The following is a 57671-nucleotide window of genomic DNA, read 5'->3' on the forward strand; positions in this document are numbered from 1 at the left end:
TGACACTTGCGGGCGCAGCCAGTCAGCTTATTCAAGGCCGGGAGATTGCACTGCAGCCGGGCGGTCCGGCACCCTATGCTGAGAATTTAACCTCTGATCTTGAGATGGTAAATGCACTGCAGGATGCCGTAAACGAACGACCTTGGGCAGAATTATATGATATTTTCATGGAAGTATATTTTGGGAAATTAAAGGCTTGTAAGAAGGATTCGACAGATCCTGGACTGCAGGAAATGGTGAAGGAACTGCGCGATAGTGTGAAGAAGAGTATTTTAGATCTTCAGAAAGCATTGTTTGGCCGTCCGCCTGAGGTTTTTTTGAAAGAGCTGAACGAAGCGGCTCCACTGATGGCAGAGCTTGCAGAGACAGTGATAGCATTCGGTGAACGTTATAGAATTGAAAAAGCAGGAAGAGGTCTAGTCGACTTCAGTGATTTGGAGCATTATTGTCTGCAAATTCTACGCCATCCGGACTCTACGCCCGGTCATTCCCTGCCTTCTGATGCAGCTATGGAGTACCGTGCTCAATTCGATGAGGTTCTGCTGGATGAGTATCAGGATACGAATAGCGTGCAAGAGGAGATTGTGCGGCTAATATCCCGTGAAACACCCGGTAACCGGTTTATGGTCGGAGATATGAAGCAAAGTATCTATCGATTCCGTCTGGCGGAGCCGGGGCTATTCCTGGATAAATACCGCAGCTTTGGCTCACACCAAATCGATGATCTATCTGAAATTACTAATGAATCATCTAGCGGTTCGGTCATCGATCTGGCCCGTAATTTTCGCAGTCGCATGGAGGTTGTAAATGCCGTGAATATGATCTTCCGGCAGATTATGAATGAGACGGTAGCGGAGATTAATTATGATGAACGCGCTGAGCTTGTTTACGGAGCGAATTTCCCAGGTGCAGCAGAGAAGGGTCCTGATACCTTTTTTGCACCGGAGTTATTATTGATTGATCGTGGTTCGGCAGCAGGGAAGTCAGAAGAGACCTCTGAAGACGGTGAGGCGCCACTTCAGGAGAGTGAAGCCATTGAGAGCGAGACGGCGCAGCTGGAAGCGCGGGCAATTGCCCGGCGTATTTCACAAATGACGGGGATGACCGGTGGATCGCCACTGCTTATCTACGATAAAGGACTCAAGATTATGCGTCCGGTTATTTACGGTGATATCGTGATCCTGCTTCGCTCGGCAAGAATCTGGACCCCTCTAATCATCGAAGAGCTTCGGATGGAAGGAATCCCTGCTTATGGTGATCTGAATAAAGGTTATTTTGAAGCTACAGAAGTGGAAATTGCACTTTCCCTCTTAAAAATAGTTGATAATCCTCAGCAGGACATTCCGCTGGCTGGCGTACTTCGTTCACCTGTGGTCGGATTAACGGAAGAAGAATTGGCTACGGTGCGTATGTGTAGTCAGGGTCCTTTTTTTCAAGCAGTACAGATGGCGGTGGATATGCAAGATGCAAAAGAGGCTGAAGAAGAGTATGACCTCTTCTCGGCTCATGTGATTGAATCCGCAAGCACCGTCGAAAATAATGTTTTACCTGATAAAGATCTGCCGCAGATCAGTCCAGAACTGAAGCGCAAGCTTAAACATTTCCTAGAACAGCTGGAAAGCTGGAGAAATGCGGCTAGACAAGGTAGTCTCAGTGAGCTGATCTGGCGTATCTATGGGGAGAGCGGCTATCTGGAATGGGTTGGAGGACTGCCTGGAGGCTCGCAGCGCCAGAACAATCTTAAAGCTTTGTATGATCGGGCTGTGCAATTTGAGAATGACACCGCAGCACGCGGATTGTTCCGTTTTCTGGTGTTCATTTCACGGCTTCGTGAGAATGGCGGAGATCTGGGTGTAGCTGGCGGTGGCGGTGAAGAAGGCAATGGCGTCAGAATCATGACCATCCATAAATCCAAAGGTCTGGAGTTCCCTGTTGTTTTTGTAGCCGGGATGGCAAAACAGTTCAATCGACAAGATTTGCATTCGCCATTTCTTATGCACAAAGAGCTTGGCTTTGGGCCACGCTTTGTGGAACGGGAAACGCGAGTTAGTTACCCAACACTTCCTTATCTGGCTATTAACCGGCGTACACGGCTTGAGTTATTAGCTGAGGAAATGCGTGTATTATATGTGGCGTTAACTCGTCCGAGAGATAAAATGATTCTAGTGGGCACCGTAAGAGATTTGCCACGCAAAATCGCTAGCTGGAGCAGCGTACAGAACCGGGATGAGCTGCTGCTTGCAGACCATCTGCTGGCCCGAGGGCGCAGCTATTTGGATTGGGTTGGACCGGCATTGATCCGGCACCCTGCTGCGGCGATTCTTCGTAAGCTGGGCGGTTCAGAAGGTACCGTCTCCACGGTGCTGCACAACGATGTGTCCAACTGGAGCATCAGTGTGCAAAATGCTTCCGAACTTAATTCTGGGGCGTTCCTGCCAACGGATCAGACTGAAGATAAGGTAGAGGAACGGCAAGCTGTACTCGAAGCACTGCATAAGGGTGAATCTGTAAATATATATGAAACAGAGACTAGCGATGAAATTGCTAGAAGACTGGAATGGAATTATCCGTATGCGGCAGCCTCAGGTATTCCGGCTAAAACTTCTGTTACGGAGTTAAAAGCGTTGTTGTCATTACAGGAGCAGCCCTCTTTTGATCTGCTGGAAGAAGGCAATTCTACAACCTCAATAGAAAACGATAAACGTCCAAGTGTTGCAGGTGCGGACAGTCTTCATTTGCGGCGTCCGAAATTTATGGAAAAACGCAGTCTGACCCCAGCGGAACGCGGGACAGCATACCATACAGTCATGCAGCATATTCCGCTGGAGGGTTCAGTTGATCCTATGGTTGTGGAAGAAACCTTAGTCCGACTTCAGAGAGTGGCTATTCTAACTGCTGAGCAGGTGGAGGCTGTAGCTCCCGATCAGATAGAAGCTTTTTATACTAATGAACTTGGACGTAGATTAATAGCTTCTTCTTGGAAGCTTAGAGAAATGCCATTCAGTTATATGGTTCCCGCAGGTGAGGCTTATCGAGGGCTCGATTATATGAATGAGGCCGTCTCGGAGCTTACCCCTGAGAACAATAAGGAAGGCTTTAGTGAGGCTGTGCTAATTCAAGGGGTCATTGACTGCCTGTTCCGAGAAGAGGACCGGATTATTCTGCTAGACTATAAGACGGACTCTGTATTAGAACATCAGGGCGGCCTAGAAGCACTTAAGGAAAAATATCGTTTTCAGCTAGAGTTATACAGCAAGGCATTACATGATATTTTGGGAGAACCGATCAGCGAGATTTGGCTGTACTTTTTTGACGGCGATCATGCTGTGAAATTATAAATTATTCATTGCCGCATAGGAGCGGGGAAAGAGGACGAAGATGCGGATATTGCATACGGGGGATTGGCACTTGGGCCGTACGCTGGAGGGAAGAAGCCGCCAGAAGGAGCAAGAGCAGTTCATAGATGAATTGGTGGAGATCGCCGATTTTCATAAGGTGGATTTGATTATGATGGCGGGAGATGTGTACGATTCCGTTAATCCACCAGCGGCTTCGGAGCAATTATTCTATGAGGCTGCTGCCAGGCTATCTTCAGGGGGCAGGCCCCTTGTGGTGATTGCCGGCAATCATGACCAACCGGAGCGCGTATCTTCAGTCTCCCCGCTTGTATTAAGGCAGGGGATTACCTTGGTAGGACTTCCAACCTCAGAGCCAGTGACAGTTCATGCTGCGCGCACGGGTGAGATTGCCAAAATCGCAGCCCTTCCCTATCCCTCAGAGGCACGTCTTGGTGAGCTGCTTGCTGGGGACAGCGGGGAAGAGGAGCTTCGACTGGCTTACAGCGCACGGGTAGGCAAACTCATGCAGCTGTTGGGAAGGGAATTTACCCGACAAACCGTAAATTTGGCGATGAGCCATATTTATGTGCTGGGTGGTGTAGAGAGTGATTCGGAACGCCCGATTCAAGTGGGCGGGGCTTACACTGTAGATCCTTCTGCTTTATCCTGTGGAGCGCAATATACTGCCCTAGGCCATCTTCATCGCGCTCAGCGTGTTAAAGGGGAAGGGATGATCCGTTATAGCGGATCCCCGTTGGCATATAGCTTTTCTGAAGCAGGACAAGCCAAGTCGGTGACGCTGATTGATGTTGCGCCGGGCGGTGAGCCGACCTTCGAAGAAATCTATCTTCGCTGTGGGCGCCCACTTGTAAGATGGAGCTCTACGGGTGGATTGCAAGAGGTATATAACTGGTTGGATGAAGGTAGAGATGCTTCTGCTTTTATAGATTTGGAGATTCGGCTCAGTGAAGCTATGTCGATGAATGATATTCAGCGCCTGCGTAAATCACGTGAGGGGATCATTCATATTCGTCCGATTTATCCGCAAATGGAGCTGGAGCTTGAACAGATTTCCCGTTCACGTATGCCTGTACAGGAATTGTTCCGTAAATTCTATCAGCGCCAGACGGGCGGGGCGGAGCCGGAGGATCGTTTGATTGAGCTGTTCTTACAGCTAACCGAAGAAGAACGGCAGCAGCCGGAGGAAGGAGAGGAGAACTAAGGTGAAGCCTATTTTATTAAAAGTAGCAGGATTGCAGAGTTATAGAGAAATGCAGGAAATAGATTTTGAAAGTCTGTGTGAGACTGGGCTGTTTGGGATTTTTGGACCTACGGGCAGCGGCAAGTCCAGTTTGCTGGATGCTATTACTTTGGCGATGTACGGGAAAGTAGAGCGCGCCGTTAACGGGACACAGGGGATTATGAATCACTCTGAGGATTCACTCAGCGTGGCGTTTACCTTTGAGCTCACTTCTTCCGCTGGGGTACATCGTTATCGTGTTGAACGTAAGTTCAAGCGGACTGGTGAGCAAACAGTCAGCAACACCATTAGCCGTTTCATTGAAGTCACACCTGACGGGGATAACGTTATGGCGGATAAACTCGCAGATGTTACACGTTGTGTGGAAGAGCATATTGGACTCAAAATGGATGACTTCACGCGAGCAGTTGTATTGCCGCAGGGGAAATTCGCCGAATTCTTATCGCTTCGGGGCGTAGACCGCCGACAAATGCTGCAGCGACTGTTCCATTTGGAACAGTATGGCGATCAGCTTGCGTTGAAGCTTAGCCGACGGGTGAAGGAGAATGAGGCTGCGCTCCGCGCGCTCGAAGCGGAGCAGCAGGGGCTTGGCAGCGCAGGCAAAGAGGATGTAGAGGCAGCGGCAGAGCGCCTCGAACAAGCAGCCCAACATGCTGCGGAATGCCGCCGCAAGCTGGAGGCGGCGCTGCAGGTCGCGGAGCGTTTCGCGCGCATTCGCGAGCTGCAAGAGGAACGGACCCGCCGCGAATTGCAGCGGCAGGGACTGCTTTCCAAGGAGGAGGAGATTCTCCTCCTTGAACGGAAGCTCGGCCAAGCTGACGAGGCCGAGGCTAGGCTTCCCGCGCTGAAAGCATGGCGAAGCGCGGAAGAAGCCTTCAAGAGCCGATTGACCCGCGCGGAGGGTCAAGAGGTGCTGGCCGCCGCTGCCGAGCAGGAGGCGGCGCGTGCCGCTGCGGCCGCGGCTGCTGCGCAGGCCGCGCTTGCGGCGGAAGAGCCGGCCCTCCGGCAGGGGGCCGACACCTACCGCCGCGCGCTCGAGCTCGAGTCCGAGCTCGGCGCCTTGCGGCGCGAACTCGCGGCTCTGCGCGAGCGCCGCGAAGAGGCCTCCCGCAAGCTAGCGGAGCTGCGGGAGGGCATGGCCCGGGAGCGTGAGCTTTTGGCCAAGGGCCAAAAGCGCCAGCAAGAGCTGCAGCAGAGCTTACAGCCGCTCGGTGTCCGCTCCCAGGAGCGGCAGTCTCTGCAAGAAGCGATGCAGAGACTGCAAGGGCTGCACTCCGCCGAATCCCAGTGGGATAAGGCGGAGAAGGAGCGCCGCGAGCGTGCCGCTGCACTCGCGGCTGCGCAGGCGCGACTCGCTGAGGCCGAGGGCCGTCGCGAGCAGCAGGAAGCTTCTCGCGGGCAGCTGATCCGCGAGGCGGCGCTGCATCAAGAGAAGCTGCTGGCGACAGAAGAAGCTGCGCGCACCGCAGCAGAAAGCCTGGAGCAACATATCAGTTCTTTGGAAGCAGCCCTCAAGGGGCATGAGTTGCACAGACTGTCGCTTGGATTGGCTAAAGAATTGGAAGCAGGACAACCTTGCCCTGTATGTGGCAGCGAACACCACCCGGCCCCTGCTGTATTGCAGGATAACCTAGAGCAACAGGAACTGGAGTCAAAGCTTCAACAGGCTCGGGTGTTGTCCAGACGTGCTTTGGAAGCACGCCATATGTTCCGTGGTTTAAGGGAGCAGGACCTGGTTTGGCTGGAGCAGGTGTTTGGTGATGGAGCTTTTGATACGGTAAATCATCCTGCGGCGGCAGGTTCAGAAGTCAGCACTACAGAGGTTTCCTCTACCGATATGTCCATCCCAGATGAAAAAGCTTTGGCAGAACTTGATGCTGCATTTTTAGCATTAAAAAGCCAGTCTGGAGAACTGCGCCGTACAGCGATACAATGGCAGCAATCGATGCAGGAAGTTCAGCAGCTATGCCTCAAAGAAGCAGCGGGTGCCGAAGGTGAGCGAAGCTGGGTAGAAGGCCTTACCGCCAAAGCTGAGGAACTGAGTGGCCAACTAACCGCTTTGCGGCAGAACTGGGTACAGCAGTTCCCTGATTTGGCACCGGAAGAGGTAGAAAAAGCTTATCGTGAGCTGTTAGCCAAGGATGCTCAAGCTGAGGAAATTAGATCCCGACTGGAAATCAGTGTCAAGTTTCTGGATGAGAAAAGCGCTTCGTTACAGAATCTTCAGGAGACCATCACCGGACTCGATAAAGAGCTTACTCAGTGGAATACACAGATGGAAGGCAAAGAAGAATTGCAGCGTGAAAAAGAACGGCGTCTTCTAGAGTGGACTAATGGCCGCGCTGCTGCCTCACTTCTAGCAGAGTGTGAGCGTCGTCTGCAGGAATTGTTAGCAGCTGTGGAGACCAGCCAACGATTACATCTCACGGCAGCGGAAAAAGCGCAGCATGAGATCAAGGAGGCAGCGATTACCCGCCAGGCTGCAGAATCTGCTCGAGAGCATTATGTGACTTCAAGCCATCTGTGGGAGCAAAGCTTAACCTCTTCACCGTTTAGTTCGGCCGCTGAGGTTGAAGGAGCAGCTCTCGCACCTGAAGAGCGGGAAATTTCATCTTCTCGGGTACGTGCCCATCGTGCTGAAGAAGCTGAAGTCTCATTGCAGCTGCGCAATATTGAAGAGAAGCTTGACGGAGCCAGCTTAAGTGAAGAGGAATGGCAAGTTAGCCAGGAGAGCTTAAGCGTGTGTAAGTCAGAGGATGAAATGTCGCTGCAAGCAAGAGCGCGTGCAGAGCGAGACCTAGAGGATCTGCGGCATCGGCATATTCGCTGGATGGAGCTTGAAGCCCAGCGGCTAGAACATGCTTCCCTACAGGATCATTTGTCCAAATTGCAGACGGTTTTACGTGGAAATGCTTTTGTTGAGTATATTGCGGAGGAACAATTGATGCAGGTGTGCCAGTCTGCTTCTCAGCGGCTTCGTTTCCTGAGCAAACAGCGTTATGCGCTGGAGGTTGATTCGGGCGGTGGCTTTGTAATCCGTGATGATGGAAACGGTGGTGTAAGAAGACCGGTCTCCACGCTTTCCGGCGGAGAAACGTTCTTAACTTCCTTGTCACTTGCACTTGCTCTTTCGGCACAGATTCAGCTGCGGGGGCAGTATCCATTGCAATTTTTCTTTTTGGACGAAGGTTTTGGTACGCTGGATCCGGAATTGCTCGATACGGTAATTACCTCACTGGAAAGACTGCATAACGACCAACTGTCTGTCGGCATTATCAGCCATGTTCCAGAGCTTCGGGCACGACTGCCACGCAAGCTGGTAGTAGTACCTGCTGAACAGGGTGGAGGGGGATCTCGGATCCTTTTGGAAAAAATGTGAAGATCTACAATGTGTGTGATTCTTATCACAGATACAGTATCAACGCGCTGTTATAATACAGCTAAGCCGACATTACTTTAGAAACACCTCGGCGGACGTATGGTAGGGAATGAACTCCTTTTCATACGTCCGCCGCCGAATCAGCTTTATAAGCTGTGAAGGGTGTTTCTCTTTTTTTTGTCTTTTTTAGGCCTAACGGTGTTGATATATTTATTTAATGGTTCATTCTGTAACAGATACAGTTTGGGGCTGATTATACTGAGTTTGCTTGCTGCTTTCGTAATTGATGATTATCCTGTATGATTATCTTATGATGAAGTGGAATTTCACCAATTTTTAGGAGGCAAGCACTCTATGGAGACCGTGTTTAGCAAAATTATTGAGGGTACTATTCCTTCCAAAAAAGTATTTGAGAATGAACGTATTCTTGCATTTTACGACATCGAGCCGGCTGCACCGGTACATGTGTTGATCATTCCCAAGAAGTTCATTGCTTCAATGAATGATGTTACACCTGAGGATCTTCCGCTAATTGCTGAAATCCACAGTGTAGCCCAACAGATCGCCAAAGACCTTGGGATTGCTGAGTCTGGTTATCGTTTAATCAATAATTGCGGGCCTGATAGTGGACAAGCTGTGCCTCATCTTCATTATCACCTGCTGGGTGGAGCCAAGCTGGGTGCGCTCACTGGAAACTCAGCTTCCCACGCATAGCATAATCATTTAATGTTGAAGAACTTGCCAGAAAAAAGAATAGCACGAAGGTTGACACGTTATTTCCGTTTGACCTATAATGGAGTTTGATAAACCGTGTTATGCTCTTGGACGGTATGGTCGGAGGGAGGGGAAACCTGTGTCTGAAACGAAAGTTCGCAAAAACGAGACAATTGATGCTGCACTTCGTCGCTTTAAACGTTCCATCGCAAAAGATGGTGTCTTGGCTGAGGTGAAGAAACGCAAACATTACGAAAAGCCGAGCGTTAAGAAAAAGCTGAAGTCTGAGGCTGCTCGTAAGAGAAAGTTTTAGGAGGATTACCCACGCATGAATCTTAGCGAGAGATTGAACGAAGATATGAAGCAAGCGATGAAGAGTAAGGACAAGTTCACGCTCTCCACGATTCGAATGGTTCGTTCTACAATAAAGTATCTTGAAATAGATCTGAAGAGAACATTGGACGACAACGAAGTGCTTGATATCCTTAGTCGTGAAATCAAACAGCGCAAAGATGCCCTCCAAGAATTTGAATCAGCGGGTCGCGACGAGCTTGCCGCGAGTACAAAAGCAGAAATCGAGATTATTATTAAATATCTTCCCGAGCAACTTTCCGAAGAAGAAATTAAAGTAATTGTACAGCAGACCATCCAGGAAACCGGTGCTTCTTCGAAGAGCGAAATGGGGAAGGTCATGAGCGCACTGATGCCTAAGGTCAAAGGTCGCGCTGATGGTAAACTCGTGAACCAGGCGGTTCTGCAATTTCTGCAATAATATAGCACTAGCACCCCTTGTAAAAGGGGTGCTTTTCTATGTTATGAAACGTAAATCCAATTTCAGCGTATTAAGGGTTATGAGTTCTGGGTCAAGCTAAAGAAGGGAGGTAAAATCATTGAGAAGATTACGGAAAATACTGTTAGCTAGCATTCCTGTGGTCCTGCTGTTACTCCTCCTGACACCCTTTGCAACGAATGTAAGCGCTGACGGGACAGCCCCGAAAACACCGGGGGTTACGAACAGTGAGCTGAAAAAAGGTCCCGTGTTTATTATTCCGGTAGATCAAAAGATTGAACGGGGTTTGCAAAGCTTTTTGGAAAGAGGATTTGAAGAAGCCGCTAATTATGGAGCAGTCCTTATTCTACTAGAGGTCGATACACCTGGAGGGCTGGTGAAATCGGCAGAAGAGATTGGGACGATGGTAAGAGAGAGTGAAATACCAACAGCTGCCTATATTAAAGGTGATGCCGCTTCTGCAGGCAGTTACATAGCACTTAATGCAGGTGCAATAATCATGAAGCCGGGCAGTATGATCGGTTCTGCTTCTTTGGTAGACATGAATGGTCAAAAAGTCGATGATGCCAAAATGATATCCTACTGGAGATCTAAAATGATTGGCGCTGCTGCTCTGAATGATCGTGATCCAGACATTGCCGCTGGTATGGTGGATAGTAATTTGGTCGTGGATAAGCCAGAGCTTGGTGTGACTAAGACACAGGGAGAAATCATTGCCTTGTCTAGTGAAGAAGCTTTAAAAGCTGGTTACGCTGATCAAATTACAGATACCCCTGAAGAAGCAATCCATTGGCTTGGATATACTACAGACGACATCTTTCGCGTAGAGCATACCGGTGCGGAAAAAATGTCGCAATTTCTGACCAATCCGATTATTATGACGATTCTGCTGTTCATTGGGATTACAGGCGTTGTAATTGAACTGATTGTTCCAGGCTTTGGTGCGCCAGGAATTATCGGGACATTGGCTTTTGTGTTATATTTCTTCGGCAACTATGTTGCAGGATTCGCCGGAGCGGAAACTTGGCTCTTGTTTATCATTGGGCTTGTCATGCTTGTGCTGGAGCTCTTTGTGCCTAGCTTCGGAATATTGGGGCTGCTCGGCTCTGTTAGCCTTGTAGCGGGTGTCGTACGAGCTGCTTACAGCTATAAGCATGCACTTCTCAGTCTAGGTATCTCTTTCGTAGCTGCGACTATAGTTGTAGTAATTGTTGCGGTCATTTTTAAAGAACGAGGGATCTGGAACAGATTTATTTTGAAGGAAAGCCTTACTAAAGATCAGGGATTTGTGCCCGTAGAAGAGAAGCTTAGCTTATTAGGCGCTGCAGGAACCAGTATTACTCCGCTTCGTCCATCAGGAACGGCTATGATAGGCGGCGAACGTGTGGATGTTGTTACAGAAGGTAGTTTTATTAGTGCTAATGCACCGGTCTCTATTATTAAAGTAGAGGGCGGACGGATTGTTGTGAAAGAAATCAAGGAATAAGGTAAACACTGGAACCAATAACAGTTCTAGAATAAATTTACGGAGGTTATATAGTATGGGTGAAGCATCTTTGATTCCTATTCTGTTTATCGCGGTAGTGGTGATTATTGTATTAAGCGTGTTTTTAAGTTTCTTCCCGGTTATGCTCTGGATTTCTGCATTAGCGTCGGGCGTTAGAATCAGTATTATTACACTGGTGGCTATGAGACTGCGTCGTGTAACCCCAAGTCGTATCGTTAACCCAATGATTAAAGCGACCAAGGCAGGTCTTGGACTGAACATTAATCAACTGGAGAGTCACTATCTCGCAGGTGGTAACGTAGACCGGGTGGTTAATGCGCTTATTGCAGCACAACGTGCAGATATTCCTCTGGAATTTACTCGCGCAGCAGCCATTGATCTTGCAGGACGTGATGTGCTGCAGGCTGTGCAAATGAGCGTTAACCCTCGTGTAATTGAGACACCGGTTGTTGCGGCTGTTGCTAAGAACGGGATTGAAGTTAAGGTAAAAGCGCGCGTAACCGTTCGTGCCAATATCGACCGTCTCGTGGGTGGTGCGGGTGAAGAAACGATTATTGCCCGTGTTGGTGAAGGGATTGTAACGACAGTAGGTTCGAGTGATTCCCACAAAGATGTCCTTGAGAACCCGGATTTGATTTCGCGGACGGTATTGTCCAAAGGTCTGGATTCAGGTACTGCTTTTGAGATCCTCTCCATTGATATTGCGGATATCGATGTAGGCAAGAACATCGGTGCTTATCTACAAACTGAGCAAGCAGAAGCGGACAAACGTATTGCCCAAGCCAAGGCGGAAGAACGCAGAGCGATGGCTGTCGCTCACGAGCAAGAGATGAAGGCGCGCGTAGTAGAGATGAAGGCTCTTGTTGTAGAAGCTGAATCTCAGGTGCCTATGGCGATGGCTGAGGCGCTCAGAAATGGCCAAATCGGCGTGATGGATTATATGAATATCAAAAACATCGAGGCAGATACCCAAATGCGGGGATCTCTCGGCAAAATGAATGATCAGGACGACAATAACCGTCCTAACAATAATAAATAAAAGGGGATGTGAATCTCCATGAGCTGGATCTATATTATTGCGGTTATTATATTCGCGATCGTATCCAATGTGAATAAAGCAACTAAAAACAAGCCCAAAGGAGCTCCTCGCGGGGGGATGCCCACTTTTGGGGGCGGAGAGGATTCTCCGCTCCGCCGGGTAAAGCGCCCGGATATCGATGGAGGGCGCCAAGCGGAGTCTGGCAGTGGATTTCCTGCTCCTGTTAACACCTCTTCCCGGCAGTCGATGTCAGAGGATAACCGGGAGTATGATGCCTCTCCTGCCTTTCCAGAACCTGCGTATATACCAACTCCAGATTATTCTACTGGAGAAGGAATGTCTTTGGAGCATGCCGATGACGGAGTTGAATTACGCACACAAAGAATGCAAGAAGAGGTGCGGCGCCTTCAATCTGCTTTTGACGGGATAGCGGGTGCAGATTCCAAAAGATCAAATAAGACTAAGAACACAAACTCACCCTCTGCGGCAGACCAGACACATGGAACAGGGAGTCGTGACGACCTGCGCAATGGTGTAGTCTGGGCAGAGATTCTGGGACCACCGCGTTCTCGCCAGCCGCATTCCACCCGAAGATAATATTTACGGATCATAGTAACAATAAAGCCTCGGTTTCCTATCTTTACGATAGGTTGCCGGGGCTTTTTTTGCTTTTTTCACACTAGAAGGGTCCTCCTTTGTTACTTCTTCTCATAAAAAAAAGCGTTGCCGCATAAGGTGTACAGAAGGCAGGAAGGGGGAACGTCTACTTATGACCCGTATTGGCCGCAGGCTGCGGGGATGGACAAACGGGGTACTGGATCTACCACAGGACTTATTACAGGAAATGCCCCGGATCACCCTGATCGGCAATAAGGAACTGCATATTGAGAACCATCGCGGCGTGCTGCATTTTTCCTCTGGTCAGCTTAAGCTCGCGTTAGCTAAAGGATCGCTTGAAATCACAGGCGAGGGACTTGTCATCCGAAATATTCTAGGCCAGGAATTGGCTGTAGAAGGCGTTATCGGGGAGATCAGATATAACGAAAGCGAGGAGAGATCATGAAGGAGCCACCTCTGTCATCACTGCGGGGGTTCGTTACACTGCATGTGACGGGACCTCAGGTGGAGCGATTTATTAATTTCATTTCTGAAGCAGGAATCATGATTTGGGATGTGAGGCCCGCTGAGGGCGGCGCTTCCCTTAAGCTGCTTCTGGATGATTTTTATGTCCTCCGGCCGATTTTAAAAAAGACAGGCTGTCGTATGCACGTTACCGGTAGAAGCGGACTTCCATTTCTTATGGCACGGCTGTGGAAAAGGAAATTTTTTGGCATAGGTATTTTAATGTTTGGAATTACACTTTTTATGTTATCTACGATGGTATGGAGTATTAGAGTCGAAGGAAATGAAAAGATTGCCTCTGAGGATATATTGGCTGCTGCTCGCCAGGAGGGGGTGTACCCTTTTCAGTGGATATGGCGTCTGGAGGAGCCGGACAAGCTCTCTAAGGGGCTGCTGGCCCATTTACCGGGTGTTTCTTGGATAGGGCTGCAACGGACGGGGACGAGCATCAAAATTCAGGTTGTAGAGGCTAAACAGCCCGACATCAAACCTTTGCTTAGCCAGCGCCATTTAATTAGCCGAACAGATGCGGTGGTAACAGAAATATATGCGGAGCAGGGCAGACCGGTAGTTGCGCGTAATTCGCGTGTGAAAAAAGGAGATATCCTGATTTCCGGTGCTCTTGGAGACGAAGAAAATGTAGAGTATGTGGTAGCCAAGGGTGAGGTTAAGGGCTTGGTTTGGCATGAGTACAATATCGAGGTCCCTCTTAAAACAACAAATAGCACCTATACTGGGGAGCGTAAGGATCGCACTTATCTTGTGTTGGGGAAATGGGCTATTCAGCTGTGGGGTTATGGCAAATCCGCCTTTGAGAATTCAAAGACGCTCACAGAGCATGATCCGCTGTCTTGGCGCTCTATTGAGCTGCCGCTGGGCCTGATGACTGAGAAAGAAATGGAGATCAATGAAACAAAGGATACGATAACTCCAGAAGCCGGAGTTGCGAGGGGAATTGAGCGGGCGAAGAATGATATTTTAGCTCGATATGGTGTTGATAGCGTCATCAAAAGTCAAAAAGTTTTGCATGAGAAGAAAGAGAATGGTAAAGTTTATATGAAAGTGATCTTTGAAGTAGAAGAAAAAATTTCCGAAGAACTGCCAATAGTAAACAATTGAGGAGAATGAGGCTACTTGTCAGAACAGACTGCAAGCATTCGTATATCTTTGCAAAATGCGGGAGAAGCGCAATCGCTGTTTGGCCCGCAGGATGGATTCTTAAAAATCATCGAGAGTGAAATTCCCGCCATTATTGATTCGCGTGAAGCTGAGCTAACGATTCGTGGAGCTGAGCGGGAAGTAGACATGCTGGGGCAATTGTTTAATGTGCTACTGTCCCTCATTCGTAGCGGTTACATACTTACTGAACGTGATGTGCAGTACGCTGTGGAACTGGCGAAAGATTTTCGTGCTGATCAATTGCTCGATTTGTTCAAAGGAGAAATTACTACAACTTTTCGCGGAAAGCCTATCCGTGTCAAAACGGTCGGCCAGAAGCATTATGTGACAACGATCAAGAAGCGTGATATTGTATTCGGAATCGGTCCTGCAGGAACGGGGAAGACCTACTTGGCAGTGGTGCTTGCAGTTACGGCACTGAAAGAGGGTTCGGTTAAGCGTATTGTTCTTACGCGTCCCGCAGTAGAAGCAGGAGAGAGTCTAGGATTCCTTCCAGGGGATTTGCAAGAAAAGGTAGATCCATATCTGCGTCCGCTTTATGATGCGTTATACGACGTTATGGGACCCGATCAGGTGGCTAAGGCGCTTGAACGGGGATTGATTGAGATTGCTCCGCTGGCTTATATGCGCGGACGTACACTGGATGATTCATTTATCATCCTGGATGAAGCACAGAATACCACACCTGAGCAAATGAAAATGTTCCTGACTCGACTCGGCTTCGGGTCCAAAATGGTGATTACAGGTGACGTTACCCAGATTGACCTGCCCCGCGGCAAGAAATCCGGTTTGATTGAAGCCAAAGCGATTTTATCCGGCATAGAAGAACTTGGCTTTGTCTACTTCGCGGAACAGGATGTTGTACGGCATTCCCTGGTGCAGAAAATTATCGTTGCCTATGACCGCTCTGCCGAAAACCTCCAATAAAGGGGATTGTCTTCATGGCTTCAAAGCAACCATCTAAATTAAGCGGATTTGTATATACGAACAACGGATGGAAGTATAGCGCAGTGACACGCTATGCTCTTTTCCTGTTACTCGGACTAGTGTTCTACTTCAGCTTGTCGCCAGAATTGCTACCTAAGAAATATGATATTAAAGAGAATACTTACAGTGCAAAGGAAATAACGGCACCGAAACAAATTAAGGACACCAAAGCTACGTTAAAGGCGGCTGAGGAAGCGGCTGAAAGCGTATCTCCCAAGTACAAAATTATCCCGATGAGGGCGGACAACCTTGTGACCTCACTGCTGGATCGGATAGATCGCCTCAATCAGGATGATCTGATTTCGCAAAGCGATAAGACGGGGATTTATCGTGATGAGATTCCGCAGAGAGCCAGCGACTTCATCTTGAATTTCGTAGCTTCCAATCGAGGCAGCGCTACTTATTCAGATCACCTTCTGGATGAAATGCAATCTGTCATCAAAGAGCAGACCTATGTCATTCCGGAAGAGACTTACATTAAGATTCCGCGCCTGACCTCTCAGGACATTATCGAGATGAAGCCTGTCGCCCGAGATATTGTAACTAGGCTGATGAATGATCAGATTACGGATGCGCAGACTGCTCGCGCCAAGGTAGCGGAACAGGTCAGTATTAGTTCTCTAAGCCAGCGTACAGCGCGTGAGGTTGTTCAGGAGCTTGTACGTCTTGTGATCACAAGTAACAAGTTCTACGATGAGGATGCTACCAAGGAAGCGAAGGTACAAGCTCGGGAGAACACACCTGATGTATTCATCGAGCAAGGGGACACGCTTGTTGCTAAGGGGCAGCTAATTACTCCAGAGCTCTACACTCTTTTGGATGAGAATGGTCTACTAAGCAATGAGGTGAATTACTGGCCACAATTAGGCCTATTGATTCTCTCTGCGATGCTCTCCGTCGGTTTGCTTGCGTTCATTCGTTATTCTGGCGGTACCTCAGGCTTTAAGTACAACAATTCTCAGCTATTGATGCTGGTGCTTGTATTTGTTATAACTATTATCTCTATGCGGCTGGCCGCTGTTTTGCAGACCGATGTCCGATCTTATATCGGATTCCTGGCACCAGTGGCGATAGGCGCAATGTTAATTGCAATGCTTCTGGACATGCCTTTGGCCTATTTCTGCTCCATTCTATTCAGTGTACTGGCGAGTGTTATTTTGAATGTGCAGCAGAACTCAATCTTTGATTTTAACTTTGGTTTCTTTGCCATCGTGGTTTCTTACGTGGCTATCTTTGCGACTCACCGTGCGGGTCAACGCTCCACGCTCCTTAAAGGCGGGATTATGGTATCGCTTTTTGGCTGTCTGACAGTTTTTATGCAGATACTGTTAGGCGGAGGGGCATGGAAAGAGGTAGGTACCTTGTATTCGGTTGGTTTTGCTTTTGCAGGGGGTCTATTGACGGCTGTGCTTGTGATTGGGCTAATGCCTTTCTTCGAAGCAACCTTTGGTATTCTATCAGCATTGAAGCTGGTAGAATTGTCTAATCCAAACCACCCGCTGCTGCGCAAGCTGCTTACCGAAACCCCGGGAACCTATCACCACAGTGTAATGGTAGGTAACCTGTCGGAGGCTGCCGCGGAAGCGATTGGAGCAGATGGCTTATTATGCCGGGTAGGATCGTATTATCATGATATCGGCAAAACAAAACGTCCGTTTTATTTTATCGAGAATCAGAATAATATGGAAAATCCACATGACTCTATTGAACCGAAGCTTAGTAAATCTATCATCGTTGCCCACGCCCGTGACGGGGTGGAAATGCAACGAGAATATAAGCTGCCAAAACCAATCCGTGACATTGCTGAGCAGCATCATGGAACAACGTTCCTGCATTATTTTTACCATAAGGCACTGAAGCTGGCTGAAGAAAAAGGTGTCGAGGCTGATTTTACCGAGGAAGATTTCCGTTATCCTGGACCGAAAGCCCAGTCGAAGGAAGCAGCCGTTGTGGGGATTGCCGACAGTGTCGAGGCTGCAGTGAGATCATTGCGTAAGCCAACTGTTCTGCAGGTGGAAACGATGATTGAGAAGATTATTAAGAGTCGACTGGATGATCATCAGTTTGACGAATGTGATTTGACGATTAAAGAATTGGATATTATTGCACGGACTCTGAAGGAGACGGTTATGGGGATTTTCCATTCACGGATCGAATACCCAGAAGATGTGCGTAAGCCGAAAAAAGAGGAAGGGGCACCTAACCCATGAGTTTGGAGATCGTTTGGGATAACGAGCAAGAAGAATACGAGATAAAGGACGATCTCATTACGCTGCTGGAGAGTATTTTGCAAAAAGCAGGTGAAGCGGAAGGGATCGATCGGGGCGAGGTAGCTCTTACTTTTGTCGATAACGCTCGTATACATGAGTTGAATTTAGAATATCGGGGAATTGACCGTCCGACGGACGTGCTTTCTTTTGCTATGAATGAAAGCGGAGAGGACGAGCTGGACATTATATACGAGGTAGAGGAAGGCGAGGCACTGGAAGATGTTCCAGACGTACTTGGGGATATAATCATTTCCGTAACTCGTGCGCAGGAGCAGGCGCTGGAATACGGTCATTCACTGGAACGAGAGCTTGGTTTTCTTTTTGTTCACGGATTTCTGCATTTGTTAGGATATGATCATCAGGATGAAGCCTCAGAAGCAGAAATGATGTCCAAGCAAGAAAAAGTACTATCTCAGGTTGGGTTGACGCGCTAATGGTGAAGAACACGGCGGTAGGGCACAAGAAGTTCTGGCACTCTTTTCGGTTTGCATCGCAAGGCTTAGTGTCGGCATTCAAATCCGAGCTTAACATGAAGGTGCATTGCTGTTTAGCGGTGGTTGTGCTAGTTGCCGCTGCCGTGTTCAGACTTCCGCTGGCCAGTTGGATGTTGCTGCTGTTCTCGATCACGCTTGTCCTAACTGCCGAACTGCTCAATACGGCAATTGAAGCGACGGTTGATCTGATCTCGCCAGAGATTCATCCACTGGCTAAGAGAGCAAAAGATACCGCCGCAGGAGCTGTGCTTCTCACGGCGGTGTTTGCTGTCTTAGTCGGGATCTATGTTTTTTACCAGCCTGTGATGGACTGGATTAGCGGACTTATGTCATAATCAGGATACAAAATCAATTCAGGGGAGAGGCGGACCCGCGTTTTGCGATTCCGCCTCTTTCGTTACTGAATAATTTTGAAGTGAGTTATGTACCCGAATATATCTCATGAAGTACGCTGATAAAATTTAGTGCATGCTGAGAAAATAACGATAAACGAAACTAATTAGATGTTTACGAAGTGAGTTTTGTTGAAGTGATAACAGGAAGTTACGATAAACAAAACAGAGCGTATGCTTACGAAGTGAGTTTTGTGCGAAGAAAAATCAACGAAGTCAATACTCACAAAACTTTAGGAGGACAAAATATGGATTCTACTCTTCTTATGCAAGAGGCGATTAAAGCACGAGCTAAAGCTTACATTCCATATTCCCGATTCGGAGTGGGAGCTGCCCTTCTTGATCAGGATGGTCATATTCACCACGGCTGTAATGTGGAAAATGCTGCTTTTGGCCCAACCAACTGTGCGGAACGGACAGCATTATTCCGTGCGATTGCGGATGGACATGCTGTTGGTTCTTTTAAAGCAATTGCCGTAGTAGCTGACTCTGACGGCCCCGTTTCACCTTGCGGTGTGTGCCGGCAAGTAATGATTGAGTTGTGTTCACCAGATATGAAGGTTATTCTTGGAAACATGAAGGGTGATATCGTTGAGACTACGGTGGGAGAATTGCTTCCAGGCGCTTTTGGTCCCGTAGATCTAAAGCAAGGACAAGCTTCAGAATAAAATGAGGTTTTGATTTAATGCCTGTGCCCGTATAAAGGCAAATTAGGCATAGTTAGACGAAGGTTGCTACTTTAATTGCACAATGTACAGTTAAATTGCTACTCTTTCCCACAAAAATGAATTTAGTTGCAGATAGTACAATTAAATTTATGATAAAGTCCATATTAGGCTCTTAAGACAGGATTTAATTGCACAGAATACAACTAAAGCACCAAAACATAAACTCAAACTAAAATTAGTTGTACAAAATACAATTAAAAATGTTCTAGTTCTACCAAGTTAGGCTAAACTGGTGCAAACTATGTGTTATTAGAGTAATATTACGAGGTAAGCGCCGCGGCAAAAGCCGCCAGCGATTCTTTGCCCATCGTAACTTGAAACCCTGCTTGTAAGCTGCATCTCAGTAATTTTTCTCCATGGTGAGCTTAATGCGAACCGTGTTAATAAGCGACAGTGAAGCGTGTCCCCAACAGGGGACAAAAGCGCTCATGCACAACCGTCCCTCTAATCCCGTCGAACGTTGCGGGTACGCCTATTTTCGGGTGTCCAGAGGGTCGCGGCCCTTGGGGTCCCCCTTGGCTGAGGGAGATTCAGGGGGAGCGAAAAAGCTTTTAAAAAAAGATTGAATGATTGAAAAAGATTGAACTAGAAGGTAAGTATGGAAGGAAGATAATATGAAATTCAAATCAGGCTTTGTCGCAATTATCGGCAGACCAAACGTAGGTAAATCAACACTCATGAATCAGGTCATTGGCCAGAAGATTGCCATCATGTCGGATAAGCCACAGACAACCAGAAACAAAATTCATGGTGTTTACACAACAAACACTTCACAAATCGTATTCCTGGACACACCGGGGATTCATAAAAGACAGTCCAAGCTAGGCGACTACATGAACCAGACTGCAATGAGTACACTGGGTGAAGTAGAAGCTGTGTTATTCCTTGTGGATGCGTCAGAGGGCTTGGGCGGTGGAGACCGTTACATTGCCGAGCAATTAAATGGTCTGAAGACACCGGTGATTCTGGTGCTCAACAAGATCGATAAAATAGAGCCGGAAGCTTTGCTCCCGCTTATGGCCCAATATAACAAGCTGCATGATTTTGCCGAAATTATTCCGATTTCTGCGAAGATGGGCAGCAATGTTAACACGCTGTTAGAGCAGGTTGCCAAGTACTTGCCGGAAGGCCCTCAGTATTATCCGGAAGATCAAATCACGGATCACCCCGAGCAATTTGTCTGCGCGGAATTAATCCGGGAGAAAATTCTGCATTTGACTCGTGAAGAAGTGCCGCACTCTATTGCTGTAGCCATCGAAGATATGAAGGTTGAGCCTAATGGAGTAGTACATGTTTCAGCTGTTATTTTTGTTGAGCGTGATTCCCAAAAGGGAATTATTATCGGCAAGCAAGGGGCAATGCTGAAAGAGGTCGGCAGACGGGCTCGGACAGATATTGAGAACCTGCTGGGTTCGAAGATTTTTCTGGAGCTATGGGTAAAAGTGAAAAAAGATTGGCGCAATCAGGACCGCGTTCTGCGGGATTTGGGCTTCCATAAAGACCTTTAAGTTAATTCCGTTATTCCTCGTTTGGTAGGAATTGCAAGGATAGAACCTGCTCCATCGCACCATCCTAATTCTTGATAAGAGACATCGTCTTTCCCAAGAAAGGATGAATACGAATGCGAAACTTTTCGTGGAAGTATTTTGCAATGACAGGAGACGTCGATGCTTACCTGCTGTATAAGGAAGCTGGCCATCCGCTTGAAGATAGTGGATTACAGCTAGTGGAGGAAGAGAAGGCCTGTGATGAAGAAGCGCAATAAGGACTGGTTGCTTGCCGAATGGTTGGGGGAAGAGGCATGCTACACAGGGTGGAAGGGATCGTCATCCGCAGCATGGACTACGGCGAGGGGAACGCAATTATTACGCTTTGCACCGAGAACGCGGGAAAAGTAGGGGTTCTGGTGCGTGGCGCAAAGAAGGTCAAAAGCCGCCATGCTGCATTGATCCAACTGTTCACCGTTGGGGAATTTGTTTTTTTTAGAAATAATGGAGGACTTGGGACACTGAATTCTGGCGAAATTACGAAGTCTCACCATCCGCTGCGTGAGGATTTGATCAAAGCTGCTTATGCGTCTTATGCGTGTGAACTGCTTGATCGTGTTCTGCATGATGAGGAAACGGGAAGCTTCTGGTTTCGCCAGCTTACGGCCTGTCTTAATGCACTTGAAGAGGACAAGGAACCCGGCGTTATCATAAATGTCTTTGAAATGAAAATCTTACAGGCAGCCGGTTATGGTCCTGAATTCGATTCTTGTGTAATTTGTGGTGCCGAGAAGCCGGATGATCAACTGCTGGTCAGCCCTCGCCTTGGAGGAGCACTGTGCCGCAGTTGTAAACATAATGACCCTCCAGCCATGGAGGTCTCTGCTCGTGCGTTGAAGCTGCTGCGATTATTCGCCAGACTTGACCTAACTAGACTAGGCAATGTGGATGTAAAGGAAAGCAGCCGGGATGAGCTGAAAAAAATTATGCGGGCCTTTATGGATGTACAACTCGGATTAAAGCTGAAGTCACAAAGTTTCCTAGACCAGCTCGACAAGTACAAGATTTGACGAAAGCTGATTTTTCCGTTACTATAGGATCAGTTTATTATATGATCGTCGTTATGCTCCAATTGGGGAGAGGCGTGCATTGATCGGGAAAGTAGTGGACTGTATTGTCGTTATTCAGCGAGCTGGGGGCAGTGGAAGCCTGGCGGGACAACGTTCATGAACATGGCACCCGGGAGTACGGATGCGGCGAATGAAAGTGGATTTCGTTCTTGTCTTGGCAGCAAACTTGCTCATACAAGGTATGAAATCAAGTAGGGTGGAACCGCGGGAGAATAAGTTAAGCTCTCGTCCCTATGTCTGTTAATCAGGCATGGGGGCGGGGGCTTTTTGTTGCTGTCAGGAGCTAAAAGTGCCGCCTCCATGGTAGAAAGTTTTAGGCAAGCTGTTGTAAAAAACTTGTAAAGCGAAGGAGACGGTATTATGAACTTCCAGCAGATGATTTTGACACTGCAGCAGTTCTGGGCTGAACAGAACTGTATCATCGTACAGCCTTATGACACAGAAAAAGGCGCCGGCACGATGAACCCTATGACTTTTTTACGCTCGCTAGGTCCTGAGCCTTGGAGAGTGGCTTACGTAGAGCCTTCACGTCGTCCCTCCGATGGTCGTTATGGAGAGAACCCGAACCGTCTGTATCAGCATCACCAATTCCAAGTAATCATCAAACCCTCACCAGATAACATTCAAGAGATCTATTTGGATAGCTTGAAAGCACTCGGTATTGATCCGCTCTTGCATGACATCCGTTTTGTAGAGGATAACTGGGAGAATCCGTCCCTGGGCTGTGCAGGTCTGGGATGGGAAGTATGGCTGGACGGTATGGAGATCACTCAATTTACTTACTTCCAGCAGGTAGGTGGCATCGAAGCTAACCCTGTTGCTGTAGAAATCACTTACGGTATGGAGCGCTTAGCCTCTTACATTCAGGATAAAGAAAATGTGTTCGATCTTGAATGGGTAAGCGGTATGACTTATGGTGATGTTTTTCATCAGCCGGAGTTTGAGCATTCTACCTACACTTTTGAAGTATCGGATGTAAAAATGTTATTCTCGCTGTTCAACATGTATGAAGAGGAAGCGCGTAGAGCGATGGAGAAGCATCTTGTGTTCCCAGCCTACGATTATGTGTTGAAATGCTCACATAGCTTTAATCTACTCGATGCACGTGGAGCAATTAGTGTAACTGAACGGACTGGATTTATTACCCGAGTGCGTAATCTTGCCCGCTCCGTAGCGGCAACATATCTTGAGGAACGCGAGAAGCTTGGCTTCCCGCTGCTGAAGAAAGAAGGTGCTGACCGTGTCTAAAGATATCCTGTTTGAGATCGGTCTGGAGGAAATTCCTGCACGTTTTATCCGTGCTGCGATGGAACAGCTGCAAGATAGAATGTCCAAGTGGTTGGATTCTGCACGTATAAACCATGCTGGAGTTACTGCATATGCTACGCCGCGTCGTCTCGCTGTATTTGTTAAGGATGCGGCTGAGAAGCAAGAGGATATTAGTGAAGAGGTCAAAGGACCTTCACGCAAAATCGCGCTGGATGCTAACGGCGACTGGAGTAAAGCTGCACTAGGATTTGCCCGCAGTCAGGGTGTATCTCCAGAGCAATTTACGTTTAAAGAGCTAGCTGGCGTGGAATATATTTATGCCACAAAAAATAGTGCGGGTGTAGAGACTGCTTCTTTGCTCACAGAAGGACTTCTGGGTATTGTAAATGCGATGACTTTCCCGAAAAACATGCGCTGGGGAGCTTACGATTTTAAATTCGTTCGTCCGATTCGCTGGATGGTTGCTCTTTTTGGTAAAGAGATCATTGATTTGGAGATTACGGATGTAAAAGCGGGTAATGTGAGCCGTGGACATCGTTTTCTGGGTACAGAGACTGTAATCTCGGAGCCTGCACAATATGTGGAGAGCATGCGTGCGCAGCATGTACTTGTGGATGTGAAGGAACGGGAAACGCTCATCCTGGATCAAATCAACAAATTGGCTGAAGAGAAAAGCTGGACAATTGCGATTAAAGAAGATCTTTTGGAAGAAGTACTGTTCTTGGTAGAAACACCAACCGTGCTCTTTGGAACCTTTGATCCATCTTTCTTAGAGATTCCTCAGGATGTGCTGATTACCTCGATGCGTGAGCATCAGCGTTATTTCCCTGTTTTTGATGCAGCTGGCAAACTGCTGCCATTCTTCGTAACGGTACGTAACGGGAATGCAGAATCCTTGGATGTTATCGCTAAGGGAAATGAAAAAGTGCTTCGTGCTCGTCTATCAGATGCCAAATTCTTCTATCAAGAAGATCAAAAGATGAAGATTGACGATGCGTTAGCCAAGCTTGAGAACATTGTTTACCATGAAGATTTGGGAAGCGTAGGGGATAAGGTGCGCCGTATTCGCCAAATCTCTGATCGTCTGGCTGTGAAGCTTGGACTGTCAGCTACTGCTGTGTCCGAAGTAAGTCGCACTGCGGATATTTGTAAATTTGATCTTGTAACTCAAATGGTTTATGAATTTCCTGAGCTGCAAGGAACAATGGGTGAAGATTATGCACGTAAAGCAGGCGAGCCTGAAACTGTGGCAAAAGCGATCTTCGAGCATTATCAGCCACGATTTGCAGGAGATGCTGTACCTTCAACAGAAGCCGGTTCAGTTGTCAGCATAGCGGACAAAATCGATACGATTGTTGGCTGCTTCTCCATCGGCATCATCCCGACAGGATCTCAGGATCCATATGCGCTGCGCCGTCAGGCTGCAGGAATTGTCCAAATTGTGCTTGAGCATAAATTGCCAATTACGCTGCGCGAAATTTTTGAAGCGGCGATTGAAATTCATGAAAATTCAGGAAATACGAAACATTCTGGAGATGAACTACGTATAAACCTGTACGAGTTCTTCGGTCTGCGTGTAAAACGTCTTTTATCTGACAATGTACGCTATGATGTTGTGGACGCTGTTACAGCGGCTGGTTGTGACGACGTAGTAGATGTTGTGGGCAGAAGTCGTGCTCTTATGGCTGCTGTGTCCGACCAAGCAGATTTCAAGATTACCGTGGATTCGCTTACTCGTGTCAGTAATTTGGCAAGTAAAGCAACCAGTGAAGTGATTGATCCTGCTTTACTTAAAGAAGATGCCGAAATGCAGCTTTTCAATACATGGCAGGAGCTTCACACACCTTACCTTGAAGCTATGGCGGCAAAAAATGCCGAAGAAGCACTTCGGATTCTTTCGGGTCTAAAAGACGCCGTTACAACATTTTTTGATTCCGTTATGGTTATGGCTGAGGACGAGCAAGTGCGTGCTAACCGTTTGGCTCTGCTTGCTGGTATTGATGCTGACTCCAAGTCGTTCGCTGATTTCGCGAAGCTTGTCTGGTAATTTTAATCAAGAAAATTTGAATCTTATGGTATAGAATGTTGGTTTGGGGTATAAATATACGGAACGGTGCCAATGCGTCATTTGACATCCGTTCCGTATTTATGCTTAGAAAGAAGGATTTCTTGCGGAGAGGGCGTATATATATTACACGGGAAATTGGTGATGATCATGGAGAAGTCCCAGTCTAGAACGATAGTGGTGGATGGGGATGCTTGTCCGGTCAAAAAAGAGATCGCTGAGGTAGGTCGCACCTTTGGTGTTCCGGTACTTATGGTATCTTCTTATGACCATGCACTGAAAGCTGAAGAGGGTGTAACGGTTGTGCAGGTGGATCGAGGAGATCAGAGTGCCGATCTATATATTGCCAATCATATTACTGCAGGAGATGTGGTACTGACTCAAGATTATGGTCTTGCGGCACTTGCACTAGGTAAACGATGCAGTGTGCTTTCATTTCGTGGTCAGGAATACGACAATTCCAAGATGGATTTTATGTTGGAGGGAAGACATGCCAGGGCCGTGGAACGAAGACGGGGACATTATTCCAAGGGTCCAAAACCCATAACGGCAGAAGAAAAAACTTATTTTCAACATAAACTGACAAAACTTTTAATACTTTTGCAGGAGAATGTGTAGCAATAGCGAATTATATTTATTTGTTAAGAGATGAAGGTGGTTGAAGTGGCTAGCGGACACGGCAATATTCCGGAAGAGGTTATCGAAAGCGTGCTTGCGCGTCATGATATAGTCGATACAGTCGGTAAGGTTGTTCATTTGTCCAAGCAGGGGAAATATTTATGGGGCCTCTGCCCGTTCCATTCGGAGAAAACCCCTTCCTTTACTGTTACCCCCGACCGGGGAGTATTTCATTGCTTTGGCTGCGGTATGGGTGGAAATGCCATCAAATTTAGGATGGAAATCGAAGGATTAACCTTCCCCGAAGCTGTCAGAATAATGGCTGAAGAAAGTGATATTCCCGTTCCAGAAGGTAAGGGAGGTATGATGTCTCCCCCTGATCCGGAACGCGACCGGTTGATTCAAGCTTATGAATGGTCGGCAAAGTTCTATCATTACTTGCTGAAGAATACGGAACACGGCAAAGCCGCTATGGACTATTTAAGAGGCCGGAACTTCAGTGATAAAATGATTGACCAGTTTCAGATCGGATATGCTCCGGACCGCTGGGATACTTTGCTGCAGTTTTTGGAGAAACGAAATTTTGACCTTGCGGAAATGGAGAAAGGCGGACTTCTGTCAGCCCGCGGTGAGGGCAAAGGCTATTTGGATCGTTTCCGTGGCCGGATTATTTTTCCGATTGCCAACCGTACAGGCAAGGTAATCGCATTCGCCGGAAGAATACTTGGAGAGGGTCAACCTAAGTATTTAAATTCTCCGGAGAGTAGATTGTTTAACAAAAGCCGGATATTGTACAATTTGCACCAGTCCAAAGCATCCATTCGCAAAACTCGACAAATCGTCCTGTTTGAAGGATACGGAGATGTCATCTCATCCTGGGAAGCGGGTGTGCATAACGGCGTAGCAACGATGGGAACGTCCTTGACGGAGGGTCATGTGGCACTTATGAAGAGCCTGGCTGATGAAATTATACTGTCTTACGACGGTGACCGGGCGGGACAAGCAGCAGCCATGAAGGCCATTCCGATGCTTGAAGGCAGCGGCCTGCGTGTAAAGATCGCCTTACTGCCAAGCGGGGTGGATCCGGATGAATTTATCTCCAAGCATGGAGGAGAAAGATTTAAAGATCAGGTTATTGATTCAGCAGTTTCATCCATAAAATTTAAGCTTATATATCTGAAAAAAAACCATATACTCCTAGAGGAAGATGGCAAAATCGCCTATGTCAAGGAAGCCTTAGAAGTTATTGCTTCACTGCATTCCTCAACAGAGCGAGAGGTTTATCTGAAGGAAATCGCTGCTGAACTCGAACTTTCATATGATAGTTTGAAGCAGGATTGTAATTTACTTAGGGCATCGATGCAAAAAAACATCCCTGAAGGGGATAATAACGACAAAAGGTGGAATAATGGTAGGCATAAAAAAGGGCAGGTGCAGACACCGACCTTACTACCCGCTTATCATGTCGCGGAACGGCGTCTATTGTCCTTTATGATCCAGGACCCGGAAGCCGCCACGTATGTGGGCGAACGCCTCGGAGAAGATTTCAACATCGTTGATCATGCGGCAATTGCTGCTTATCTATATGCCTATTACGCGCAAGGCAAACCACCCGGCATTAGTCGGTTTCTATCATCACTTCAGGATGATCGTCTGGAAAAAACTGCGACATCAATATCCATGATGGATACCCCTCCGGACTGGAATATGCAGGTTCTAGATGATTGTATTCGTGAAGTGCGGAAATACCCACTGCAACGCAAAATGGAACAGAAGCGTGAAGAGATGATTCAGGCTGAAAAGTCAGGTGACTTTTTGCGTGCGGCACAAATAGCAAGTGAGATTATAGCCCTAGAGAGACAATGACATGTTGACAGGATGTACCTAGGGAGGAGGGAGTCGAATTATGGCGAACGATCAGCATACTGAATTGGAAGCAGAATTTACTTTGGATCAGGTGAAGGATCAGCTCATTGAGCAAGGTAAGAAAAGATCATCATTAAATTACAAAGATATTATGGAGAAATTATCGCCGTTTGATCAAGACCCCGAGCAAATGGAGGAGTTCTACGAGCAACTCAGTGATTTGGGAATTGAGGTTGTAAACGAGAACGATGAAGAGGTTAACAGCCTCCGACCAAGCGAGGATAATGAGGATAAAGACAGCGATGATTTCAGCTTTGATGACGATCTGTCACTGCCACCAGGGATCAAGATTAATGACCCTGTCCGTATGTATCTAAAAGAAATCGGACGCGTTCCTTTGTTGTCGGCTGACGATGAAGTTGAGCTTGCTATGCGGATTAAGAATGGCGATGAAGAAGCTAAACGCCGTCTTGCAGAAGCGAACCTGCGTCTCGTAGTAAGTATCGCGAAACGTTATGTCGGACGCGGTATGCTGTTCCTGGATCTGATTCAGGAAGGTAATATGGGTCTGATCAAAGCAGTAGAGAAATTTGACCATAATAAGGGATTCAAATTTAGTACGTATGCTACTTGGTGGATTCGCCAGGCCATCACTCGTGCGATTGCGGATCAGGCGCGTACCATTCGTATTCCTGTACACATGGTGGAAACGATCAACAAGCTGATTCGGGTTTCTCGCCAATTGCTGCAAGAACTGGGACGCGAACCTTCCCCAGAGGAAATTGCGGCTGAGATGGAACTGACGGTTGAGAAAGTTAGAGAGATCATGAAGATTGCCCAAGAACCTGTATCCTTGGAAACACCAATTGGTGAAGAAGATGACTCTCATCTGGGAGATTTCATTGAGGATCAGGAAGCATTGGCTCCTGCGGATGCAGCGGCTTATGAACTCCTGAAGGAACAACTGGAGGATGTGCTGGACACGCTCACGGAGCGTGAAGAGAATGTACTTCGCCTGCGTTTTGGCCTTGATGATGGACGGACAAGAACGCTTGAAGAAGTCGGCAAGGTGTTTGGTGTTACCCGGGAACGGATTCGCCAGATCGAAGCCAAAGCATTGCGCAAACTTCGTCACCCTAGCCGCAGTAAACGGCTTAAGGATTTCCTTGAATAGTATTTCATGAACTGGACCTTCTGCTGCTCAGTGGCAGGAGGTTCTTTTATTTGAATTTACGCTGGTAAAAAATGTGTTGACCTTGTGTATCTGGAAAGAAGGATGAACCAGTGAATTTGGAAAAACGCGACATCATTATAAAAGAGATTCAGTATTGGAGAAAAAGCCGGTTGCTGCCAGAGCAGTATTGCGATTTCTTAACCAATCTGTATGACGATGAGGATGCGAATAAGGATAACAATCCAATTTCGCTGAGAAATTTACAGCAGGGAAGCATCAAAATTTGGCTGTTTTCTTTTGGAATTATTTCCTTGATTTTCTTGATTAGTCTTTATTTTAGCGTTTTTCCTTGGCCTTTGCAACTTGCAACCGCACTATCTGTATTAATTATTTGTTATGGATACTCCGCCGTTTATAAGGACCGGAACAATGTTATCAGTCTTATCCTAGCGGGGCTGGGCAGTGTTTTAACGCTTGGTTTTGGGCTATGGCTGATTGATTTGCATGATCTGGATCCTCAGCTCTGGAGGCCTATTCTAATTGGGTGCTGCGGCTTGTTATGGTGTATTTTGGGATTTTTACTCCGGATAGGTTTGTTGCAGTACTGTGGTTTTGCTTTTTGGGCATTACTGTATGCAGGGTTCTTCGGTGGAAGAAGCCCGGAGGCCTCTATATTTGAACTGGAGTTCCTATGGCTGCCATTGTGTGTGCTGATGGTATGGTTAAGCTGGCTTTTGCATCATAAGGTAAGCGGTGTTGCCAGTGTTTATTTTGCAGTGGGAGTATCGCTTTGGATCATGCCAGAGCTTGACGCTCTTTTATTAAGACAGGATTATCCGCAGTGGATTTCATTGATGCTGATCCTAAAGATTGCAGCAGGGTTAGCTTTGTTGTTCGGGTTTCGAAAAAAATGGATAACGTGGGTGGCAACATGAACAATGTGAAATTATCAGATCGGCTTCAGCAATTGCTGGAGCAAATTCCGCAAGGAAGCAGATTAGCAGATATCGGTTCCGATCATGCCTTGCTTCCTGTGGCCGCTGTCGAAAGCGGTAAGGCTGTGTTTGCAATTGCAGGTGAAGTAAACCCGGGTCCCTTTGATGCTGCTTGTAAGGGCGTTGCAGAGGCTGGACTAGGGAAGGTGATCTCGGTGCGCCGAGGAGACGGCCTTGAGGTTCTGGAACCTGGTGAAGTCAATTGTATCACGATTGCTGGCATGGGAGGCGCATTAATTGCCGCGATTCTGGACCGGGGTCAAAGCCAAGGTAAGCTAAAGGATGTTACAACCCTTTTGCTTCAGCCGAATGTAGGCGAGGATATTTTGCGCCGCTGGTTATTAAATAATAAATGGGTACTCGTAGCTGAGAGAATTTTGGAAGAAGACGGGAAGTTATATGAAGTATTGACGGCTGTACCAGAAAATACGGACGCTGGAATTACAAATGAAAGTGTATATCGTGACTTAACCCTGGGGGATTCCACTAAGGTCCTTGGGCAAGAGGCCTTGCTGCAAATGGGACCATGGCTGCTTCAAGCGCCAAATGCTGTGTTTTTTGCTAAGTGGCAGGGTGAGATTCAGAAATTGGAAGGCATTTTAACATCGTTGTCACGTTCAGAACTAGAATCTGCTGAGAATAAACGGAAACAGATTCAAGGTCAGATCAGGGAAATTACGGAGGTGCTACAATGTTTGCCAAGGGACAAACAGTAATTCAGTATATGGAGCAACTGGCTCCTAAGCATTTAGCTGAGGATTGGGACAAAATTGGCCTTCAACTGGGCACGCTGCAAAAAGAAATAACTAATGTATTAGTTGCTTTAGATGTGAATGATGAGGTAGTTGAAGAAGCGATTCGTCTAGGCTGCAATTTGATTATTGCGCATCATGCGATTATTTTCCGTCCATTGCAAGGAATCCAGACAGACACACCGACGGGCAAAATGTATGAAAAATTAATCAAGAATGACATTGCGGTGTACATCAGCCACACGAATCTGGATGTTACCGAGGGTGGAATGAATGATTGGATGGCTGAAGCTCTTGGCATAGAAAACGGAGTACCCATCAAAGACATTCATTCAGAGCAATTATCAAAGCTGGTAGTATTTGTGCCGAAGGATCATCATCAGAAGGTTCTGGATGCTATTCTGAATGCTGGAGCCGGTGCAATTGGCAACTATAGTCATTGCAGCTTCAATATCGAGGGATACGGTACTTTTATTCCAGGAGAAGGCACGGATCCTTATATCGGGGAAAAAGGTAAGATGGAACGTGCCGAGGAAATTCGTATTGAGACGATCGTCCCGCACTCCATCCGCAATAAAGTGGTGCAGGCTATGCTTAAGGCCCATCCTTATGAAGAGGTTGCCTATGATTTATATTCAATGGATCTTAAGGGCCGCAGCTTAGGACTTGGGCGGGTAGGAAAGCTCAAAGAGCCTACAACCCTTGGACAATTCGTGGAGACGGTAAAAAAAGGTCTGAAGGTAGACCATGTACGGGTTGTTGGTGATTTGGACCGTCCGATTCGTAAAGCCGCTGTTCTCGGTGGCTCGGGTGGAAAGTATTATAACAGTGCTATTTTCCGTGGTGCGGATGTCCTGGTTACTGGGGATCTGGATTATCATACAGTTCAGGATGCTGCGCTCGCCGGAATCACTCTGATTGATCCGGGACATAATGCGGAGAAGATCATGAAAGAGAAAGTAGCGGAGTGGATGGCTGGAAAATTGGCCGAGCATAAGTATGATACAGCTGTACATGCTTCGCAGGTGAATACGGAGCCATTTAAGTTCCTATAAAATTGCCATTTAATAATGCTTGTGCCAGACATGTGATGTCTGTATAATATATAATGTTGTTCGGAAAGTTTGACAGACAATCGCCGGTGACGTGAAGACGTCACGGGAGGAAAGTCCGGGCTCCATAAGGCAGGATGCTGGATAACGTCCAGTCGGCGCGAGCTGAAGGATAGTGCCACAGAAATGGACCGCCGATGGCCGCCTTAGGGCGGCACAGGCAAGGATGGAACCGAGGTGTAAGAGACCCCGAGGAACGCTGGTGACTTCGTTCCTGGTAAACCCCATCTGGAGCAAGACCTAATGAGACGCAGCTGAATAAGCAGCCTTAGCCTGAGGCGCGTCTAGGTTGGTCGCTGGAGCTGTGCAGTAATGTATGGCCTAGATAGATGATTGTCGCTTATGGTGGGAGGGTAGTTCCCGATCGAACCACGACGAGCACAGAACCCGGCTTACGGCAAACTTTCCTAACTGCAACGTTATAATAACAACACCATACAAACGGCGACGTATCCCGGTAACCCGGCTACGTCGCCTTTTTTGTTGCAAACAAATGCGGATAAGGCAAATATATAAAGCAGTGATGCGTGAAAATGCAGGTGTTTAGTAACGTGATATGCAGAAATTGGATTTTTTAAAAGAATTGCTAGCGGCTGATGGGCTGATGACTGGTGGTTGATGAGCTGATGGCTGATGGCTGGTGGTTGATGAGCTGATGACTGGTGGCTGGTGGTTGATGAGCTGATTGTTGATGGCTGGTGGCTGGTGGTTGATGAGCTGATGGGCTGATGACTGGTGGTTGATGAGCTGATGGCTGATGGCTGATGGCTGATGGCAGATGGCAGATGGCAGATGGCAGATGGTTGATGGGCTGATGAGCTGATATGCTAACGGACCGAGATGCAGCTATTTGTGTATTTTATGCCTTTTTGGAGGAGTTTCGGACTGGAGAGCCGTTATTCGGCATAAACAGGGTGGATATCGGGCGTTTTGAATCCAATAGTGACTATGGAGTCCGATAGCAAACTAAATGAGCGGAATTGATGCAAATAAGAGCGCTGGGGTCCGATACGAACCTCCCGAACTCCCGAACTCAGAACTCCAGAACTCCAGAACTCCAGAACTCCAGAACTCCAGAACTCCAGAACTCCAGAACTCCAGAACTCCATAGTTACTTTGACGCCAGAATTAGATTAGTAGCTAGCAAACTGTAACAATGCGGAGCTTGGCTAATCTTCTGCGGGAAGATTGGAGTTAGTAGCAAAATATCAATTGTAACCTCTGGCTGTAACTTCGCTGTGAAATCGGAGTTAGTTGAATGGCAGATGTGTTGAGTAACTAAAGGATGTTTGGTGATGCCGACGGCGAAATGTGGGAATGCGATATGTGATGTGTAAAAATTGCTGAATGGGGAAATACGAAAATGAGATGTGTAGAGAGGCTGAAATATGGAATGCGATATATGACGAGCAAAAATTGCTGAATGTGGAAATAGGAAAATGTGATCTGTAGAAGCGCTGAAATGTGGAAATCAGAAATATGACGTGTGAAAATCGCTGAATGTGAAATGTGAAGATACGAAATGAGCTGTGCAGAAACGCTGATTGTGGAATTGCGAAATGAGATTTGCAAAAACGCTAAAAGTAGAAATGCGAAAATTTGATTTGCAGAAATGCGTAAAGGTAACATTCTGCAAATGCGCAAAAGTGAAAACGCAGAAATCTGCTCACAAAAAATGGCTTCTCCGTCCAATAAAGGATGGAGAAGCCGTTTTAATTAGCTATCGTGGCTATTGATTACGAGCAGTTATTCACGACCGAACGATGTTTTGATTTTGCTGCCATTGAACCAATGCTTTCTCTAGACGTTGAACAGCAACATGAACTAGTTCGGGTGGCGTATGCGTGAAGTTAAGGCGCATTTTGCTTTTGTGAGGCTCCGCTGAATAGAATACCTCTCCTGGAACAAACGCTACTCCGTTTTCCACTGCCAGCGGGAGTAATTCCTTAGTGTTAATCTCTTCGGAAAGTGTAAGCCATAGGAACATGCCGCCTCTTGGTTCAAGGAAATATGCTCCTTCCCAGTTATGTGATCTGAGCTCCGCGGACAGGAGCTTCATACGCGAATGATACTCTCTTGAGATGAGGCGGATATGCTGCTCAATATCAAAATGCAACAGCAGCTCATCTAAAGCACGCTGGTCGATGGTGCTGGAATGCAGATCGGCTGCTTGCTTCGCCTTGGCGATGGTCTTGATTAGTTCGGAATCGCCGATAATCCAACCCGTGCGCAGGGCAGGGGCGACGATTTTGGAGAAGGTCCCTGTGTAGACTACACAATAATCCCCGCCGAAGCTTCTATCGATGGAGGCTAGTGAGGGGGGATATAGAGTTTTATCTTCATCAAAGGTTATTTCTCCATAGGGATTGTCCTCTAGAATAAGAACACTGTAACGGCGGCAGATTTCAACCACCTGCTCGCGGCGCTCTTTACTCCAGGTTGCTCCAGACGGATTGTTGAAGGTCGGAACTGCGTAGAGCAGTTTTGGTCGATGTACCCGAATCTGCTCCTCCAATTGATCTGGCAGAATGCCATGTTCGTCGTTTGGTATCGTATGAATAGCAGCCCGGTAAGAACCGAGTACCTGTAGTGCTGCCAGATAGGTGGGCGCTTCCACAAAAACTGCATCGCCGGGATCCAGCAATATTTTGCATAACAGATCTATAGCTTGCTGTGAGCCTGTAGTCAGCACCATCTCAGAGGATGTAACCGGGATGCCTTGCCGGGTAAGTCTTTCAGCGATTTTGTCACGTAGTGGAGTAAAACCCTCGGTTAGCCCATATTGAAGCGCTGAGGTATCGCTGGAGAGCACACGATTATAGGCATCGCGTACGGCCTCCAAGGGAAACAAATCCTCCCCAGGCAGCCCGCCTGCAAGTGAAATGATGTCATTGCCCTGTGTAACTTTTAGAATCTCCCGAACTGCTGATGACCCTAGATGATTGGCTGCCGTTGAGTATTTGATATCCATAAATTAGTTCTCCACCTTTCGAATTGATGCTATCATAATAGGAGCGCTGTATAACAGTAAAGCGTTGAATATAACAGTGGAGGTGAAGGGTTCATGCATATCGATTTGAATCGCAGCGGCAGCAAAACTCTGCCCCATCAAATCAGTGAAACCCTCAGTCAGCGGATCTCATCAGGACTGCTTCAGCAAGGTGTCCGGCTGCCCTCCGTTAGAAGTCTAGCTATAACATTGAACGTGAGTCAGGTTACAGTAAGCAAGGCTTACGATATGCTTGAGAGACGAGGACTTATTTACTGCAGACAGGGCAAAGGCTGCTTTGTAGCCGATCCAACCCATAATAGACGTCACGAAGAGGGTTGCTGGCAGGATTTATATGATGATTATTTGCCGCGGGCTCAGCTTTGGCGGAATTTTGATGTTTCGGAAGTGAAATATCCCTTTCATTTAGCCGCCATCCACAGTGAGCTGCTGCCACTTCAAGATATTGGTGACACCTACGCGTCCTTGGTCAAAGAGCAACCGGAGCTTATGGCGACCTACGGAAATTTTCAGGGAGATCTTAAGCTGCGGAATGTCATGAGAGAACATTTGAAATCGCGTGGGATTTCGCTAACTTCTTCCGATTTGATGATAACCAGCGGGACCCAGCAAGGCATTGATCTGGTGGCTCGTACATTTGTTGGTCCTGGAGATACAGTCTATCTTGAGGCGCCTAGCTATACTGGTGCTATTGATGTATTTGCGGGACGAGGTGCAGAGATGATTTTTGTACCTACGGATAGTGAAGGGATGCGGGTGGATGTTCTTACAAAAATGTGTGATCAAAGACCCCCAAAGCTAATTTATACCATCCCTACATTTCAAAATCCAAGCGGCGTAACTATGAGCATCACAAGAAGGCAACGACTGCTGGAATTAGCGCGCAGCTACCGTTGCCTCATTGTTGAGGATGACCCATTTAGTGATTTATATTTCCATGCACCTCCACCGAGGGCGATTAAATCAATGGATCCCGATGGACATGTAGTCTATATGAAAAGCTTTAGCAAAGTACTTGCTCCTGGTTGCCGAATTGCCTGTGTAGCCGCTGAAGGAAATATTCTGTCCCGGCTGATCGCCGCTAAATCTGCGAGTGACCTTGGAAGTCCCTTGCTGACACAGAAGGCCGTATTACCCTTCATCGCTGAAAAATACGACGCCTACGCAGCACAGCTACGAATTACACTCCGTGGTCGTATGGAAAAGGCGGCGAAGCTTCTGAAGCTGTACGCGCCGCCTGGAGTGAACTATATGCTACCAGAGGGAGGACTTAATCTCTGGCTGGAGCTGCCCCCTTCTCCTGATATCGCAAGCCTGCATGACTTGGCGGAGCAGGAGAGCATTTCTTTTTTACCCGGTGATGTCTGTTACTCTGCGGAAACGCCTTCCCGCCACATCCGTCTTTGCTATTCTCAAATGAAGGAACCGGAGATGGAGGAAGGGTTGCAGCGGTTTCTTCAGTTACTTGGCCGGTTTTTGCAATGACACGGTTAAGGGGTGTTCTTTGTTTTTTGTTTTAATTGATTCATTTGCTGGCGTACATGTTGAGGGAAAAGCTGCAATGGGACTTGATTGCCGCTTGCCGCTTGTAGCGTTTTATAAATATCGACCTGACCCCAGCCAAAATATTTATCATGGCCGGAAGTTCCCAGATCCACAGCGTTTTTGGTCATAAGGTCCATAACTTCCTTATTCGTCAGATTAGGATTTAGTGAACGTACCAGACCCGCCAGCGCAGCGACATGGGGACTGGCCATTGACGTGCCGGATAAAGCGGCATATTGACTGTCCGGATAGGTGCTTGCGATGCTTTCTCCGGGTGCAGCGACATCAATATAATCGCCGTAGTTGGAGAAGGAGGCTTTTTCCCCTGAAGCATTTGTAGCAGCCACTGCAATCACTTCGGGATAAGCTGCAGGGTATCCAGGCCGCTCTGTATTATCATTGCCTGCTGCAGACACAAGCACGATGTCCCGGTCATAGGCGTATTTAATCGCATCATGAAGGAACTGAGAGTCGGCATAATTCCCTAAACTTAAGTTAATAACCTTTGCACCATTGTCAGCTGCCCATATGATACCTTCTGCTACGGAATAAGTCGTTCCGGCACCTGAGTTATCTAGCGCTTTTACAGGGAGGATCTTATTGTACCAGCTGATGCCAGCTACACCTTCTCCGTTGTTAACAAGTGCGCCAATGATTCCAGATACATGTGTACCGTGACCTACATCATCCTCGGGTGTGGAACCATTAGTAATGGCATTATAACCAGTCAAAAGCTTACCTTGTAAATCAGGATGATTAATCTGTACTCCCGTATCCACCACGGCCACAACCACTTCTTTGCTGCCTTTGGAAAGATTCCACCCTAGCTCGGTTTCAATCGCCGGGAGGTTCCATTGGTAAGTGGAGAATAACATGTCGTTAGGAGTGACAGTTCCTTCAGCGTTTTTAGTGATGGTATCATTGGTTAAATACATATAGTGAGGTTCCGTATATTCGGGATGCCATTTGTTGGTGAAATAGGATTTGAGCTGATAGTAGGTCATCTTCTCAGAGCGAAAGATATAGGCATATCCCAGCTTGCGTGGCTGCTTGCAGTGGATATCGGCGACTATCGTCTGGAGCTGTCCTTGAGTCGGAGTATTTCCCTGAAAACGGACTACAATTTCATTCTCATAAAAATGGCTGGCATTTTCGTTATCATGGCCTGTCTTGACCGTAATGTCCTTTAAGTTATCGGTATGGACTGATTCCACATGGTATTTGCCTTCCTTAGGATACGGAATGAGACGCAGGTTCTTCAGCTGATGGTCTGCCACACGCCCAAGCACCTTTTGGTTGATAAGTGCAATAATCCCTACATTTTTTTCTTTGTTCCGCTGAGCGATAAAGTAATATTTTTCTTTACCAATTGTAAACGTTGGAGATTCATAGGATTGATGACCGTGGATTGCTGATTTTGCCGTATTGAGATATTTTTGAAGCTGCTTGTTCTCCTGTTCGGTTCCTTTTGGAAAAGATGACTTAAAGGTCTCAGTCTTTTGTGTGCGAAAATCGATCCACATCAGCATGGAGATAAACCCGTGGTCTTGCTGCAATCGTTTCGCATACACTGATTTATCATGAATCGAAGACATCCCGTCTGTTTCAGACAGGAGTTTAGTTAAATGTCTACTGACATCGACTCTATTCAGATGATCTGTCGCCTCCACATCCTGGCCTAAGGAGGTTTTCTTTAATGTTTTTTCCTGAGAGGGATTTGGAGGTGAATGCAAAGCTGAAGTTGGAGCCGGATTCTGAACAGCGACTTTAGCGGCATCTCTGGTCGTCCCATTAGTGGCAGGCCGCAGGGCAAAGGTAAGTAACCCAACTGTAAAAGCTGCTGTAACCAAACCTGCAACTGTTAGATTTTTTCGTGACATGATTTCCGCTCCTCTATGCAATGTAATGTCTATAGGTTTAGAAGAGAGCGTATCTTTTATGCATCTTAGAAAAGGATACCTTCCTAACGTTTTTTATGATAATATCAGAGAGAATAAGTATCTCGAATTGTCTTCTTGATTTTGTAAGAGATACCTCATTAGATGTTGTTCTTAATAATTGTTCAGAAGGTTAGACTTCTCTGTGTTCACATCCTGATATTGCAAGAATAAAGAGATACGTCCTTAGGGCGGTTTCTTTCAGAGGATTAACTTTATTGACTACAAGAGCAGGGAATAATAAGGAGGAGCAACCGCTATGTCAGCAGCCAATGTGCAGAAATTATGTGAATCGACGAGAGATAAACTTAAAGTGGTAATCGACAAAATGGAAGTATTTCTAAATGAGCATGCATTGCCTCAGCTTGTAGTTGAGGGAGATGAGGAAACTGTACAATTTTACCAAGGTTTTCTGTCCGATCTTCGTCATCTATTAGTGTTCTCGGAAATGTCATATGAGAAATTAGGCGTTGCGCTGCGTCGTGCGACATTCGATGAATCTTTTGCACAGAAAGCGCTTTATAATGTATATCACTATGGCGTGAACAACTTCTTTTATCCGAAAAATGAAAGCTATTCTGAAGATGGCCGTTACGCTTATACTGGTCAGGATGCAATCCGTTTCCGCAAAAAGCCAGTACGTCCCGCACGTGATATCATCCTAGAAATCACCAAAACGTATGAAGATCTTCGCGATGATCTCATTTATTATGAGAACGACTATTTGACCGAGAAACGTATGCAAAATCAGGTTTAACTTCTAAATAGTGATCTAAAGGGATCAGCACTTTGTCATTTTGTAATGACGATGAGCTGGTCCTTTTTTGCGTGGATTGAAAGCCTGTCTCGATACATCAACTGGAAACCACTCTGTCGAATAGCGGGTAAATGGAGCGGACATAATGAAGCCGAGGTGATAATTATGTCGAGTGAAAAACCATTAGTAAAATGTAGCGTGAGCAATTGTCATTATTGGGGTGAGCATAATTTATGCCGGGCTGAAGAAATTGTCATTGAGATCGATAAGCACGTAGGCAATGGTTATAAGGAAGAATATGCTGAAGAAATGACGAATGAAGGTCACCGCGATCATGCCAGTACATCATCTGCAACATGTTGTCTGACGTTTAAGCCGAACGCTTAGGAGGCCGCCAGAATGGACACAGAAAAGGATAATGAATCAAGCTCATCACGGGAACAATCCGTTCCGAGAAAAGTCATTCTTCGTCCGCGGAGAGTGGACTATCCTCGTCGGGACAGAGAGCATCGCGAAGAATACGCTGCTGAGGTAAATCCGGTTCCAATGCAGGTACGGGATGCCCCGCGTATAGTGGAAGAGCGCAAGGACAGTGAAGCGGAATATAGTGGAAGCCGGGTAATGGGGTATGTTGGACTGGGGATGGGAATCGCCTCATTGTTCATCTGGTCCTTTATTCTCGGACCCATCGCTGCCGTAGTTGGTTATTATTCCTATGTCAAAGAGCAAAAAACGCTTGGGGCATGGGCAATGGGCTTAGGGATTGTTGCGACACTAAGCTACTTCGTGATGATTCCCTTTGCGCGCTAAAAAGAACTGAATTGCTTTGATCTAAACAGGCTTTTAGACCTAAATATCAGGGTCTGAAGTCTGTTTTTTCATTCCAACATATAGCAATAATCTCAGATAAAATGTAAGATTAAGCCGTAATTCATCGAAATTTCAACGCGAAACCTTATATATGATTCGAGTAGGACAAAAAAAGGAGTGCGCCAGCATGCAGATCAATCCCGCTGTAACCGACGGGTTAGGGCAGCTTAAATGGATCAACCTTAAGGCTACAACCGAAAAAACTAGCTCCGCGAATGGAAATGAACGGTCAACGGGGGTTTCAGCTTCTGGATTTGCGACAATGCTTCAGGCAATGTCAACGAGTAGTGAAAGTTCAAGCTATTTGACCTCTCTCCCGGATGCAACTTCAGTCAGCAGCTTGTTATGGCAGCAGATAGGTGGGACAACAGAAACCTTCAATAACATAATTTCCGGGGAAATAACGGGTTCTACACCTACAAGCTATGATGATCTCATCCAGAAGGCGAGTGCTAAATATGGCGTGCCGATTGATCTGATCAAAGCAGTGATTGATACTGAATCTTCGTTTAATCCTAATGTGGTCTCTTCGGCAGGGGCTAAAGGTTTAATGCAGCTTATGGATGGCACCGCGAGCGGCTTAGGGGTTACTGATTCGTTCGATCCGGCGCAAAACATTGATGGCGGCGTACGTTATTTATCTTATCAACTGAAACGCTTTGGCGGAGAGGAAAAGATGGCACTTGCAGCGTACAACGCAGGGCCGGGACGGGTAACAGATCTTGGAGTAACCAATGATCAGGAATTATTGGAGAAACTTAGCCTGCTTCCAAAAGAGACACAGTCTTATATCTTCAAAATAGAACGCGCTCGCGCTCAATACGCGGTATAATAAAAAGGATCAAACGGGAAACACCGTTTGATCCTTTTTCGATAATAAGTTCACTCAACGAAGTAAAGGAGACATTTGACATATGCTTTACTGGGATTATGCCGCCGCTACACCGCCCTATGAAGAAGTGGTGCAGACGATGGAACAAATTATGAAGCTGCATTATGCGAACCCTTCCTCTTTGCACCGTGCGGGCAGTGAAGCGGGTAAGCTGATCAGACGGTCGCGTGAAGTATGCGCTGCTGCTTTATCTGTACAACCGCAGGAGATTCTATTTACTTCTGGTGCAACGGAAAGCAATAATTTGGCGATAAAAGGCGCTGCTCTGCAATATCAGTCTAGAGGCCGCCATTTGGTAACTACAGAAATAGAGCATCCCTCTGTATATGAGAGTTTCCTGCAATTGCAGCGAATGGGCTGGGAGGTTACTTTTGTAGCACCCGATAGCACTGGCGTTGTTGATCCTGAGCGCGTAGCTGCTGCTGTCCGGCGCGACACAGTGCTTGTTAGTGTGATGCATGTCAATAACGAGATTGGAACGATACAACCGCTTAAAGAGATGGGTAAGCTGATTAAAGCTGTGAATCCGCGAACCTTATTTCATGTAGATGGTGTTCAGGGATATGGTAAGCTTGCAGTTGATCTAAAGGATTGGCAGGTGGATCTTTATAGCCTGTCTCCTCATAAGCTTCGAGGCCCACGTGGAGTGGGATTACTGTATATCAAAGATGGAATTAAGCTATTCCCATTGCTTACAGGGGGCTCTCATGAAGAAGGACAACGCGCTGGAACTGAAAATGTACCTGCGATTGTCGCATCCTCCAAAGCTATCCGCATGAGTGGTGAGCAGCGCGAAACCTTCGTTGCCCAGTTGGTTCCACTCCGAGATCGATTATTACGCTTCTTGCGCACCGTTCCTGAATTTGTTATAAACAGCAGAGAGGATGGAGCTCCCCATATTGTGCATTTCTCTTACCCTGGCATGAAGGGAGAGGTATTCGCCCGCAAGCTGGAGGAACTGGGGATGGTAGTCTCCACCCGCTCGGCTTGCTCCTCACGACTGGCTGAGCCTAGTCGTGTGTTATTGTCTATGGGTAAAGATGTCTCCAGTGCTTTAGGTGGGATTCGTATTAGCCTTGGCGACAGTCATACAGATGAGGATGTCTCTGCGCTTGAGCAAGCATTAACCAGTGCGGTACAAGCTTTAAAGATTGCTGAAGGAGGAATGAAGTAACAAATGAGCATGATGAACAAGGAATCTGCAGAAGGCAGAGCCCATAGTATAGAATACGCTGATATGCTGCTCCTGCGTTTTGGGGAGTTTACTTTAAAGGGCAAAAATCGTACCCGATTTGAAAAAACCGTACTGCGTCATGTGAAGGAATTGATTAAGCCTTATCCAAACGTAGTTCTGAGCAAGGAATTCGGAAGAATTTACGTGGAACTGAACGGGGAATCTGCGATTGAATTGGTACAAGCACTGAAGAATGTCTTTGGCATTGCTTCTGTCAGTCCAGTGAAGGTTTCTAAGTCAGAGCTTGAGGATATTGTAGCGGTAAGCCGTCAATTTTTGGAGATAATCGCGCCTGCTCCGGGCACCAGATTTAAGGTTAATGCTCGGCGGGTATGGAAAGAGTTCCCTTACGGCTCCATTGAGATGAATAAACTGATCGCGACACCACTATTGCAAGGATATCCTGGCCTCACCGTAGACGTTAAATCGCCTGAATTAGAGCTGAGGGTCGAAATTCGTCAGGGACATACTTATATTTTCTGTGAAAATATTGCCGGTGTAGGTGGATTTCCATTAGGCACTAACGGAAAAGCGATGTTATTGCTGTCCGGTGGCATTGATAGTCCCGTAGCAGGCTGGTCATCCATGCGGCGCGGACTTGAAGTGGAGTGCGTGCATTTCTACAGTTATCCTTATACAAGCGAGCTTGCTAGACAAAAGGTTGTGGATCTTGCGCGAGTATTGTCACGTTATGCGGGTGTAATCAAGCTGCATCTGGTACCCTTTACAGAAGTGCAGACTTCCTTTACCGGCATCGGCCAGGATAATCTGATTATTACACTGATGCGGCGGGCAATGCTGAGAATTACTACCCAGCTTGCGGAGCGCGAAGGTGCATTGGCGATTGTAACCGGGGATAGTCTGGGACAAGTCGCTAGCCAGACCTTGCCAAGCATGAACGTGATTGGCCGGGCGACAACCCTCCCCCTTCTGCGTCCGCTGGTAATGATGGACAAAAGTGATATCGTGGACCTGTCGAAGAACATCGGTACCTATGATTTGTCTATCCTTCCTTATGAGGATTGTTGTACTTTATTTGTTCCAAAATCACCTACAACAAATCCGAATTTACGGATTGTGGATAAGATAGAGGCTACGCTTCCGGGATATTCTGAACTTCTGGAAGCAGCGATTGAAGCCACAGAGACTGTGTTAATCACTCCCTATGGAGATGAGAAGCCTAGTGATGTTGTAAGTGTTGAGGCTGGATTACAGGAAGAATGGTTCTAAAATAATAAACCAAAAAACTGCCTTGGAGCGTAGTGAAATCTACGTTCTGAGGCAGTTTTTTGTGGTTTAGACGATTGTGCCCTCCTGAGGCTCTTCTGGTTTTGATTGGCGTTTCCAATGTCCCGCTGCCAAGATACCTATAATGATCACGATTATAAACAGATATTTGAGCAGCGGATGATGATCAAAAAATGGCGCAAGCTGATGTTCATCCGTCATCATACTTGAAGCAGTAAAACCTAAGACAGCAGAACCAATATAAATGATCCATGGATATTTGTTGATTAATTTAATAAAAAGGGTACTTCCCCACACAACGATGGGGACACTGATCAGCAGTCCTATGATAACCAGTGAGATATTATGCTTGGCAGCTCCGGCAATGGCGATCACATTATCAAGGCCCATGGCAGCATCAGCTAAAATGATTGTACCTACAGCGGACCACAAGCTTTGACCTGCCTTGATATCTGTTGAAGTGTTCTCACTGGTTAACAGCTTATAGGCAATCAGAATGAGTAAAATCCCTCCGGCAAGCAGTAACCAGGGGATTTTCAACAGCCATACGACCAGAATCGTTGCGAAGATCCGCAACACTACAGCGCCTGCTGTTCCAAATACGATAGCCTTTTTTTGCGTGTCGGACGGTAAATTACGCGCTGCAAGTCCGATCACAATGGCATTATCTCCCGCCAGAATAAGATCTAGAAAAATAATGTTGAGCAGCGATAATATAAACTCCCAGATGGATGTATTCAAAGCGAAGTCACTCCCAAGTTTTGTTAGATTGAGCTGCAAAATATGCTTAGTTTTGTATACGCAAAAAAAGGAGCCAACATGCGTTCACGCTCAAAAAAAGTTGGACAGGAAGCATAGCTTGTCATTTCCGAACATACAAGTAGTTACATGTGACTCGGGGAGGTAAGTGCGAATGGATTCATTATTGCTCCTTGGTGAAATATTGATGATCAATCTGGTGCTGAGCGGAGATAATGCAATGGTTATCGCAATGGCCAGCAAGGATCTTTCGGCGAAGCACCGAAAGACTGCGGTATGGTGGGGCTCAGCAGGCGCAGTTGTTCTGCGGTGTTTGCTTACTTTTGTTGCGGTATTGCTATTAAAAATCCCTTATATTCAGGCTGGAGGGGGGATGCTGCTGCTATGGATAGCGTTCAAGCTGCTTTTGGAGGAAGAGGAGGATCTCAGAGTAAGGGAATCATCCTCAGTCTGGAAAGCAATCCGAACGATTCTTGTAGCAGACTTCATTATGAGTCTGGATAATGTACTAGCCATTGCAGGAGTAGCTAAAGGAGATTTGGCTTTAATTGTCATCGGGATTGCCCTTAGCATTCCGATAGTAGTGTGGGGAAGCGGCATCATTGTAGGCTGGCTGCACCGGTTTCCAGTGCTCGTATTTATCGGTGCTTATATACTGGCGTTTACAGCAGGGGATATGTTGCTTCAGGATGCAAAATTAGGGACAATGCTCTCCTTTTTATTCCCCTCCTTACATTCCTTTTTGCCCATTGCCTTAGGCATATTAGTTGTGGTTACGGGAGCAATTAAACGCAGAAAAACATCTGCAGGTTAATAAATTGCAATAAAAGGCAATACTAAACGGACATCTCCATAAATTGGAATTGTCCGTTTTTTTTGCGTGATCAGAAGTGCTTATAGACACTGATTAATCACAGGGAGTGATGGCATTTTGTGTATGTTTCGGATAATATATGAGTAAGAATCCTGTCGCTTTCAGGCTATAAGGTGACGAGGAAATGAGGTAGACGTGAAATTGAAGGGATGGGTGAAGGATGTCTTCAAAGAAAGATATACAGCTAGGAATTTTTATTGTTGCTGCTGGCATCGTGATTTTATTAGGTAAGCTGGGCGTCTTCGGATTTTTGGGCCGCGCGCTTTGGCCTCTAGTGATTTTAATTCCAGGAATAGTGCTGCACATGTTATTTTTCAGCCGTCGTGCTTCGGCCTCAGTATTGGTTCCTGCTGGGATATTAACGGTGTACGGTTTGTTGTTTGGCCTTTGCAATATTTGGGGATGGGGGCTTATGAGTAACTTATGGCCTGTGCTGCTGCTTGGTCTTGCCGTGGGCTTGTATGAATATTCTATCTATGAACCAAGACGGATGGGTGGACTATCAGCAATTGCTGTAACATTAGGCTTACTAAGCCTTGCACTTTGTATTTTCAGCCTTATGGGTACCGGTGCGATCTACCTGATCGGGATTGTATTAATAGCTGCAGGAATTTGGCTGATTACCGGTCGAGGCAGAGCACGTGGCCGGAATAGATGGTACCGAAGTTAATTGCTGTAGGATCTTGTGAAAAAAAACGGAAATTGGTAACTGTTTTTTCATAAAAAGACTTGCTTTTCATGGTGCTTTCACTATAATATTAATGTTATGTTGAAGCGTCGGCTTTCTGCCTGGCGCTTCTTTTGTGAGACTGCCGTGACATGCTATGAATTTTAACAGTTTTAATTTGATAAATGAGAGGATTTGGATACAAATCATGCATTCAAGAAAAGATATTCGCAACATTGCGATCATTGCCCACGTTGACCATGGCAAAACAACACTCGTCGATCAGCTCCTTCAACAATCGGGGATCTTCAGCGCCCATGAGCACTTGCAAGAACGTGCTATGGACTCTAATGATATCGAGCGGGAACGTGGAATTACAATCCTAGCTAAAAATACAGCAATTACTTATAAAGAGTTTTTGATCAACATTGTGGATACACCTGGACATGCTGACTTCGGTGGCGAAGTAGAACGGATCATGAAAATGGTTGACGGTGTATTGCTGGTTGTTGATGCTTATGAAGGCTGCATGCCGCAAACGAAATTCGTTCTGCGTAAAGCATTGGAACAAAAACTTACACCGATCGTTGTCGTGAACAAGATTGACCGTCCAGCTGCTCGTCCTAAGGAAGTTATTGATGAAGTGCTCGATTTGTTCATCGAACTTGAAGCAAATGACGAACAATTGGAATTCCCGGTTGTTTATGCATCTGCTCTTAATGGTACATCAAGCATGGATCCTGAGAAACAAGATGAAACGATGCTTTCGCTCTACGAAACCATCGTTGAACATATTCCAGCTCCAACCGAAAGTGTTGAAGAACCGCTTCAATTCCTCGTAACGTTGATGGATTATAACGAATACTTGGGTCGTATTGCGATTGGACGTGTTAACCGCGGTGTGATCAAACAAGGTCAATCTGTAACAGTTATTATGCGTGATGGTAAGAGCAAAACTGCACGTATCGAGAAATTGTTCGGCTTCCAAGGTTTGAAACGTATTGAAACAGAGCAAGCGGGCGCAGGGGATATTGTTGCTATTGCAGGGATCAAGGACATCAACATTGGTGAGACCATTGCTGATCCTGCAAACCCTGAAGCACTTCCGGTTCTGAAGATTGACGAGCCAACCATGCAAATGACATTCCTAGTGAATAACAGTCCTTTTGCTGGTAAAGAAGGTAAATGGGTAACTTCCCGTAAACTACGTGAGCGTCTCTTTAAAGAACTTGAAACAGATGTGAGCTTGCGAGTGGAAGAAACTGATAGTCCTGACGCATTTATCGTTTCTGGACGCGGTGAGCTTCACCTTGGTATTCTGATCGAGAATATGCGTCGTGAAGGTTACGAAATGCAAGTTTCTAAACCACAAGTAATCATTAAAGAAATCGACGGTGTCAAAATGGAGCCGCTTGAGCGTCTAATGATTGATATTCCAGAAGAAAGCATGGGCTCTGTTATGGAGAGTCTGGGTACTCGTAAAGCCGAAATGGTCAATATGATTAACAACGGTACGGGTCAAGTACGTCTGGAGTTCCTGATTCCTGCACGTGGTTTGATTGGTTACAACACTTACTTCTTGACTTTGACACGCGGTTACGGCGTTATGAACCATGCTTTTGACAGCTATGCTCCACTGGTTGCTGGTCAAGTTGGCGGACGTCATCAAGGTGTGCTTGTAGCAAGTGAGACTGGATCAACAACTCAATACGGAATCGTGGGTGTTGAGGATCGTGGTATTCTCTTCTTGGATGCAGGTACAGAAATTTATGAAGGTATGATCGTAGGTGAGCATACCCGTGATAACGATATTATCGTTAACATCTGTAAGGAAAAAGCACTTACCAACATGCGTACCTCAGGCAAAGATGATACTGTAAAAATGAAGACACCACGCACCTTCTCTTTGGAAGGCGCACTTGAATATTTGAACGATGATGAATATTGTGAAATTACACCTAAATCCATTCGTTTGCGTAAAAAGATTCTGAACAAAGGCGAACGCGAACGTGTAGAGAAACAACGTAAAACAGCACAAGCCAACGCGTAAACACATGCTTATGAATAAGACCGCCGGATTATTGCATCCGGCGGCTTTTTTTAATATAAGAAACAAAAAATTCCCCTACTGATGATATAATGTAAACGTATCTTAAATTTGGGAGGAGTGCGGTTATCTATGCAGGTGTGGTTCGCTGAGCATCCAATCGTCGCTTATATTGTTATCTTTATATTGCTTACTTTTGTTTATAATCAAGTCTTTCGTGTGAATCAAAAGTTATCGATTGGCAAGGAAATCATGCTCTACATAATGATGGCGATTGGCTCTGGCATGCTCCTAATTTTCCAACATGATAAGCTTCCGATTATCCAGTGTCTGTTGGTTGCTGTCGGATTAATGCTGATGGTACGGATACGTTATATAGTAGAAGCTCGACAGAAGAGAAAGGCCGCAGCAGCAGCGAAGAGATCGTAATCGCAACTTTTTTACCTTAAGGATCGTCTAATTAATGTAGCAATTCTAATTCTAAATGAAATGAAAAGGACTTTATTCTATTATGAGTACAAGAAACAGCGGTTTACCTCCAAGAGCAAACGGGCAACAACCTACTAATAGAAAACAGCCTGTGAAGGGTGTTTCTAAGAAAAAAACGAAAAAGAAAGTGAAAAAGAGAGGTTTTTTTGGCAGATTAGTTAGAGTATTGTTAACTTTGCTAATTATTGCGATCCTCGGCGTGCTGGGTTATGGTGGTTATCTGTATTGGAAGCTTGAGCATGGCGTATTTAATGCAGGGGTTGAGGGTACGGTTGCTCCAGGGCAATCCGCTTCAGAAAAGCCACTGACGATGCTTATACTGGGAACGGATAACAGACCTAAACACGAGTCTTATTTGACTGACGTAATCATGGTTGCAGCACTTAATCCTAAGACCAAATCAGCGACCATAGTTTCGCTTCCTCGTGATACCTATGTGGAGCTAAGCGGCTATAAGAAAACGAAGATTAATGAATTTTATGCTCGCTTCAAGGGTAAGGAGAAATCCTCCGGTCTACTGGCTGAAGACGAGATGAAGACGATGATGGGTAAGTATTTGGACATTGATGTAGATTATACAACGATTCTTGATTTTCAGGGCTTCCGGGATGTGGTGGACGAGCTTGGGGGAGTCGAAGTAAATATTAGTGAAAATATGTGTTATACAGACACTGTGGACGGCACGAATATCAATCTGAAAAAGGGTCCGGCAGAGCTGGATGGAAAAAATGCATTGGACTATGTGCGGTATCGTAAATCCAATTGCAAGCCTAAGACTAACGCTTCAGATGATTTTGATCGCAACAAACGCCAGAACGAAGTCCTGAATAGTCTGGTGGATCAGATGCAATCGCTTGGTGGCGTATTGAAAATCGGCAAGGTGCTTGATGCAGTGGACAGTAACATGAAGACAGATATCGAAAATTCGCAAATCAAAGATATGATTGCGACGTATTGGAAGATTTCCAAAGAGAATATCGAATTCAAGCCGGTTACTGGAACGTGGCGAAGTCCATATGTATATATTAATGATGAGGAGTTGGAGGCCGCTAAGAAAAGCTTGCAGGATCGAATTGCAGGAATTTCCACTGGAGCTGATTCGACAACTGCTGAGACGCCTTGAGGACCTTAATATCTTCCATAGCTAAAATTGAATGCAAGTTTCAGCCTGTGCTATAATATAATAAATCGAATGAATTAACGTCGCATAGGGGGCCAGTACTTATGTCCGAAGCCGTTGCTCAGCTGAATGAAACTTTGCTATCGATGCTGCAATCGGAAACCTTTGTTCTTCTAAACACAGTTGATGCGGAGACAGGCGGTCCTACATCCACAGCTATTTCGTGGCTTTATGCTGTTAGTCCTAGTACTGTGCGTTTGGCTATTGATCATCGTTCAAGACTTGTGAATAATATGAAGGTTAATCCATTAATAACTATAACTGTGTTTGGTGAAGGAACTGTCTATGCCATTAACGGTAGTGCTGCTGTAAGGCAGGACCCGCTAGAGGATGTTCCCTTTAAGATGTGCTGTTTTGATGTTGAAATTAAAGCGGTCCGCAACGCGCTTTTTTACGGCGCGCAGCTTGACTCCGCCCCAAGATATGCGAAAGTTTATGATGGACGTGCCGCTGAGAAGTTGGACGGACAAGTATTTGCTGCCATGAAAAAAGCCTAGTGAAAATATCACTGGGCTTTTTTTGAATTCTAAGGACTTCTTTTGTCCTTTATCCACTACTGTGCATTTCTTTGCGGCTTGGTATCCTCTGGCAGCTGTGGCATGATTCGTCCGATAATATCAGCCAGCTCGGATGAGAATCCGGAAATCGGATGTCCCTTGGAGATATGGCGGCTCATTTCCGCTAATCTGCTGGAGAGATCCATATCCGCTGTGACAAGCGCCCGTACACTTCTTGGGTCTTTGCGGATAGCTTCTGCTACAGAATATTTGATGCTTCCTACACGTGAGCGGCCTAGAGAACCTTCTACATCAAGACCAACAATGGCAACTTTGTTCATGACTACACAGTGTGCGCCATTTACACCGGGAACTCTTTTGGCCAACTGTTCAAAATGATCCTTAAGTGCAATTTCATTTTCTCCATTAACATTGACGGCTTGACCAGCTTTTGAGGTGGCTTTAGGATTAGTCGCACCATCATTGGACAATTGCCGAACCTCATGGTTCCCCGTACCCTTTACAGCATTCGCAGATTGTTTATTCTGAGGAGAGGGTGATGTCTTTTTATTAGCGATACCGCAGCTTGTCAGTAGCAGCAGTACCAGCAACAGACATATTGATTTTCTCATATGTGATTACTCCTTTCAGCCAATGAATCGTTTCTGTACCTTATCTTTTCCCTTGGCGGAAAGAGTTATGTATGATCAATCAAACCAGGCGCTGTGGAGGGGATAATATGAACAAGATATTTGTGCTAGATACCAACGTGCTTTTGCACGACCCCAATTCAATTTTCTCTTTCAAGGAGCATGAGGTGGTTATTCCGGCCGTTGTGCTGGAAGAAATCGACTCCAAGAAGCGCAATGCTGACGAAATCGGTCGGAATGCCCGTACGGTATCCCGATTGCTTGATGGACTCCGGGAACTAGGTCATTTGCATAGTGGTGTGGAACTGGAGCATGGAGGCAAGCTGAAGGTAGAACTTAACCATCGCAGTTTTGTGAAGGTACAGGAAATGTTTGGTGAGGTGTCTAACGACAATCGGATTTTGGCTGTTGCGCTCAATTATTTGAATGAAGAGAATGAGAAGCCTGATCCGCGTCCCGTTGTGCTTGTGAGCAAGGATGTACTGGTTCGTATTAAAGCGGATGTACTTGGAATTACGCCAGAGGATTATTTGTCAGATCGTACTGGAGACTTAAATGAACTATACACTGGTTACCAATCTCTGCAGGTGCATCCCGCATTGATTGATGAATATTATAGTCACCGCTCTCTGACGGTAAAACAGCTCGCGTTGTCGTATCCGTTGTACCCTCATGAATTTGTGATTCTCAAGGATGAGATTGGCACTGGCAAATCAGCTCTTCTCAAAGTGAATAGTGATGCCACACGTCTGGAGCCACTCTATCTGGGCAATGATTCGGTTTGGGGGATTAGCGCCCGTAATGCTCAACAACGAATGGCACTGGAGCTGCTGCTAAATGATGAAATCCCGCTCGTAACGATCACGGGTAAGGCTGGGACAGGGAAGACGTTATTGGCGCTTGCAGCCGGACTATTCAAAGTGGAGGATGAACATAAATACAAAAAATTGCTTATCGCCCGTCCGGTTGTTCCTATGGGTAAGGACATTGGTTACTTGCCCGGTGAGAAGGATGAGAAGCTTAGACCCTGGATGCAGCCTATTTATGATAATCTGGAATTCCTGTTCGATACCAAAAAAGCTGGCGATATCGATAAAATCTTAATGGGGTTAGGCAGTATACAGGTAGAAGCCTTAACCTATATTCGCGGCCGTTCAATCCCATCACAGTTCATTATTATTGATGAGGCGCAGAACCTTTCCCGTCATGAGGTGAAGACCATTGTCTCCAGAGCGGGAGAAGGAAGTAAAGTCATTCTAATGGGCGATCCGGAGCAAATCGATCATCCATATCTGGATGCTGCGAGCAACGGACTGAGCTATATCGTCGAGAAGTTTAAGCAGCAAGGGATTAGCGGACATATTACTTTGGAAAAAGGTGAACGTTCCCGCTTGGCGCAATTGGCCGCGGATCTACTCTAGCCGTTCATGAATCCAGTTTTCAGCCGGGAGAAGCAAACACTCCCGGCTTTTTCCTGCCCGCCCGGAAACGGCAGAGGAATTTAGGAGGTTATGGTTCTTAGAGCGTTTCACCCATATAATAGAAAGAGAACGGTTTCACAAACTAAAGACAAGCACCGGAGGGTTTGGTAAAATAGGGGAGACCAATCAAAAGGGAAGGTGGGAAATCGTGCTGAAACGCAAAAATTATTGGCTGCTTTTTGCAATTTTACTACTATCGCTGACAAGCCTGTCGCCCAGTATGGAATTGAGTACCAGTAACGATCCACGTCCTATGAAAAGACCGCAAAGTCAGTCGACCAATCCCTCTTCCGGAGATGAGGGAACTATAGATAGCTTACATATAAGAGTATCGTTAAATAGCGAAGAATTTAGTGAACTGGAGCTCCTTAGCAACCGTTATACCTTAGAAAGTGGAGTAAAGGTTATTTTAAGCAATGTGGATATTGAGGATGCCGATGAGGTATTGAAGCATGATTTAACGATCGGGGACAGCCCGGATATAGTCATGGCAGATGGACGAAGCATACTGGACTGGGCCACACGTGGATATTTATTGCCGATGGATGTGTATCAGAGCGTTCCGGGGAGTGCACCGTTAACACAGTTGATCCCCTTGATGCAGTGGAATGGATATAATTGGGGAGTCCCGTTAGATATAGATCCTTACGTGCTCGTTTATTCCCCACAACGGCTGGCGGAGCTGGGTTTTAATGCATTACCCAAAAGCCTCGAAGAGTGGAATATCCTGCTTCAGAATGTGCTTAAAGAGCAAGGAAAATATTTACTCGCGATGGATACCCGTAATCCTTATGGATTGTCAGCGGTAATGGAGAGCATGAATAGCAGCTTGTTAGCAGATAACCAAGAAGTGTTGAATTGGACTCAGAACGCCCGCAGTTATTTTTATCTCACCAGCCGCTACAATAAAGATGTCTGGGATATGCTACAAGGAGGTAGTGTCGCGGTTGCTTCTTTACCGTTATCCGAGTGGCAGAAGCATGGTAATTCATCCCTTGCTGCTGTTCCGGCGCTGACTGCCAATAACGGAGGTGGGTTTGAATCCTGTTACAGTCGATCTTTTGCCCTTCCAGCTCAATCTCAAAGTCCAAAGGAAGCTGTGAATTGGCTGACTTTTATCACCTCAGAGGATGCTCAGTTGGATTGGTTGGAGAATACGGGGAGCTTGCCGGCGCTTGATGTTCTTTATCGTTCGGAGCATGCTTTTAAATACAAACTTCCTTTCGATGTTGAGCTATTGCTGACAGAAGAAACCGCCCCGGAGGATGAGTCACAGGGCGGCTGGAGTAAGGTTGTTGAAGCTGTATCATTACTATTAACAGGGCAGATAGATGCGGAAGGCTACAAAGAATATCTAAAAGAAGGCCTAAAATGAAATGGAAAGCTTAACATGCAAGACGCCCTCTTGGCTATCTACTGCCGTGGCACGAAGGAAAGATACTATTTTTCCAGGATAAAAGCCTAAGTCAAATTCTTCTTCCAACGTTTTTCTTGTCGTGTCAGGCAATTCAAGACCATTAAATACAATATGATCGACTTGGAATATAAGGCCGTTGATCGGTTCTTCCTGAATGGTGTAGTGACCGGTCAGTGAAAGAGCTAGCGCTCCGCTTTTTCCAGTGGCAGTAATTGAACCGTCATTGAAATGAAAGGCGAAGTCTTTAAACAGCGAATTCTGTGATTGCAAAAATTCATTCAAATCCTCTTCCTTCAGGTTTAGCTCATAAGTCATTCCCTTTCGAGTCAGTACACCCTCTCGATTCTGAACAAACTGTGGTAGTTTATTCATTGCGGAGGATAACGCCTTGAAATATGTTTTTACCTCGTGCAGGCCGATATTCTCCCAATATAATGTGAATTCTTTAAGTAGAGTACTCATATTTTCAGGATCGCTGCTATTTTTAATCCCACCCTCAATTTCCTTGTTGAGCGCGTTTACCCGAACTTGCTGTTCCTCCAGAGCCGTGCGCAGCCGGGCGAGCTCTTCCGAGTTTCGCTTCGCAGTCTGAATGGTATCCTTCAAATCCTTATATTGTTCTTCATATTGTGAGAGAATATCGCGGTCATTCCCAATAATAATCTCATAATAATCGAACAGAGCCAGGAATCTGCTGATACTTTTTGCTGAAAAAAACGCGACCAGAAGATTATCTCTATCCCCCATATAATAAGAACGCACAACTGCACCTGCCCGTTCCTGTTGGTCCGCAATGGCTGTTTTTTTCTGGGTAGCTTGTCTGTTCAAGCTTTCTACCTTTTGTTCAAGCGCTTTTTGTTCGGCTGTAATCTTGATGATTTCACGTTCAATTTCTGCAGAAGACAAGGTCTGTTCAAGTAGTTTACGGGTTTCTTCATTATCTGGTATAGCAGAGTTGAAAAAATCACCGCTAGGATCGGCAGACAAGTACTTCACAGGTTGTAACGGAAACAAAGTACAGCAGAAGAGAATTAGTATGGTTGCAATCATGCGGCTTTGTAAATTGCGGGAGCGCACCACACCACCACCTTTTTTTGAAATGATATATGTATGTACTAATAATATGTTTAACCCTTCTAAAATAGCATACAAACAAAAAAACGGAAGTGATCCTTATAAGATAAGGACCTCATCCGCTCCAAAAGAGTACTGCAATTTATAGTGGAAGACCCATTTGAAAGATCGTCCAATAACTAAATCCGGTGAAAGTCAGAATCATGTATGCCCAGAAGAGAAGAACATAAGTTTTTTCAGTAAATTTCATATAGCCAAGTATTACGAAAAATGCTGTTTGCAAAAAGAAAAGCAAGGCCATTTCTGTTAGACCTCCGGCGAAAGCCATCAATCCAATAGCTAATGTGAAAAAACCTAATACCCGAAACATGCGGTCCAAGAGAGAGTCCCCCTTCCAGTATGTATCTCACGAATATTCCTTCGATTTATTATACCCTCAACATAATTATGTGTAAACGAATTCATTGAAAAAAATGCACTAATCTTCAAAAAATGTGATTTTTATAATTGACCTGAGTGATTAGCGCTTTAAAAAAGAGAATTTATAGTTTTATGCGTATGATGTACGCAGATAATGGAAATACAAATTAGTATCAAATAGATTCTATGAACTCTATGAGAAGCATAGAAATGGAGTAAGCAGCTTTTATCCCTATTCACTACCCGGCAGAACTGCCGGTTATGGAGATGGTTATTTCATGACGTTGTTAGGAGGTTTGGCTTTATGACAGCCGTTAGACAGGACGCTTGGAGTGCAGAAGATGATCTAATATTGGCAGAAGTAACTTTGCGACACATTCGGGAGGGCAGCACACAGCTTGCCGCTTTTGAAGAGGTGGGTGAAAAAATCGGCAGAACTTCGGCCGCTTGCGGATTCCGCTGGAACAGTTGTGTTCGGAAAAGTTATGAAGGTGCAATCGGTATTGCTAAAGGGCAGCGTCAAAAGCGTAGCTACCTGAAAAAGCAGCCGTCAGTAAGAGGAGCGCAAGTAGCTGGTCTGATTCTGGGTGATGTCGATGAGGAATTTGGGCGCGGTGAGGGATTAAGTGAAAACACATTATCCATTGATGCGGTCATTCGTTTCTTAAGACAATGGAAGGGTACGATCCAGGAAGCAGGACGTCAGCTGAAAATGCTGGAAAGAGATCTGCGCGAGAAGGAAGATGAATTAACAGAATTACGATCTGAGAATGAGCGGTTGTCTAAAGAGGTTAATCTTGCTCAAAGCGACTACCGGGTAGTCAACGATGATTACAAAGCTTTAATTCAGATTATGGATCGTGCTCGCAGGCTTGCTTTCTTAAATGAAGAAGAAGAAGAAATGAAGACTCGTTTCAAAATGGATGGTAACGGAAATTTAGAACGCATTGAATAAACGATAGGTTAACTAACAATCCCGCAAGTGGTCTGCTTTTTAAGCACCACTTGCGGGGTTTTTGGTATACTTAGAAAAATTGTGCTTAAGATCAGCAGGAGGGTTATATGAAAATTGATATAATTGGTGCAGGTTCACTCGGGCTGCTGCTGGCAGGGAGATTGATCCAAGCCGGGAATGATGTGAGACTGTGGTGCCGAGGGGTAGAACAATGCCAACGATTAGGGCGTGATGGCTTAACGGTTACCTACGAGGATGAACGCGAGCCGATAACAATTTCGGAAGATCAGTTTGTATCCGCGCCAATAGGGGAGTTCGCTGGTGCTTATCTAGAAGAGCCGAGTGATTGGATCGTGGTGACGGTTAAACAGAATACTCTACATAATGATTTGCCTGAATTTCTATCCCTACTTAAGGAAGAGCAAGTACATATGATATGTTTTCAGAATGGTACAGGACATATGGAGATGTTGGGGGGCTTGTTGCCGGACGCCAATTTATATGTAGCTGTGACTACGGAGGCTGCGAAGCGCAAATCATTAACTGAGGTCATTCATGCAGGAGCAGGGGAGGTGTGGATAGGAAAATGGAGCTCAGGGGATGGACAAGCTCATAGCATACATAATGATTTAAAAGCGAATAATTTAATAGAAGTTCTCATAATGGCAGGATTCGCAGCCTTTTTGTCGAATGAAGTGGATACCATGATTTACCGGAAGCTCTTGATCAATGCCGTTATTAATCCACTCACGGCGATTTGGCGTATTCCAAATGGGAAGCTGCTGTCTTCAGAGCAACGCCTCCAATTAATGAAGGAAGTTTTTGAAGAAGCAACAATGGTGTATGATTTCTGTGAAATTACTTATGATAAGGATGCTTGGGATAACATCCTTCAGGTGTGCCGGTTAACGTCTGGCAATATTTCATCTATGCTGGCAGATGTACTTGCTTCAAGAACCACAGAAATTCGTTGGATCAATGGAAGTCTTGTAGAAATGGCAGAACGATCTGGAGTGTCGGCACCATTAAATCGCTGGCTCTGCCAATTAGTAGAAGGTATTGGGGTATGATCTCTGGGGAGAGGTGAAGCTATGGGACTGCTGATGGATTCGGTTATTACTTTAAGCGTTATTCCGATTGTGCCGTTTTTGATTGTTTTTTTCATTGGAAAAGGCTTAAAAAAAGATAAAAAGAAAACTTTTATGCTCGCTATGGACGTGACCACATTTTTTTTATTATTGTCGGTCTCCGCATTGTTTAATAACATCTTTAATTCCGGTTTTGGGTTTTACCTTATACTAATTATTGTATTAATATCCGCTGGACTGATTGGCGGAGCTCAAAATCGGATGAAAGGAAAGGTAGATGGGAAGCGGTTATTTCGGGCAGTTTGGAGACTTTCGTTCTTTTTTATGAGCGTCGGATATTTATTATTTATGTTTGTTGGGCTAATTACCTACATATCACAAGCGATGTAACGTTCCACTGCTTCGGTGAAGCGTCAACGTCACAAAAGTTTAAAGTTTTAAAAAAAAAATATTTTCTGAAAACATTGCACTAGATTTTTTTGACCACTGGTTGTATAATCATAAACCATATACCACATTCTATTTAGGGGGAACTGCTAGATGAAGAAGAGTAAAAGTCTATTGCTAATGATTGCATTAGTACTTGTTATCGGCACAGTGCTTGCTGGCTGCGGCGGAAACAATGCAAACAGCGGCAATAAAGGTAACAATGCTAACACTGGTAACACGGCAACTGGTAATGCAGCTACAGAAGAAAAATTGGCTGCTGACCAAACATTGAGAATTAACCTTAGTTCTGAGCCTCCAACATTTGACCCAGGATTGGCGCAAGATAGCCAAGCTAACACTGTCCTGAAAACAATGTACGAAGGTTTGACTCGCATGAATGATGAAACAGGTCAAGCTGAACCAGGTGTTGCTGAAAGCTGGGAAGTTTCCGCTGACGGTCTGGTATATACTTTCAAACTCCGT

Annotated in this window: 52 protein-coding genes and 1 other RNA gene (2 of these 53 cut by a window edge); 47 read left to right on the forward strand and 6 right to left on the reverse strand. The window is 46.0% G+C overall.

All coding sequences use genetic code 11. The features are described 5' to 3' along the window. The 28 genes from addA to rnpB form a co-directional block, all read left to right on the forward strand. Positions 1-3338: the 3' portion of a helicase-exonuclease AddAB subunit AddA gene (gene addA / locus NST45_RS03930; RefSeq protein WP_339826114.1), read on the forward strand. The gene continues 706 nt to the left of window position 1, outside the view; 3338 of the gene's 4044 nt are visible here — the last part of the coding sequence; the start codon falls outside the window, past its left edge; it ends in the stop codon at positions 3336-3338. A 40-nt stretch (positions 3339-3378) separates the two neighbouring features. After that, the gene (locus NST45_RS03935) at positions 3379-4560 is read left to right on the forward strand and encodes an exonuclease SbcCD subunit D (RefSeq protein WP_036683873.1); all 1182 of its coding nucleotides are present in this window, start codon (positions 3379-3381) and stop codon (positions 4558-4560) included. A gap of 1 nt (position 4561) precedes the next feature. Next, positions 4562-7978, forward strand: coding sequence for an AAA family ATPase (locus tag NST45_RS03940; RefSeq protein ID WP_339824958.1), 3417 nt, complete (start codon positions 4562-4564; stop codon positions 7976-7978). 354 nt (positions 7979-8332) lie between these two features. Beyond that, on the forward strand, positions 8333-8692 hold the full coding sequence (locus NST45_RS03945) for a histidine triad nucleotide-binding protein (RefSeq protein WP_036683863.1): 360 nt from the start codon (positions 8333-8335) through the stop codon (positions 8690-8692). A 139-nt stretch (positions 8693-8831) separates the two neighbouring features. Continuing rightward, entirely contained in the window at positions 8832-9005 is a 174-nt protein-coding gene (rpsU, locus tag NST45_RS03950) for a 30S ribosomal protein S21 (RefSeq protein ID WP_036657994.1), read from the forward strand. A 15-nt stretch (positions 9006-9020) separates the two neighbouring features. Beyond that, positions 9021-9464, forward strand: coding sequence for a GatB/YqeY domain-containing protein (locus NST45_RS03955; RefSeq protein ID WP_036683862.1), 444 nt, complete (start codon positions 9021-9023; stop codon positions 9462-9464). A 118-nt stretch (positions 9465-9582) separates the two neighbouring features. Continuing rightward, positions 9583-10968, forward strand: coding sequence for an NfeD family protein (locus NST45_RS03960; protein WP_339824961.1), 1386 nt, complete (start codon positions 9583-9585; stop codon positions 10966-10968). Positions 10969-11023: 55 nt separating this feature from the next. Next, complete coding sequence (gene floA / locus NST45_RS03965; RefSeq protein ID WP_036683849.1) at positions 11024-12028, forward strand: flotillin-like protein FloA; 1005 nt, start codon at positions 11024-11026, stop codon at positions 12026-12028. An 18-nt stretch (positions 12029-12046) separates the two neighbouring features. After that, entirely contained in the window at positions 12047-12625 is a 579-nt protein-coding gene (locus tag NST45_RS03970) for a hypothetical protein (RefSeq protein ID WP_076098529.1), read from the forward strand. A gap of 172 nt (positions 12626-12797) precedes the next feature. Next, positions 12798-13091, forward strand: coding sequence for a sporulation protein YqfC (yqfC, locus tag NST45_RS03975; protein WP_036683844.1), 294 nt, complete (start codon positions 12798-12800; stop codon positions 13089-13091). Next, the gene (gene yqfD / locus NST45_RS03980; RefSeq protein WP_036683842.1) at positions 13088-14269 is read left to right on the forward strand and encodes a sporulation protein YqfD; all 1182 of its coding nucleotides are present in this window, start codon (positions 13088-13090) and stop codon (positions 14267-14269) included. The genes yqfC and yqfD overlap by 4 nt, the downstream gene beginning before the upstream one ends. A 15-nt stretch (positions 14270-14284) precedes the next feature. Next, positions 14285-15256, forward strand: coding sequence for a PhoH family protein (locus NST45_RS03985; protein ID WP_036683834.1), 972 nt, complete (start codon positions 14285-14287; stop codon positions 15254-15256). Between the two features lie 14 nt (positions 15257-15270). Further along, on the forward strand, positions 15271-17526 hold the full coding sequence (locus tag NST45_RS03990; RefSeq protein WP_036683831.1) for an HDIG domain-containing metalloprotein: 2256 nt from the start codon (positions 15271-15273) through the stop codon (positions 17524-17526). Further along, complete coding sequence (gene ybeY / locus NST45_RS03995) at positions 17523-18020, forward strand: rRNA maturation RNase YbeY (protein WP_036683829.1); 498 nt, start codon at positions 17523-17525, stop codon at positions 18018-18020. The genes NST45_RS03990 and ybeY overlap by 4 nt, the downstream gene beginning before the upstream one ends. Beyond that, positions 18020-18415 (forward strand): diacylglycerol kinase family protein, encoded by a 396-nt coding sequence (locus NST45_RS04000; protein WP_036683827.1) that lies wholly within the window; start codon positions 18020-18022, stop codon positions 18413-18415. Before ybeY ends, NST45_RS04000 begins: the two co-directional genes overlap by 1 nt. A gap of 305 nt (positions 18416-18720) precedes the next feature. After that, positions 18721-19140, forward strand: coding sequence for a cytidine deaminase (locus NST45_RS04005; RefSeq protein ID WP_036683825.1), 420 nt, complete (start codon positions 18721-18723; stop codon positions 19138-19140). 674 nt (positions 19141-19814) lie between these two features. Further along, positions 19815-20708, forward strand: a complete 894-nt coding sequence (era, locus tag NST45_RS04010; protein ID WP_036683823.1) for a GTPase Era — start codon at positions 19815-19817, stop codon at positions 20706-20708. Between the two features lie 113 nt (positions 20709-20821). Further along, positions 20822-20965, forward strand: coding sequence for a YqzL family protein (locus NST45_RS04015; protein ID WP_076098533.1), 144 nt, complete (start codon positions 20822-20824; stop codon positions 20963-20965). Positions 20966-21001: 36 nt separating this feature from the next. Further along, on the forward strand, positions 21002-21757 hold the full coding sequence (recO, locus tag NST45_RS04020; protein WP_036683821.1) for a DNA repair protein RecO: 756 nt from the start codon (positions 21002-21004) through the stop codon (positions 21755-21757). A gap of 420 nt (positions 21758-22177) precedes the next feature. After that, on the forward strand, positions 22178-23065 hold the full coding sequence (gene glyQ, locus NST45_RS04025) for a glycine--tRNA ligase subunit alpha (RefSeq protein WP_036683820.1): 888 nt from the start codon (positions 22178-22180) through the stop codon (positions 23063-23065). Beyond that, positions 23058-25133: a glycine--tRNA ligase subunit beta gene (gene glyS / locus NST45_RS04030; RefSeq protein WP_076098534.1), complete on the forward strand. Its 2076-nt coding sequence runs from the start codon at positions 23058-23060 to the stop codon at positions 25131-25133. Before glyQ ends, glyS begins: the two co-directional genes overlap by 8 nt. A gap of 162 nt (positions 25134-25295) precedes the next feature. Further along, on the forward strand, positions 25296-25769 hold the full coding sequence (locus NST45_RS04035; protein WP_036683807.1) for a DUF188 domain-containing protein: 474 nt from the start codon (positions 25296-25298) through the stop codon (positions 25767-25769). 45 nt (positions 25770-25814) lie between these two features. Further along, a complete protein-coding gene (gene dnaG / locus NST45_RS04040) occupies positions 25815-27635 on the forward strand; it encodes a DNA primase (protein ID WP_036683805.1) in 1821 nt (606 codons plus the stop codon). A 40-nt stretch (positions 27636-27675) separates the two neighbouring features. Beyond that, entirely contained in the window at positions 27676-28809 is a 1134-nt protein-coding gene (gene rpoD / locus NST45_RS04045) for an RNA polymerase sigma factor RpoD (RefSeq protein WP_036683799.1), read from the forward strand. Positions 28810-28919: 110 nt separating this feature from the next. After that, a complete protein-coding gene (locus NST45_RS04050; RefSeq protein WP_076141828.1) occupies positions 28920-29744 on the forward strand; it encodes a hypothetical protein in 825 nt (274 codons plus the stop codon). A 5-nt stretch (positions 29745-29749) separates the two neighbouring features. Further along, positions 29750-30520, forward strand: a complete 771-nt coding sequence (locus tag NST45_RS04055; RefSeq protein ID WP_036683946.1) for a class I SAM-dependent methyltransferase — start codon at positions 29750-29752, stop codon at positions 30518-30520. Then, the gene (locus NST45_RS04060) at positions 30496-31611 is read left to right on the forward strand and encodes a Nif3-like dinuclear metal center hexameric protein (RefSeq protein WP_036683794.1); all 1116 of its coding nucleotides are present in this window, start codon (positions 30496-30498) and stop codon (positions 31609-31611) included. Before NST45_RS04055 ends, NST45_RS04060 begins: the two co-directional genes overlap by 25 nt. Before the next feature lie 64 nt (positions 31612-31675). Then, an RNA gene (gene rnpB, locus NST45_RS04065) (RNase P RNA component class A) lies at positions 31676-32078 on the forward strand. A 1340-nt stretch (positions 32079-33418) separates the two neighbouring features. Here the strand turns inward: rnpB and NST45_RS04070 are convergent. After that, on the reverse strand, positions 33419-34639 hold the full coding sequence (locus tag NST45_RS04070; RefSeq protein WP_339824964.1) for a PLP-dependent aminotransferase family protein: 1221 nt from the start codon (positions 34637-34639) through the stop codon (positions 33419-33421). Positions 34640-34732: 93 nt separating this feature from the next. Here NST45_RS04070 and NST45_RS04075 point away from each other — a divergent pair, with 93 nt between their 5' ends. Further along, on the forward strand, positions 34733-36163 hold the full coding sequence (locus NST45_RS04075; RefSeq protein WP_076098537.1) for a PLP-dependent aminotransferase family protein: 1431 nt from the start codon (positions 34733-34735) through the stop codon (positions 36161-36163). Between the two features lie 5 nt (positions 36164-36168). Here the strand turns inward: NST45_RS04075 and NST45_RS04080 are convergent, their stop codons facing one another. Then, on the reverse strand, positions 36169-38103 hold the full coding sequence (locus NST45_RS04080; protein WP_339824967.1) for a S8 family peptidase: 1935 nt from the start codon (positions 38101-38103) through the stop codon (positions 36169-36171). A gap of 316 nt (positions 38104-38419) precedes the next feature. Here NST45_RS04080 and NST45_RS04085 point away from each other — a divergent pair, with 316 nt between their 5' ends. From NST45_RS04085 to thiI, 6 genes are all read left to right on the forward strand, one after another. Then, a complete protein-coding gene (locus NST45_RS04085; protein ID WP_036683764.1) occupies positions 38420-38917 on the forward strand; it encodes a YpuI family protein in 498 nt (165 codons plus the stop codon). Positions 38918-39082: 165 nt separating this feature from the next. Further along, positions 39083-39304 (forward strand): DUF1540 domain-containing protein, encoded by a 222-nt coding sequence (locus NST45_RS04090; RefSeq protein WP_036683762.1) that lies wholly within the window; start codon positions 39083-39085, stop codon positions 39302-39304. A gap of 12 nt (positions 39305-39316) precedes the next feature. Then, a complete protein-coding gene (locus tag NST45_RS04095) occupies positions 39317-39727 on the forward strand; it encodes a hypothetical protein (RefSeq protein WP_036683759.1) in 411 nt (136 codons plus the stop codon). 187 nt (positions 39728-39914) lie between these two features. Next, positions 39915-40619, forward strand: a complete 705-nt coding sequence (locus NST45_RS04100; RefSeq protein WP_038572880.1) for a lytic transglycosylase domain-containing protein — start codon at positions 39915-39917, stop codon at positions 40617-40619. An 82-nt stretch (positions 40620-40701) separates the two neighbouring features. Beyond that, the gene (locus tag NST45_RS04105; RefSeq protein ID WP_076098539.1) at positions 40702-41853 is read left to right on the forward strand and encodes a cysteine desulfurase family protein; all 1152 of its coding nucleotides are present in this window, start codon (positions 40702-40704) and stop codon (positions 41851-41853) included. 9 nt (positions 41854-41862) lie between these two features. Continuing rightward, positions 41863-43143 (forward strand): tRNA uracil 4-sulfurtransferase ThiI, encoded by a 1281-nt coding sequence (gene thiI / locus NST45_RS04110; RefSeq protein ID WP_232061544.1) that lies wholly within the window; start codon positions 41863-41865, stop codon positions 43141-43143. Positions 43144-43209: 66 nt separating this feature from the next. Here the strand turns inward: thiI and NST45_RS04115 are convergent, their stop codons facing one another. Continuing rightward, entirely contained in the window at positions 43210-43902 is a 693-nt protein-coding gene (locus tag NST45_RS04115; RefSeq protein WP_076098540.1) for a TerC family protein, read from the reverse strand. 172 nt (positions 43903-44074) lie between these two features. Between NST45_RS04115 and NST45_RS04120 the strand changes: the two genes are divergently transcribed. From NST45_RS04120 to NST45_RS04145, 6 genes are all read left to right on the forward strand, one after another. Further along, on the forward strand, positions 44075-44734 hold the full coding sequence (locus NST45_RS04120) for a TerC family protein (protein ID WP_036683728.1): 660 nt from the start codon (positions 44075-44077) through the stop codon (positions 44732-44734). A gap of 220 nt (positions 44735-44954) precedes the next feature. Beyond that, positions 44955-45464, forward strand: a complete 510-nt coding sequence (locus NST45_RS04125) for a hypothetical protein (RefSeq protein ID WP_076098541.1) — start codon at positions 44955-44957, stop codon at positions 45462-45464. 205 nt (positions 45465-45669) lie between these two features. After that, positions 45670-47511, forward strand: a complete 1842-nt coding sequence (gene typA, locus NST45_RS04130) for a translational GTPase TypA (protein WP_036683723.1) — start codon at positions 45670-45672, stop codon at positions 47509-47511. Between the two features lie 129 nt (positions 47512-47640). Continuing rightward, positions 47641-47937, forward strand: a complete 297-nt coding sequence (locus NST45_RS04135; protein WP_036683721.1) for a YlaH-like family protein — start codon at positions 47641-47643, stop codon at positions 47935-47937. 82 nt (positions 47938-48019) lie between these two features. After that, positions 48020-49120: an LCP family protein gene (locus NST45_RS04140; protein ID WP_076141837.1), complete on the forward strand. Its 1101-nt coding sequence runs from the start codon at positions 48020-48022 to the stop codon at positions 49118-49120. A gap of 101 nt (positions 49121-49221) precedes the next feature. Further along, entirely contained in the window at positions 49222-49674 is a 453-nt protein-coding gene (locus tag NST45_RS04145; RefSeq protein WP_036683715.1) for a pyridoxamine 5'-phosphate oxidase family protein, read from the forward strand. A 56-nt stretch (positions 49675-49730) separates the two neighbouring features. On the opposite strand, the gene NST45_RS04150 is transcribed toward NST45_RS04145, so the two are convergent. Next, on the reverse strand, positions 49731-50306 hold the full coding sequence (locus NST45_RS04150; RefSeq protein WP_036683713.1) for a YhcN/YlaJ family sporulation lipoprotein: 576 nt from the start codon (positions 50304-50306) through the stop codon (positions 49731-49733). A gap of 107 nt (positions 50307-50413) precedes the next feature. Between NST45_RS04150 and NST45_RS04155 the strand changes: the two genes are divergently transcribed. Then, positions 50414-51745 (forward strand): PhoH family protein, encoded by a 1332-nt coding sequence (locus tag NST45_RS04155; RefSeq protein ID WP_036683710.1) that lies wholly within the window; start codon positions 50414-50416, stop codon positions 51743-51745. Positions 51746-51953: 208 nt separating this feature from the next. After that, positions 51954-53180 carry an extracellular solute-binding protein gene (locus NST45_RS04160; RefSeq protein ID WP_036683707.1) on the forward strand — a complete coding sequence of 409 codons (1227 nt, stop codon included), beginning with the start codon at positions 51954-51956 and terminating at the stop codon, positions 53178-53180. On the opposite strand, the gene NST45_RS04165 is transcribed toward NST45_RS04160, so the two are convergent. Beyond that, positions 53172-54299 carry a hypothetical protein gene (locus NST45_RS04165; protein ID WP_235219499.1) on the reverse strand — a complete coding sequence of 376 codons (1128 nt, stop codon included), beginning with the start codon at positions 54297-54299 and terminating at the stop codon, positions 53172-53174. The genes NST45_RS04160 and NST45_RS04165 overlap by 9 nt on opposite strands. Before the next feature lie 139 nt (positions 54300-54438). After that, positions 54439-54675, reverse strand: coding sequence for a DUF2626 family protein (locus NST45_RS04170; protein ID WP_036683705.1), 237 nt, complete (start codon positions 54673-54675; stop codon positions 54439-54441). Positions 54676-55020: 345 nt separating this feature from the next. Between NST45_RS04170 and NST45_RS04175 the strand changes: the two genes are divergently transcribed. The 4 genes from NST45_RS04175 to NST45_RS04190 form a co-directional block, all read left to right on the forward strand. After that, positions 55021-55671, forward strand: coding sequence for an RsfA family transcriptional regulator (locus NST45_RS04175; RefSeq protein WP_036683702.1), 651 nt, complete (start codon positions 55021-55023; stop codon positions 55669-55671). 107 nt (positions 55672-55778) lie between these two features. Beyond that, positions 55779-56741, forward strand: coding sequence for a 2-dehydropantoate 2-reductase (locus tag NST45_RS04180; protein WP_036683699.1), 963 nt, complete (start codon positions 55779-55781; stop codon positions 56739-56741). A gap of 21 nt (positions 56742-56762) precedes the next feature. Next, a complete protein-coding gene (locus NST45_RS04185) occupies positions 56763-57149 on the forward strand; it encodes a DUF3397 domain-containing protein (protein ID WP_036683696.1) in 387 nt (128 codons plus the stop codon). 150 nt (positions 57150-57299) lie between these two features. Beyond that, positions 57300-57671, forward strand: the start of a protein-coding gene (locus NST45_RS04190) for a peptide ABC transporter substrate-binding protein (protein ID WP_036683694.1). It continues 1338 nt past the right edge of the window; only the first 372 of its 1710 coding nucleotides appear in the window; the start codon lies at positions 57300-57302; its stop codon lies beyond the right edge, outside the window.

This window comes from Paenibacillus sp. FSL R7-0163 (assembly GCF_037969975.1).
Taxonomy (GTDB): domain Bacteria; phylum Bacillota; class Bacilli; order Paenibacillales; family Paenibacillaceae; genus Paenibacillus_AQ; species Paenibacillus_AQ odorifer.

Bases quoted from the DNA above. Each gene is read 5' to 3' on its own strand.
- NST45_RS03935 (WP_036683873.1), top strand. From the start codon at position 3,379: ATGCGGATATTGCATACGGGGGATTGGCACTTGGGCCGTACGCTGGAG.
- NST45_RS03945 (WP_036683863.1), top strand. From the start codon at position 8,333: ATGGAGACCGTGTTTAGCAAAATTATTGAGGGTACTATTCCTTCCAAA.
- NST45_RS03955 (WP_036683862.1), top strand. From the start codon at position 9,021: ATGAATCTTAGCGAGAGATTGAACGAAGATATGAAGCAAGCGATGAAG.
- floA (WP_036683849.1), top strand. From the start codon at position 11,024: ATGGGTGAAGCATCTTTGATTCCTATTCTGTTTATCGCGGTAGTGGTG.
- NST45_RS03970 (WP_076098529.1), top strand. From the start codon at position 12,047: ATGAGCTGGATCTATATTATTGCGGTTATTATATTCGCGATCGTATCC.
- yqfC (WP_036683844.1), top strand. From the start codon at position 12,798: ATGACCCGTATTGGCCGCAGGCTGCGGGGATGGACAAACGGGGTACTG.
- yqfD (WP_036683842.1), top strand. From the start codon at position 13,088: ATGAAGGAGCCACCTCTGTCATCACTGCGGGGGTTCGTTACACTGCAT.
- NST45_RS03990 (WP_036683831.1), top strand. From the start codon at position 15,271: ATGGCTTCAAAGCAACCATCTAAATTAAGCGGATTTGTATATACGAAC.
- ybeY (WP_036683829.1), top strand. From the start codon at position 17,523: ATGAGTTTGGAGATCGTTTGGGATAACGAGCAAGAAGAATACGAGATA.
- NST45_RS04000 (WP_036683827.1), top strand. From the start codon at position 18,020: ATGGTGAAGAACACGGCGGTAGGGCACAAGAAGTTCTGGCACTCTTTT.
- NST45_RS04005 (WP_036683825.1), top strand. From the start codon at position 18,721: ATGGATTCTACTCTTCTTATGCAAGAGGCGATTAAAGCACGAGCTAAA.
- era (WP_036683823.1), top strand. From the start codon at position 19,815: ATGAAATTCAAATCAGGCTTTGTCGCAATTATCGGCAGACCAAACGTA.
- NST45_RS04015 (WP_076098533.1), top strand. From the start codon at position 20,822: ATGCGAAACTTTTCGTGGAAGTATTTTGCAATGACAGGAGACGTCGAT.
- recO (WP_036683821.1), top strand. From the start codon at position 21,002: ATGCTACACAGGGTGGAAGGGATCGTCATCCGCAGCATGGACTACGGC.
- glyQ (WP_036683820.1), top strand. From the start codon at position 22,178: ATGAACTTCCAGCAGATGATTTTGACACTGCAGCAGTTCTGGGCTGAA.
- NST45_RS04035 (WP_036683807.1), top strand. From the start codon at position 25,296: ATGATCATGGAGAAGTCCCAGTCTAGAACGATAGTGGTGGATGGGGAT.
- rpoD (WP_036683799.1), top strand. From the start codon at position 27,676: ATGGCGAACGATCAGCATACTGAATTGGAAGCAGAATTTACTTTGGAT.
- NST45_RS04060 (WP_036683794.1), top strand. From the start codon at position 30,496: ATGTTTGCCAAGGGACAAACAGTAATTCAGTATATGGAGCAACTGGCT.
- NST45_RS04070 (WP_339824964.1), bottom strand. From the start codon at position 34,639: ATGGATATCAAATACTCAACGGCAGCCAATCATCTAGGGTCATCAGCA.
- NST45_RS04075 (WP_076098537.1), top strand. From the start codon at position 34,733: ATGCATATCGATTTGAATCGCAGCGGCAGCAAAACTCTGCCCCATCAA.
- NST45_RS04080 (WP_339824967.1), bottom strand. From the start codon at position 38,103: ATGTCACGAAAAAATCTAACAGTTGCAGGTTTGGTTACAGCAGCTTTT.
- NST45_RS04085 (WP_036683764.1), top strand. From the start codon at position 38,420: ATGTCAGCAGCCAATGTGCAGAAATTATGTGAATCGACGAGAGATAAA.
- NST45_RS04090 (WP_036683762.1), top strand. From the start codon at position 39,083: ATGTCGAGTGAAAAACCATTAGTAAAATGTAGCGTGAGCAATTGTCAT.
- NST45_RS04095 (WP_036683759.1), top strand. From the start codon at position 39,317: ATGGACACAGAAAAGGATAATGAATCAAGCTCATCACGGGAACAATCC.
- NST45_RS04100 (WP_038572880.1), top strand. From the start codon at position 39,915: ATGCAGATCAATCCCGCTGTAACCGACGGGTTAGGGCAGCTTAAATGG.
- NST45_RS04105 (WP_076098539.1), top strand. From the start codon at position 40,702: ATGCTTTACTGGGATTATGCCGCCGCTACACCGCCCTATGAAGAAGTG.
- thiI (WP_232061544.1), top strand. From the start codon at position 41,863: ATGATGAACAAGGAATCTGCAGAAGGCAGAGCCCATAGTATAGAATAC.
- NST45_RS04120 (WP_036683728.1), top strand. From the start codon at position 44,075: ATGGATTCATTATTGCTCCTTGGTGAAATATTGATGATCAATCTGGTG.
- NST45_RS04125 (WP_076098541.1), top strand. From the start codon at position 44,955: ATGTCTTCAAAGAAAGATATACAGCTAGGAATTTTTATTGTTGCTGCT.
- typA (WP_036683723.1), top strand. From the start codon at position 45,670: ATGCATTCAAGAAAAGATATTCGCAACATTGCGATCATTGCCCACGTT.
- NST45_RS04135 (WP_036683721.1), top strand. From the start codon at position 47,641: ATGCAGGTGTGGTTCGCTGAGCATCCAATCGTCGCTTATATTGTTATC.
- NST45_RS04140 (WP_076141837.1), top strand. From the start codon at position 48,020: ATGAGTACAAGAAACAGCGGTTTACCTCCAAGAGCAAACGGGCAACAA.
- NST45_RS04145 (WP_036683715.1), top strand. From the start codon at position 49,222: ATGTCCGAAGCCGTTGCTCAGCTGAATGAAACTTTGCTATCGATGCTG.
- NST45_RS04150 (WP_036683713.1), bottom strand. From the start codon at position 50,306: ATGAGAAAATCAATATGTCTGTTGCTGGTACTGCTGCTACTGACAAGC.
- NST45_RS04155 (WP_036683710.1), top strand. From the start codon at position 50,414: ATGAACAAGATATTTGTGCTAGATACCAACGTGCTTTTGCACGACCCC.
- NST45_RS04175 (WP_036683702.1), top strand. From the start codon at position 55,021: ATGACAGCCGTTAGACAGGACGCTTGGAGTGCAGAAGATGATCTAATA.
- NST45_RS04180 (WP_036683699.1), top strand. From the start codon at position 55,779: ATGAAAATTGATATAATTGGTGCAGGTTCACTCGGGCTGCTGCTGGCA.
- NST45_RS04185 (WP_036683696.1), top strand. From the start codon at position 56,763: ATGGGACTGCTGATGGATTCGGTTATTACTTTAAGCGTTATTCCGATT.